The sequence below is a fragment of the Paraeggerthella sp. LCP19S3_G8 genome (assembly GCF_052119225.1).
GTDB classification, from domain to species: domain Bacteria; phylum Actinomycetota; class Coriobacteriia; order Coriobacteriales; family Eggerthellaceae; genus Paraeggerthella; species Paraeggerthella hominis.
This window is the reverse complement of record NZ_JBQKFQ010000004.1, coordinates 228960-282012: the sequence shown is the minus strand read 5'-3', so window position 1 is coordinate 282012 and position 53053 is coordinate 228960. Positions and strand designations below refer to the sequence as shown.

General features: G+C 63.1%; 68 protein-coding genes and 2 tRNA genes (2 of these 70 only partly in view). 58 read left to right on the top strand and 12 right to left on the bottom strand.

Annotated features, from left to right (window positions below):
* The 3 genes in view from ACTQZK_RS06720 to ribF are tightly spaced (each overlapping or abutting the next) and all read left to right on the top strand, a layout consistent with a single transcriptional unit that may run on beyond the window.
* Positions 1 to 506, top strand: the end of a protein-coding gene (locus ACTQZK_RS06720; protein ID WP_114566933.1) for a DHH family phosphoesterase. Its footprint begins 514 nt before the window's first position; 506 of the gene's 1020 nt are visible here — the last part of the coding sequence; its start codon lies off the left edge, out of view; the stop codon is at positions 504 to 506.
* Positions 503 to 1516: a tRNA pseudouridine(55) synthase TruB gene (truB, locus tag ACTQZK_RS06715; protein ID WP_258552631.1), complete on the top strand. Its 1014-nt coding sequence runs from the start codon at positions 503 to 505 to the stop codon at positions 1514 to 1516. Before ACTQZK_RS06720 ends, truB begins: the two co-directional genes overlap by 4 nt.
* Positions 1500 to 2423, top strand: coding sequence for a riboflavin biosynthesis protein RibF (gene ribF, locus ACTQZK_RS06710; RefSeq protein ID WP_114566931.1), 924 nt, complete (start codon positions 1500 to 1502; stop codon positions 2421 to 2423). Before truB ends, ribF begins: the two co-directional genes overlap by 17 nt.
* A 75-nt stretch (positions 2424 to 2498) precedes the next feature.
* Here ribF and ACTQZK_RS06705 read toward each other — a convergent pair whose 3' ends face one another.
* Positions 2499 to 4412 (bottom strand): LTA synthase family protein, encoded by a 1914-nt coding sequence (locus tag ACTQZK_RS06705; RefSeq protein WP_428420612.1) that lies wholly within the window; start codon positions 4410 to 4412, stop codon positions 2499 to 2501.
* A gap of 297 nt (positions 4413 to 4709) precedes the next feature.
* Between ACTQZK_RS06705 and ACTQZK_RS06700 the strand changes: the two genes are divergently transcribed.
* Entirely contained in the window at positions 4710 to 6809 is a 2100-nt protein-coding gene (locus ACTQZK_RS06700; protein ID WP_181792564.1) for a sodium-translocating pyrophosphatase, read from the top strand.
* A gap of 820 nt (positions 6810 to 7629) precedes the next feature.
* Entirely contained in the window at positions 7630 to 8685 is a 1056-nt protein-coding gene (locus ACTQZK_RS06695; RefSeq protein WP_216529716.1) for a hypothetical protein, read from the top strand.
* Between the two features lie 377 nt (positions 8686 to 9062).
* Here the strand turns inward: ACTQZK_RS06695 and gdhA are convergent, their stop codons facing one another.
* A complete protein-coding gene (gdhA, locus tag ACTQZK_RS06690; protein ID WP_428420614.1) occupies positions 9063 to 10394 on the bottom strand; it encodes an NADP-specific glutamate dehydrogenase in 1332 nt (443 codons plus the stop codon).
* 238 nt (positions 10395 to 10632) lie between these two features.
* Between gdhA and ACTQZK_RS06685 the strand changes: the two genes are divergently transcribed.
* Positions 10633 to 11988: a DUF2130 domain-containing protein gene (locus ACTQZK_RS06685; RefSeq protein WP_428420616.1), complete on the top strand. Its 1356-nt coding sequence runs from the start codon at positions 10633 to 10635 to the stop codon at positions 11986 to 11988.
* Positions 11989 to 12072: 84 nt separating this feature from the next.
* Here ACTQZK_RS06685 and ACTQZK_RS06680 read toward each other — a convergent pair whose 3' ends face one another.
* A complete protein-coding gene (locus tag ACTQZK_RS06680) occupies positions 12073 to 12573 on the bottom strand; it encodes a YaiI/YqxD family protein (RefSeq protein ID WP_216529494.1) in 501 nt (166 codons plus the stop codon).
* A gap of 300 nt (positions 12574 to 12873) precedes the next feature.
* Here ACTQZK_RS06680 and dltA point away from each other — a divergent pair, with 300 nt between their 5' ends.
* The 11 genes from dltA to whiA all read left to right on the top strand — a co-directional run bounded on the left by dltA (position 12874) and on the right by whiA (position 25378).
* Positions 12874 to 14424: a D-alanine--poly(phosphoribitol) ligase subunit DltA gene (gene dltA, locus ACTQZK_RS06675; RefSeq protein WP_428420619.1), complete on the top strand. Its 1551-nt coding sequence runs from the start codon at positions 12874 to 12876 to the stop codon at positions 14422 to 14424.
* Between the two features lie 12 nt (positions 14425 to 14436).
* A complete protein-coding gene (gene dltB / locus ACTQZK_RS06670) occupies positions 14437 to 15609 on the top strand; it encodes a D-alanyl-lipoteichoic acid biosynthesis protein DltB (protein WP_428420621.1) in 1173 nt (390 codons plus the stop codon).
* A complete protein-coding gene (dltC, locus tag ACTQZK_RS06665; RefSeq protein ID WP_114566922.1) occupies positions 15602 to 15856 on the top strand; it encodes a D-alanine--poly(phosphoribitol) ligase subunit DltC in 255 nt (84 codons plus the stop codon). Before dltB ends, dltC begins: the two co-directional genes overlap by 8 nt.
* Positions 15857 to 15868: 12 nt before the next feature.
* The gene (dltD, locus tag ACTQZK_RS06660; RefSeq protein ID WP_216529497.1) at positions 15869 to 17146 is read left to right on the top strand and encodes a D-alanyl-lipoteichoic acid biosynthesis protein DltD; all 1278 of its coding nucleotides are present in this window, start codon (positions 15869 to 15871) and stop codon (positions 17144 to 17146) included.
* Positions 17143 to 17316, top strand: coding sequence for a hypothetical protein (locus ACTQZK_RS06655; protein ID WP_216529498.1), 174 nt, complete (start codon positions 17143 to 17145; stop codon positions 17314 to 17316). Before dltD ends, ACTQZK_RS06655 begins: the two co-directional genes overlap by 4 nt.
* A gap of 19 nt (positions 17317 to 17335) precedes the next feature.
* Positions 17336 to 18970 (top strand): serine hydrolase domain-containing protein, encoded by a 1635-nt coding sequence (locus tag ACTQZK_RS06650; RefSeq protein WP_441899039.1) that lies wholly within the window; start codon positions 17336 to 17338, stop codon positions 18968 to 18970.
* Between the two features lie 114 nt (positions 18971 to 19084).
* Complete coding sequence (locus ACTQZK_RS06645; RefSeq protein WP_428421453.1) at positions 19085 to 20026, top strand: lysine exporter LysO family protein; 942 nt, start codon at positions 19085 to 19087, stop codon at positions 20024 to 20026.
* Positions 20027 to 20129: 103 nt separating this feature from the next.
* On the top strand, positions 20130 to 22394 hold the full coding sequence (gene uvrC, locus ACTQZK_RS06640) for an excinuclease ABC subunit UvrC (protein WP_428421414.1): 2265 nt from the start codon (positions 20130 to 20132) through the stop codon (positions 22392 to 22394).
* Complete coding sequence (gene rapZ / locus ACTQZK_RS06635; protein ID WP_114566918.1) at positions 22375 to 23334, top strand: RNase adapter RapZ; 960 nt, start codon at positions 22375 to 22377, stop codon at positions 23332 to 23334. Before uvrC ends, rapZ begins: the two co-directional genes overlap by 20 nt.
* 8 nt (positions 23335 to 23342) lie before the next feature.
* Positions 23343 to 24467: a gluconeogenesis factor YvcK family protein gene (locus ACTQZK_RS06630; RefSeq protein WP_418831126.1), complete on the top strand. Its 1125-nt coding sequence runs from the start codon at positions 23343 to 23345 to the stop codon at positions 24465 to 24467.
* The gene (gene whiA / locus ACTQZK_RS06625; RefSeq protein ID WP_114566916.1) at positions 24446 to 25378 is read left to right on the top strand and encodes a DNA-binding protein WhiA; all 933 of its coding nucleotides are present in this window, start codon (positions 24446 to 24448) and stop codon (positions 25376 to 25378) included. The genes ACTQZK_RS06630 and whiA overlap by 22 nt, the downstream gene beginning before the upstream one ends.
* A 13-nt stretch (positions 25379 to 25391) precedes the next feature.
* Here whiA and ACTQZK_RS06620 read toward each other — a convergent pair whose 3' ends face one another.
* Complete coding sequence (locus ACTQZK_RS06620) at positions 25392 to 26303, bottom strand: helix-turn-helix transcriptional regulator (protein ID WP_216529501.1); 912 nt, start codon at positions 26301 to 26303, stop codon at positions 25392 to 25394.
* A 132-nt stretch (positions 26304 to 26435) separates the two neighbouring features.
* Between ACTQZK_RS06620 and ACTQZK_RS06615 the strand changes: the two genes are divergently transcribed.
* The 11 genes from ACTQZK_RS06615 to ACTQZK_RS06565 all read left to right on the top strand — a co-directional run bounded on the left by ACTQZK_RS06615 (position 26436) and on the right by ACTQZK_RS06565 (position 35516).
* Positions 26436 to 27515, top strand: a complete 1080-nt coding sequence (locus tag ACTQZK_RS06615) for an AbrB family transcriptional regulator (protein WP_441899000.1) — start codon at positions 26436 to 26438, stop codon at positions 27513 to 27515.
* 294 nt (positions 27516 to 27809) lie between these two features.
* Positions 27810 to 28811 carry a type I glyceraldehyde-3-phosphate dehydrogenase gene (gap, locus tag ACTQZK_RS06610; RefSeq protein ID WP_123191556.1) on the top strand — a complete coding sequence of 334 codons (1002 nt, stop codon included), beginning with the start codon at positions 27810 to 27812 and terminating at the stop codon, positions 28809 to 28811.
* A gap of 223 nt (positions 28812 to 29034) precedes the next feature.
* A complete protein-coding gene (locus ACTQZK_RS06605; protein ID WP_441898997.1) occupies positions 29035 to 29232 on the top strand; it encodes a hypothetical protein in 198 nt (65 codons plus the stop codon).
* 28 nt (positions 29233 to 29260) lie between these two features.
* Positions 29261 to 30445, top strand: a complete 1185-nt coding sequence (locus ACTQZK_RS06600; RefSeq protein ID WP_441898995.1) for a phosphoglycerate kinase — start codon at positions 29261 to 29263, stop codon at positions 30443 to 30445.
* 45 nt (positions 30446 to 30490) lie between these two features.
* Positions 30491 to 31267 carry a triose-phosphate isomerase gene (gene tpiA / locus ACTQZK_RS06595; RefSeq protein ID WP_216529505.1) on the top strand — a complete coding sequence of 259 codons (777 nt, stop codon included), beginning with the start codon at positions 30491 to 30493 and terminating at the stop codon, positions 31265 to 31267.
* Positions 31264 to 32808, top strand: coding sequence for a 2,3-bisphosphoglycerate-independent phosphoglycerate mutase (gene gpmI / locus ACTQZK_RS06590; protein WP_441898993.1), 1545 nt, complete (start codon positions 31264 to 31266; stop codon positions 32806 to 32808). The genes tpiA and gpmI overlap by 4 nt, the downstream gene beginning before the upstream one ends.
* A gap of 157 nt (positions 32809 to 32965) precedes the next feature.
* On the top strand, positions 32966 to 33223 hold the full coding sequence (secG, locus tag ACTQZK_RS06585; protein WP_114566910.1) for a preprotein translocase subunit SecG: 258 nt from the start codon (positions 32966 to 32968) through the stop codon (positions 33221 to 33223).
* Positions 33224 to 33505: 282 nt separating this feature from the next.
* Positions 33506 to 33592, top strand: a tRNA-Leu gene (locus ACTQZK_RS06580).
* Between the two features lie 73 nt (positions 33593 to 33665).
* Positions 33666 to 34571 (top strand): cation diffusion facilitator family transporter, encoded by a 906-nt coding sequence (locus tag ACTQZK_RS06575; RefSeq protein ID WP_441898991.1) that lies wholly within the window; start codon positions 33666 to 33668, stop codon positions 34569 to 34571.
* On the top strand, positions 34568 to 35281 hold the full coding sequence (locus ACTQZK_RS06570) for an HAD family hydrolase (RefSeq protein ID WP_216529508.1): 714 nt from the start codon (positions 34568 to 34570) through the stop codon (positions 35279 to 35281). Before ACTQZK_RS06575 ends, ACTQZK_RS06570 begins: the two co-directional genes overlap by 4 nt.
* Before the next feature lie 160 nt (positions 35282 to 35441).
* Positions 35442 to 35516 (top strand) — tRNA-Val (locus ACTQZK_RS06565).
* 87 nt (positions 35517 to 35603) lie between these two features.
* On the opposite strand, the gene ACTQZK_RS06560 is transcribed toward ACTQZK_RS06565, so the two are convergent.
* From ACTQZK_RS06560 to ACTQZK_RS06545, 4 genes are all read right to left on the bottom strand, one after another.
* A complete protein-coding gene (locus ACTQZK_RS06560) occupies positions 35604 to 36791 on the bottom strand; it encodes a tyrosine-type recombinase/integrase (protein WP_441898989.1) in 1188 nt (395 codons plus the stop codon).
* A gap of 92 nt (positions 36792 to 36883) precedes the next feature.
* Positions 36884 to 37594, bottom strand: coding sequence for a hypothetical protein (locus ACTQZK_RS06555; RefSeq protein WP_441898987.1), 711 nt, complete (start codon positions 37592 to 37594; stop codon positions 36884 to 36886).
* On the bottom strand, positions 37595 to 38410 hold the full coding sequence (locus ACTQZK_RS06550) for a hypothetical protein (protein ID WP_441898985.1): 816 nt from the start codon (positions 38408 to 38410) through the stop codon (positions 37595 to 37597).
* 15 nt (positions 38411 to 38425) lie between these two features.
* On the bottom strand, positions 38426 to 38794 hold the full coding sequence (locus ACTQZK_RS06545) for a helix-turn-helix domain-containing protein (protein WP_441898983.1): 369 nt from the start codon (positions 38792 to 38794) through the stop codon (positions 38426 to 38428).
* A gap of 185 nt (positions 38795 to 38979) precedes the next feature.
* On the opposite strand from ACTQZK_RS06545, the gene ACTQZK_RS06540 reads away from it, so the two are divergent.
* The 3 genes from ACTQZK_RS06540 to ACTQZK_RS06530 all read left to right on the top strand — a co-directional run bounded on the left by ACTQZK_RS06540 (position 38980) and on the right by ACTQZK_RS06530 (position 39747).
* Complete coding sequence (locus ACTQZK_RS06540; protein ID WP_441898981.1) at positions 38980 to 39183, top strand: hypothetical protein; 204 nt, start codon at positions 38980 to 38982, stop codon at positions 39181 to 39183.
* Between the two features lie 18 nt (positions 39184 to 39201).
* The gene (locus ACTQZK_RS06535) at positions 39202 to 39423 is read left to right on the top strand and encodes a helix-turn-helix domain-containing protein (protein ID WP_441898979.1); all 222 of its coding nucleotides are present in this window, start codon (positions 39202 to 39204) and stop codon (positions 39421 to 39423) included.
* Positions 39424 to 39510: 87 nt separating this feature from the next.
* On the top strand, positions 39511 to 39747 hold the full coding sequence (locus tag ACTQZK_RS06530) for a hypothetical protein (RefSeq protein ID WP_441898978.1): 237 nt from the start codon (positions 39511 to 39513) through the stop codon (positions 39745 to 39747).
* Here ACTQZK_RS06530 and ACTQZK_RS06525 read toward each other — a convergent pair.
* Complete coding sequence (locus tag ACTQZK_RS06525; protein ID WP_441898976.1) at positions 39696 to 40157, bottom strand: hypothetical protein; 462 nt, start codon at positions 40155 to 40157, stop codon at positions 39696 to 39698. The two genes, ACTQZK_RS06530 and ACTQZK_RS06525, sit on opposite strands and share 52 nt — an antisense overlap.
* Before the next feature lie 236 nt (positions 40158 to 40393).
* Here ACTQZK_RS06525 and ACTQZK_RS06520 point away from each other — a divergent pair, with 236 nt between their 5' ends.
* The 6 genes from ACTQZK_RS06520 to ACTQZK_RS06495 are packed head-to-tail and all read left to right on the top strand — an operon-like array spanning position 40394 to position 43000.
* A complete protein-coding gene (locus ACTQZK_RS06520) occupies positions 40394 to 40669 on the top strand; it encodes a helix-turn-helix domain-containing protein (protein ID WP_441898974.1) in 276 nt (91 codons plus the stop codon).
* A 19-nt stretch (positions 40670 to 40688) separates the two neighbouring features.
* Entirely contained in the window at positions 40689 to 40838 is a 150-nt protein-coding gene (locus tag ACTQZK_RS06515; RefSeq protein WP_441898972.1) for a hypothetical protein, read from the top strand.
* The gene (locus ACTQZK_RS06510; protein ID WP_441898970.1) at positions 40835 to 41233 is read left to right on the top strand and encodes a hypothetical protein; all 399 of its coding nucleotides are present in this window, start codon (positions 40835 to 40837) and stop codon (positions 41231 to 41233) included. The genes ACTQZK_RS06515 and ACTQZK_RS06510 overlap by 4 nt, the downstream gene beginning before the upstream one ends.
* On the top strand, positions 41223 to 41429 hold the full coding sequence (locus tag ACTQZK_RS06505; protein WP_114565924.1) for a hypothetical protein: 207 nt from the start codon (positions 41223 to 41225) through the stop codon (positions 41427 to 41429). The genes ACTQZK_RS06510 and ACTQZK_RS06505 overlap by 11 nt, the downstream gene beginning before the upstream one ends.
* Positions 41410 to 42753, top strand: a complete 1344-nt coding sequence (locus tag ACTQZK_RS06500) for a tyrosine-type recombinase/integrase (protein WP_441898968.1) — start codon at positions 41410 to 41412, stop codon at positions 42751 to 42753. Before ACTQZK_RS06505 ends, ACTQZK_RS06500 begins: the two co-directional genes overlap by 20 nt.
* 19 nt (positions 42754 to 42772) lie before the next feature.
* Complete coding sequence (locus tag ACTQZK_RS06495) at positions 42773 to 43000, top strand: helix-turn-helix domain-containing protein (RefSeq protein ID WP_216528662.1); 228 nt, start codon at positions 42773 to 42775, stop codon at positions 42998 to 43000.
* Here the strand turns inward: ACTQZK_RS06495 and ACTQZK_RS06490 are convergent.
* The gene (locus ACTQZK_RS06490; RefSeq protein WP_114565959.1) at positions 42936 to 43136 is read right to left on the bottom strand and encodes a helix-turn-helix domain-containing protein; all 201 of its coding nucleotides are present in this window, start codon (positions 43134 to 43136) and stop codon (positions 42936 to 42938) included. The genes ACTQZK_RS06495 and ACTQZK_RS06490 overlap by 65 nt on opposite strands.
* 137 nt (positions 43137 to 43273) lie before the next feature.
* Between ACTQZK_RS06490 and ACTQZK_RS06485 the strand changes: the two genes are divergently transcribed.
* From ACTQZK_RS06485 to ACTQZK_RS06405, 17 genes are all read left to right on the top strand, one after another.
* The gene (locus ACTQZK_RS06485; RefSeq protein WP_441898966.1) at positions 43274 to 43621 is read left to right on the top strand and encodes a hypothetical protein; all 348 of its coding nucleotides are present in this window, start codon (positions 43274 to 43276) and stop codon (positions 43619 to 43621) included.
* A 3-nt stretch (positions 43622 to 43624) separates the two neighbouring features.
* On the top strand, positions 43625 to 43801 hold the full coding sequence (locus ACTQZK_RS06480; RefSeq protein ID WP_441898964.1) for a hypothetical protein: 177 nt from the start codon (positions 43625 to 43627) through the stop codon (positions 43799 to 43801).
* Positions 43802 to 43974: 173 nt separating this feature from the next.
* On the top strand, positions 43975 to 44382 hold the full coding sequence (locus tag ACTQZK_RS06475) for a single-stranded DNA-binding protein (RefSeq protein WP_441898962.1): 408 nt from the start codon (positions 43975 to 43977) through the stop codon (positions 44380 to 44382).
* An 8-nt stretch (positions 44383 to 44390) separates the two neighbouring features.
* Positions 44391 to 45065 (top strand): hypothetical protein, encoded by a 675-nt coding sequence (locus tag ACTQZK_RS06470; protein WP_114565919.1) that lies wholly within the window; start codon positions 44391 to 44393, stop codon positions 45063 to 45065.
* Entirely contained in the window at positions 45031 to 45687 is a 657-nt protein-coding gene (locus ACTQZK_RS06465; protein ID WP_441898960.1) for an ATP-binding protein, read from the top strand. Before ACTQZK_RS06470 ends, ACTQZK_RS06465 begins: the two co-directional genes overlap by 35 nt.
* On the top strand, positions 45677 to 46165 hold the full coding sequence (locus tag ACTQZK_RS06460; RefSeq protein ID WP_441898959.1) for a DUF3310 domain-containing protein: 489 nt from the start codon (positions 45677 to 45679) through the stop codon (positions 46163 to 46165). The genes ACTQZK_RS06465 and ACTQZK_RS06460 overlap by 11 nt, the downstream gene beginning before the upstream one ends.
* Complete coding sequence (locus ACTQZK_RS06455; RefSeq protein ID WP_441898958.1) at positions 46165 to 46557, top strand: hypothetical protein; 393 nt, start codon at positions 46165 to 46167, stop codon at positions 46555 to 46557. Before ACTQZK_RS06460 ends, ACTQZK_RS06455 begins: the two co-directional genes overlap by 1 nt.
* The gene (locus tag ACTQZK_RS06450; protein WP_441898956.1) at positions 46554 to 46688 is read left to right on the top strand and encodes a hypothetical protein; all 135 of its coding nucleotides are present in this window, start codon (positions 46554 to 46556) and stop codon (positions 46686 to 46688) included. Before ACTQZK_RS06455 ends, ACTQZK_RS06450 begins: the two co-directional genes overlap by 4 nt.
* Complete coding sequence (locus ACTQZK_RS06445; protein WP_441898954.1) at positions 46685 to 47371, top strand: phosphoadenosine phosphosulfate reductase domain-containing protein; 687 nt, start codon at positions 46685 to 46687, stop codon at positions 47369 to 47371. The genes ACTQZK_RS06450 and ACTQZK_RS06445 overlap by 4 nt, the downstream gene beginning before the upstream one ends.
* Positions 47372 to 47373: 2 nt before the next feature.
* Positions 47374 to 47574 carry a hypothetical protein gene (locus ACTQZK_RS06440; protein WP_441898952.1) on the top strand — a complete coding sequence of 67 codons (201 nt, stop codon included), beginning with the start codon at positions 47374 to 47376 and terminating at the stop codon, positions 47572 to 47574.
* On the top strand, positions 47571 to 47747 hold the full coding sequence (locus ACTQZK_RS06435) for a hypothetical protein (RefSeq protein ID WP_441898949.1): 177 nt from the start codon (positions 47571 to 47573) through the stop codon (positions 47745 to 47747). Before ACTQZK_RS06440 ends, ACTQZK_RS06435 begins: the two co-directional genes overlap by 4 nt.
* Entirely contained in the window at positions 47744 to 47938 is a 195-nt protein-coding gene (locus tag ACTQZK_RS06430) for a hypothetical protein (protein ID WP_441898947.1), read from the top strand. The genes ACTQZK_RS06435 and ACTQZK_RS06430 overlap by 4 nt, the downstream gene beginning before the upstream one ends.
* Positions 47935 to 48093 (top strand): hypothetical protein, encoded by a 159-nt coding sequence (locus ACTQZK_RS06425; RefSeq protein WP_441898945.1) that lies wholly within the window; start codon positions 47935 to 47937, stop codon positions 48091 to 48093. Before ACTQZK_RS06430 ends, ACTQZK_RS06425 begins: the two co-directional genes overlap by 4 nt.
* Complete coding sequence (locus ACTQZK_RS06420; protein ID WP_441898943.1) at positions 48090 to 48392, top strand: hypothetical protein; 303 nt, start codon at positions 48090 to 48092, stop codon at positions 48390 to 48392. Before ACTQZK_RS06425 ends, ACTQZK_RS06420 begins: the two co-directional genes overlap by 4 nt.
* Entirely contained in the window at positions 48389 to 48616 is a 228-nt protein-coding gene (locus ACTQZK_RS06415) for a hypothetical protein (protein WP_441898941.1), read from the top strand. Before ACTQZK_RS06420 ends, ACTQZK_RS06415 begins: the two co-directional genes overlap by 4 nt.
* Complete coding sequence (locus tag ACTQZK_RS06410; protein ID WP_255616279.1) at positions 48616 to 48738, top strand: hypothetical protein; 123 nt, start codon at positions 48616 to 48618, stop codon at positions 48736 to 48738. Before ACTQZK_RS06415 ends, ACTQZK_RS06410 begins: the two co-directional genes overlap by 1 nt.
* Positions 48739 to 48918: 180 nt before the next feature.
* Positions 48919 to 49905, top strand: coding sequence for a DUF389 domain-containing protein (locus tag ACTQZK_RS06405; RefSeq protein WP_216528654.1), 987 nt, complete (start codon positions 48919 to 48921; stop codon positions 49903 to 49905).
* A gap of 68 nt (positions 49906 to 49973) precedes the next feature.
* Here ACTQZK_RS06405 and ACTQZK_RS06400 read toward each other — a convergent pair whose 3' ends face one another.
* Positions 49974 to 50162 (bottom strand): hypothetical protein, encoded by a 189-nt coding sequence (locus ACTQZK_RS06400; protein ID WP_114565914.1) that lies wholly within the window; start codon positions 50160 to 50162, stop codon positions 49974 to 49976.
* Positions 50163 to 50540: 378 nt separating this feature from the next.
* Complete coding sequence (locus ACTQZK_RS06395; RefSeq protein WP_441898938.1) at positions 50541 to 51257, bottom strand: CPBP family glutamic-type intramembrane protease; 717 nt, start codon at positions 51255 to 51257, stop codon at positions 50541 to 50543.
* A 183-nt stretch (positions 51258 to 51440) separates the two neighbouring features.
* On the opposite strand from ACTQZK_RS06395, the gene ACTQZK_RS06390 reads away from it, so the two are divergent.
* From ACTQZK_RS06390 to ACTQZK_RS06375, 4 genes are all read left to right on the top strand, one after another.
* Positions 51441 to 51932, top strand: a complete 492-nt coding sequence (locus tag ACTQZK_RS06390) for a hypothetical protein (protein ID WP_441898936.1) — start codon at positions 51441 to 51443, stop codon at positions 51930 to 51932.
* 85 nt (positions 51933 to 52017) lie between these two features.
* The gene (locus ACTQZK_RS06385; RefSeq protein ID WP_441898935.1) at positions 52018 to 52212 is read left to right on the top strand and encodes a hypothetical protein; all 195 of its coding nucleotides are present in this window, start codon (positions 52018 to 52020) and stop codon (positions 52210 to 52212) included.
* Positions 52213 to 52596, top strand: coding sequence for a hypothetical protein (locus ACTQZK_RS06380; RefSeq protein WP_441898933.1), 384 nt, complete (start codon positions 52213 to 52215; stop codon positions 52594 to 52596).
* Between the two features lie 168 nt (positions 52597 to 52764).
* Positions 52765 to 53053, top strand: partial view of a hypothetical protein gene (locus ACTQZK_RS06375; RefSeq protein WP_441898931.1) — the 5' portion only. 185 nt of this gene lie beyond the right edge of the window; only the first 289 of its 474 coding nucleotides appear in the window; the start codon lies at positions 52765 to 52767; its stop codon lies off the right edge, out of view.

The window sequence follows — 53053 nt, the reverse complement described above, 5'->3', positions numbered from 1 at the left end:
GGCGCTTCCAGTATCAGAACACCGACGCGGCCGCCATGCGCGCCGCGGCTCAGATGGTCGAAGCGGGCGCCGACCCGGCGTTCGTTTCGCGGGCCATCTTCCAGAATCGCTCGCTCCCCTCGGTGCGCCTTGAAGGCGTCGCCGTGGGCCGCATGCGGTTTGGAGCCGGCGGCGCGTACGCCATGAGCTGGCTGTCCCTTGACGATTTCGAGTCGGCAGGCGCGGTGAAGGCCGACGCCGAGCCCATCATCGACGCGCTGCGCGCAGTGTCGGGCGTGCGCGTTGCCTGCATGCTGCGCGAGCAGGGAGACGTCGTGCGCGGAAGCCTGCGCGCGAAGGACGACACCGACGTTGCGACGCTCGCTCGCACGTTCGGCGGGGGAGGGCATCGGGCTGCTGCGGGATTCACGCTCGAATGCTCCTTGGACGAAGCGGTGGCCTTGGTGGACGCCGCATTGGAGAAGACGGTTGGGGCCAAGGCTGGCGAAGGGGCGTGCACGGGGTGAAGCGGGGAACATCGGGGCTTTCGCTGGTCGTCGGGGTCAACAAGCCCGGCGGCATGAGTTCGCATGACGTGGTGAATCGATGCCGGACCATATTCGGGGAGCGTCGCGTGGGGCATACGGGCACGCTCGACCCCATGGCAACCGGGGTGCTTCCCATCTGTATCGGCCCCGCCACCAGGCTCGGGTCGTATTTGACCGCGCACGACAAGCACTACCGTGTGACCATCGCGTTCGGCGTGGGGACCGATACCGACGATGCCGAGGGCCGCGTGACGCGGACGGGCGACGTTCCGGCTTGCGTGACCGACCCCGTCTTCGCCGCTTCGTTCGTGGCGGGACTGGTGGGGGCTAGCAAGCAGTTGCCGCCGGCGTATTCCGCCATCAAGGTGAACGGGAAGAAATCTTACGAAGCTGCGCGTGCGGGCAATATCATCGACCTGGCTCCGCGCGACATCGAGGTGTACGAGGCGCGCTTGCTCGAGGTGCGCGAGGGCCGCGGCGACGAGCTTCCCACCTGGGACGTGGCGTTCCACGTGTCGAAGGGCACCTATATTCGCGCATTGGCGCGCGACGTGGGGGTGGCGCTCGGCTGCCCGGCTCACGTCGCCGCGTTGGAGCGGACGCGCCTGGGGACGCTCGACTTGGAAGAGTGCGTCAGCTTGGACGTGCTCGCGGAGCTCAAGGACCGCGCCGCGCTCGATCCCATTCGGCTTTTGGGCGGGCGCTTCCTGTTCGCGCAGGATGCGGCTGTCCCGAAGGTGGCGAACGGCTCTCCATTGCCTGCTTCGGCGCATCCCCTGTACGAGCGGCGTCGCTCGACGGCCGATCTTGAGCTGTGCGCATGCACCTCGGGCGTGCGCGAAAGCTGCACGGGTCCGAAGGACGGGGAGACGGTTGCGGTGATTGCCGACAACAAATTGGTTGCGCTGTACGGTTACGATCAGGCGCGCGATGCGTATCAGGCGCGCTGCGTGTTTCAGACGGGGGTGTCTCGTGGCAAAGATCTATAGGGCGGACGAATCTTTCGACCATGCGTTCTTCTCCGGCGCGTCGTGCGCGTTCGGCGTGTTCGACGGCGTGCATCGCGGGCATCGGTTCCTGCTTGACTGCGCGCGCGAGACGGCGCGCGAAAGCGGCGGACGCAGCGTGGCGCTGACGTTCGACATCGATCCTGACGAGGTGTTTCACCCCGATCGGCTCAAGAAGCTCATGACGAACGACGAGCGCTTGGCCATGCTGGCGCAAACCGGCGTGGACGCGGTGGTAGCGCTTCCTTTCACGCGGGAATTCGCGGCGTCTTCGCCCGAGCGCTTTCTCGTGCAGACGTTCGACGGTACGCCGCCGGCGTTTCTGCACGTGGGGTTCGACTTCAAGTTCGGAGCTCGCGCGGCAGGGACCGTTGACGACCTGGATGCGTGGGGCTCTGTCGAGGGCACGCACGTGCGCGCTCATAGCCTGAAGAGCGAAGACGGCGCGCCCATAACGGCCACGCGCATCCGCCTGCTTTTGGCCGACGGCGCCATCGAGGAAGCGAACCGGCTTCTAGGACGCGCGTACTTCATGACGGGAACGGTGATGCCCGGGCGCGGAGAGGGCGCGGACCTGGGATTTCGGACGGCGAACCTGGTGGTGGACGATCAGCTGCGCCCGCTAGGCGACGGCGTGTACGCCGCGTGGGCCGTGGTCGACGGCGCTCGCTACAAGGCTGCGGTCAACGTGGGTGTGGCGGCTACGTTCGCCGATCGCGCGACGGCCACCTGCGAAGTGCATCTGCTCGATTTCTCGGGCGACTTGTACGGAAAGCCCATCAAGGTGGAGTTCCTGCACTGGTTGCGACCCATGCGCAAGTTCGACGACCTCGAAGAGCTCATAGCCACCGTGCAGGGCAACATCCAATGGGTGAGGGATAACCTGTAGGGTTGTGCGAGCAAAACGGGGAATGGCGCAAGGCGGGGGACGGTATCGTCTCCCGCCTTGTTCGTTGTCTCGACCTTAGCCGAACAGGTTGTCGTACTGTATCCAGGCGTAGGCGTCTAGCAGGTTTTCGGCGTCCGCTTCCTCGTCGAGCCAGTGCCAGGTGCCGTCGGCGCTCAGGTAGCCGTTGAGGTTGACGGCGGGTATGGATTCGCTGGTCGACAGCAAAAAGCGCTGGTAGTTCGTGGTGGGAAGACCTGCTGAATCCACCAGCTTGGCACCCAGGTAGTTCAGGCTCGACCGTTGCTCGACCGGTCCTGCGGCGAGGGCGTCGGCTTCGTGCTCGGCAGGGGTTCCTCGCTGTTGCTTGATTGCGCGCGCGGCATCGTTTTCCCAGATGAGGTAGGGTACAGCGTAGCGCGACTGCACGGCATCGAGCCCCAGATCGTCTGCGGACACGCCTTCGTGCGTGGCTTCGAACAGCCAGTCGCTGAAACCGGGTTGATGATCGCCGAAGAAGCAGAGGACCACCGGCCTCTCAAGCGCGTTCAGCTGCTCTGTCAGATACGCCAGATCCTGGTCTGCCTGGCGGATGACGCTTGCGTACTCGTTCAGCTCGGGCGACGTGGTTCCGTCGGGAAGAGGAACGCTCACGCTCATCTCTTCGGAAAGGCCGCCCACGTCGTAGCCCCCGTGGTTTTGCATGGTCACGTCGAAGATGAACTGGGGCTGCTCGTTTTCCGCCAACAGGTTCAGCACGTAGTCGTAGGTGGCGCGATCGGTGACCAGGCCGCGCAACGTGTCCGCGCCGTCGAAGGAGGCTATGTCGCTGAATCGGTCGAATCCCAGCTGCGCGTAGATTCGGTCGCGCCTCCAGTTCGTGCCCTCGGCCGGATGCAGCGCGTGCGTAGCGTAGCCCATCGATGAGAAGTACGACACCAGGCTTTCGGCTTTGTCCAGGTCGTAAAGCACGTACGGATACACGCCTCCGCCCAGGTGCGCCATGCTCGACCCGGTCAGAAACTCGAACTCGCTGTTGCAGGTGCCGCCTCCCATGGCCGAGGCGTAGGCTTCGCCGGCCTCGAGCGCTTCGGCGGCAAGCTCGTGGAACCGGGCGGGGCGGGCCTCGGTGTCGGCAAGGCCGGGGTAGCGCGACAGGTCGGAGAACGTCTCGTTCATGATGGCGATGACCGTGGGCTGTTCGACAAGTTCGCCGGCATGCGCTTCCGGGATGGCCGTGGCGTCTGCGTACGAGTCCAGCATGTCCTCGATGGCCGCGGTCGCGTATCCGTCGGGTTCGGCGGGGCTCAGGTCTTGGACGCGCTTGAGAAAGCAAAGCGCCGATCCTTGCTCGGCGTACGATTCCTTGACGCCCCATACGTCCACCGTGCAATCGAAGGCTTTTTCGATGTCGACGGCGGCTAGCGACCATCCGAAGCCTCCAACTAGAACAAGCGCGCACGTGGCGTTGGTCAAGCCGCGTCGGAACGAGAGCCGCTGCTTCGGCATCAGGAACAGCACGGCGCAGTACCCCAAGAACAGCATGATGCTCGCAAGCAGGCTCGCGTCAAGCTCGAAGGAGTAGCCCGATCCCACCGATGCGGCCGTGGACAGGGCGAACAGGTCGGCAGGCACGACGGGCTGGCCTTTGAACATGATGACGAAGTGGTTTGCCGTTCCGGCCGCCAGACAAGCCAGCAGAAACGCCGCAACAGCCGCGCGGGAGCGCTGCCCGACGAAGTAGCAGATGCCGAAAAGGATCGCCAAGAGGACGAGGTTCAACCCCGCATAATAAGGATCCATGGAAAGCAGGTTCGCGTTGTAGGGCACTTCGAGCAGCAGGAAAGCCGTTGGCACGGCAAGCGCAAGAACGAAGGGACGCGCCTTTTTCGCGGACGGCAGGGATCGGAAGCGATCGACGGCGCCCGCGATCAGGGCGAAAAGCGCACGCACCGCGTCTTGTGCGGCGCGTGCGTGGCGTATACCGGGCATAACGTGCTCCTCGCGTGGTTCAGATGCATGCATCGTCGGTGATGTGAAAAGGCGAAGTATACCGGATATCGCTTCGTTTGCAGCTTGAATCCGCCCTGATTGTCGATGCGCGGCCTGATTCCTGGTGAAACGCTTGCAATTTCATGTATCCAAAAAAACTCGATTACGGGTTCACATTATCTGCAAATCCTCTAGAATAAAGCGGTTGCGACTTTCTCGCTCGAATGCCCGGCGAAAAGGTCGCATATCGTATTGGTCGAAAAAAGGAGGAGACACGTGACTACTGCAGTCGCATGGATGGCTCCCGTGTGCGCCCTCATCGGCATTTGCATGGCAGCCTACCTCGGAACGTGGGTTCTGAAGCAGGACCCGGGTCCGGACAAGATGAATAACATCTCCCTGAAGATCCAGCAGGGCGCTAAGGCGTTTTTGATGAGCGAGTACAAGCTGCTCGTGATCTTCATGGTGATCGTGGCCGTTGTTATGGCGGTATTCCTGTCGCCGATCACGGCGCTTGCGTTCGTCACGGGCGGCGTGATGTCTGCGGCCGCCGGCTACGTTGGCATGCACGTGGCAACGCGCGCGAACACGCGTACCGCTCACGCTGCCGAGGAGTCGGTTGCCAAGGCCCTGAACATCAGCTTCAAGTCCGGCCTCACCATGGGCCTGTGCGTGGCGTCGTTCGCCCTGCTGGGCCTGTCGCTGTGGCTTATCCTGCTGGTGTTCGGCATCGACATCGTCGAGGTTGCTCAGATGCACACCAACATCGGCATGGTCGAAGGCTTCGCCACCGGCGCTTCTGCTGTTGCGCTGTTCGCCCGTGTGGGCGGCGGCATCTACACGAAGGCCGCCGACGTTGGCGCTGACCTCGTGGGCAAGGTGGAAGCGGGCATTCCCGAGGACGATCCCCGCAACCCCGCCACCATCGCCGACAACGTAGGCGACAACGTAGGCGACGTGGCCGGCATGGGCGCCGACCTGTTCGAGTCCTACACGGGCGCCATCCTGGCCCCCACCATCCTGGCCGCCACTTTCGGCGCGCTGGGCGGGTACTTCGCCACGGGCGACCTCGTGTGGGCCCTGGTGACGCCGCTCATCATCGCGGCAACCGGTATCCTCACGTCCATCATCGGCCTGTTCGCCGTGCGCACCAAGGAAGGCGCTGCCCTGCACAAGGCGCTCAACCGCGGCACGTACCTGGCTGCCGGCATCGAGATCGTCGTGATCTTCTGCCTGTTCTCCATCTGGAACTCCCAGTCCGTCGAGGCGCAGCCGCTGTGGCTGTTCGGCTCGGTGCTGTGCGGCCTGGTGGCCGGCCTTGCCATCGGCAAGATCACCGAGTACTTCTGCTCCGACAAGTACAAGCCGGTCCACAAGATCGCCGAGGCTGCCGACACCGGTGCCGCCACGGTCATCATCGAGGGCATCGGCACGGGCATGCTGTCCACCATCGCTCCGATCGTGCTGGTTGCTTTGGCTATCATCGGCGCGTACACGTTCGGCAACCTTGCGTTCCCGCTTGCCTCGGCTGAGGGCGGCATTGCCGTCGGCCTGTTCGGCGTGGGTCTTGCCGCAACTGGCATGCTTTCCAACACCGCTATCACCATTGGCGTCGACGCGTACGGCCCTGTTGCCGACAACGCGGGCGGCATCGCCGAGATGGCCGGACTTCCCGAGGAAGTGCGTGATCGCACCGACGCGCTGGACGCCGTGGGCAACACCACCGCTGCCATCGCGAAGGGCTTCGCCATTGCCTCTGCGGGCCTGTCCGCTATCTCGCTGTTCGTGTCCTACCAGGCCACGATGCACCATGCTATTCCGAACTTCGAGCTGACGCTCACCGATCCTCTGATCGTTGCCGGTATCTTCATCGGCGCCATGATGCCGTTCATGTTCGCGGCCCTCACCATGGGCGCCGTGTCCCGCGCTGCTCATGCCATGGTCGAGGAAGTGCGTCGCCAGTTCCGTGAGATCAAGGGCATCATGGAGTACGAGGCCGAGCCCGAGTACGACAAGTGCGTGGCCATCTCCACCAGCTCCGCGCTGCGCGAGATGATGCTTCCCGGTTGCCTTGCCATTATCGTGCCGGTTGCGATCGGTTGCTTCAACCCGGCTATGCTGGGCGGCTTTTTGGCCGGCGCCGTTGCTACGGGTATGCTCATGGCCATCTTCATGTCCAACGCCGGTGGCGCGTGGGACAACGCGAAGAAGTACATTGAGCAGGGCTATCATGGCGGTAAGGGATCCGATGCTCACAAGGCCGCCGTTGTCGGCGACACCGTGGGCGATCCGTTCAAGGACACCTCTGGTCCGTCCATGAACATCCTCATCAACTTGATGACCATCGTTTCGCTGACGTTCACCCCGCTGTTCGTCGCGATTCAGACGATGATGTAAGCGCTCGTTCGAAAAGCTTGCACGTTTCGGGACCCGGCTTCGCGCCGGGTCCCGTGTTGTTTTAGGAGGCGGTCGCGCGGCGAGGACGGGCGCTGCCCGCGTACCCGGTTCCGTTCCAGTTTCGGAGGCTTGCGACGTGCCCGGCTCCGTCTTGCGCTTCGGGGACTTGCAGTCCTCGCTGACCCCGTCTTCAGTTCGAAGTTTTGTCAAAACGGACGAGTTTTGCTGGTCCTCAAACCAGGATAAAGCAAGCCGGTAAGCTTCTGAACTGGGATAATGAAAATCACGCATCAGCGAACAACCTCGAGAAGGCGGAAAATCGCCGCAAAACTCGATCGTTTTGACAGCGGACCGTGTCAAATACATTCTGCTACTGCACGCGTTCCTGCAAGCTGTCCGTTCCGCCGGTCTGCGTGCTCCGCTTCGGTCCGCACGGTTGTTTCAGCCGGTGCGCTCGCCTCGGCTTGCGCGCCTGCTTCAGCCTGCGGACCTGCTTCAGCTTGCGCGCCTGCTTCAGCTTGCGTACCTGCTTCCAGCCGTGCGTCCACTTTGACCCGCGTGCCTTCCTCTAGCTGCGCGCTCGTCTCGGCCCGCCCGTTCGCCGTTTGCTTTCAGCCGCGATCCCGCTTTCGCCTTTGCCTGCGCGTGCATCGGCGCGGATGCACGCCTGCCGTCTTCTGGGCGTGGTTTTGCGAAAACCTTGCAGGAATCTAGCACGGGTCTAGCGGGAATCTAGCAGGAATCCAGCGCAAGATAACGTGAAGATAACGAAACGATTGTCCGCGAACATGAGGGGCGTTGCCCTTGCTAGTCTTAATATATGACTATATACATCAGCCATATAACAGCGTTGGAATGTTGGCGGTCGGGAAGGTTCGACGCCCGCCTTCGGGTGCCCTGCTCTGGAAAACGCGTTCGGCATCCCGTCGGATCGTCGGAGCTTATCGGCGATGCGGACAAGGCGGCGCGGGCTCGCAGCCGCGATGCCGATACCGCGGCGTTTTTCCAGGGCCGCAAGGCCGTAGATGTCGATCGCGCTCGCGGGGATTCCCTGCTTCTTGAAAGCGGATTGCCGCTCGGGCGCGTTTCTCGCGAATCGCCCGTGCATGTGGTCGTGCCCTGTACGTGCGATCGGATCGACCGCGTCGGCGTGCGCTGCCATGTTCATGCGCGCCCGTTTCCTCCTGGATCATTCGTGCGATTGGACGAAGATCTGTACGCGAGCTCGCCGGAGCTGTGCTTCGTGCAGATGGCTTCCGTCTTGCCTGCGTTGGAGCTTCTTGCCTTGGGATTCGAGTTGTGCGGAACGTACGCGCGCAACTGCGATGGGCGCACGCGGTACGGGAGGCCCATGCTTTTGACCACGGCGTCGGCCCTTGCTCGATACGTCGAATCTGCACGGGGAATTCCTGGCGCGGCTGCGGCTCGAAGAGTCCTCAAGCATTTGGTCGCCTGTTCCGCTTCGCCGCGCGAGACGGCTTTGACGTTGCTGCTTTGCCTTCCGCGAAGAATGGGCGGCTATGCGCTTTCGCATCCCGAATTGAATTATCGAATGGATGTGCCGGACGCGCGGCGAGATTGCACCGAAAAGGGATACTACTTATGCGATCTGTACTGGTCGCAAGCGAAGCTCGACGTTGAGTACGAAAGCGACGAGTACCATACCGGTCCTTCTCGGATCGCAAGGGATTCGGAACGTCGCGATGACTTGTCCCATCTGGGGGTGTCGGTGCGCACGATGACGAATCACCAGATCATGGATCTTGCTCGCTTCGACAAGGCGGCGCGTCAGCTTGCTGCTGCTTTAGGCGAGCGGGTTCGTCCGTACGATGGTTTCGCGCAAGCGTGCCGCATGCTGAGAGCCGCAGTGCTGTGAGTTGCCGTGAAGGGCTTTCGGGACGCTGCCGACTTTCGATCGGTTTTCGGACGCGTAGGGCCCATCTGTCAAAACGGACGAGTTTTGCTGGTCCTCAAACCAGGATAAAGCAAGCGGATAAGCTTCTGAACTGGGACAATGAAAATCGTGTGTTGGCGAGCAATCATAAAAAGGCGGAAAATCGCCGCAAAACTCGATCGTTTTGACAGGACTGCGCGAAATTCGACGTCGTGCGCACGGACTGCGTAAGATTCGACGTCGTGCGCACGGATTGCGCGATGGGCGCGCGGCGCGATCTTCGTGCGTTGGGTACCACGGGAACATGAAAAAGCCCGGCCAGTGATGACCGGGCTTTCGCTTTTGCTGGATGCTGCGGCTTACACCACGCCCTGCGCCATCATGGCGTCGGCGAGCTTCTTGAAGCCGGCGATGTTCGCGCCCATGACGTAGTTGCCTTCGTGGCCGAACTCGCGCGCGGCGTCGTCGGCTGCATGGTAGATGCTCTTCATGATGCCCTGCAGCTTGGCATCCACTTCCTCGAACGACCAGGACAGGCGCTCGGAGTTCTGCGACATCTCCAGGCCGGAGGTGGCCACGCCGCCGGCGTTGGCGGCCTTGCCGGGGCAGAAGGTCACGCCGTTGTCCAGGAAGTAATCGGTCGCGTCCATCGTGGTGGGCATGTTGGCGCCCTCGGCAACCACCTTGCAGCCGTTCGCGACCAGCTGCTGTGCATCCTCGATGAACAGCTCGTTTTGGGTCGCGCAGGGCAGCGCGATGTCCACGGGCACGCTCCACACGCCGCGGCCCTCGTGGTATTCCACGCCTTCGCGACGCTTCGCGTACTCGGAGATGCGGGCGCGCTCGACTTCCTTGATCTGCTTGACCAGGGCAACGTCGATGCCGTTGGGATCGTGGATCCAGCCGGTGGAGTCGCTGAGCGTGACTACCTTGGCGCCCAGCTGCTGGGCCTTCTGCGTGGCGTAGATGGCCACGTTGCCGGAGCCGGAGACCGACACCGTCTTGCCCTCGAAGGAGTCGCCGTGGCACTCCAGGTACTCCTGCACGAAGTAGATCAGGCCGTAGCCGGTCGCCTCGGTGCGGGCGAGCGATCCGCCGTAGGACAGGCCCTTGCCGGTAAGCACGCCTTCCCAGACATTCTTGATGCGCTTGTACTGGCCGAACAGGTAGCCGATCTCACGTGCGCCCGTGCCGATGTCGCCAGCCGGCACGTCGGTGTCGGCGCCGACGTGGCGCTGAAGCTCGGTCATGAAGCTCTGACAGAAGCGCATGACTTCCATGTCCGACTTGCCCTTCGGGTCGAAGTCGCAGCCGCCCTTGCCGCCGCCCATGGGAAGCGTGGTCAGGCTGTTCTTGAAGATCTGCTCGAAGCCCAGGAACTTGATGATGCCCAGGTTCACGGACGGATGCAGACGCAGGCCGCCCTTGTAGGGCCCCAGGCAACTGTTGTACTGCACGCGGAAGCCGCGGTTGACCTGCACCTTGCCCGCGTCATCGACCCAGGGGACGCGAAACATGATCACGCGCTCGGGTTCCACGATGCGCTCGAGCAGGCCGGCGGCCTCGTACTCGGGATGCGCCTCGATGACCGGCTCGAGGGAACGCAGCACCTCGGTGACCGCCTGGATGAACTCAGGCTGGCTGGCGTCCTTCGCCTTGACCTGCTCGATAACTCGATCGACGTAACTCAATTCGGACCTCCTTTGGGAAATGCAGTACGCAATAGCATCATTATAAAGAGAGCCGACCGCGCGCAATGATTATTTAAACGATTCGAAACAAACCTGTGCGCCGAAAGGTCGCGATCGAAGCGATTCGGGACGTCCGGCTCGTTGCGAATTTCAACGATGAATTGCTCGACTGTCCCCGTTGCGACCCTCTCGAAAACAATCGATGGGGTAGAATCGGGGCAAGAGATAAGGAGCGTGCATGAACGAGATCAAGTGCCCCCATTGCCAAACGGTGTTTCAGGTTGACGAGACCGGTTTCGCGGCCATCATGAAGCAGGTGCGCGACAGCGAATTCGACAAGGAAGTGCAACGGCACGAGCAGCTGCTGGCAACCGAAAAGAAGCAGGCTGTCGAGCTGGCGGTGGCGCAGGCTTTGGGAGCGGCGCAGGCGAAGGCCTCCGAGAAGGAGACCCGCATTGCCGAATTGGAGGCCAGACTGGACGCGGCGAAGCGCGAGAACGAAGCTCGGGAGCGCGTCGCGCAGGCCGAGCGCGAGCGTGCGCTTGCCGACATCGCGGCGGCGAAGGACGCTCGCATCGTCGAGCTCGAGCAGCGCTTGTCCGCGCAGCAGCACGCCAGCGAAACCGAGAAGCAGCTGGCCGTGCAGCAGGCGCGCACCGAGATCGAACGCGAGCGCGATGCCCTGGCTGCCCAGGTGGCGCTCAAGGACGCCGAGCGCATCCAGGTTGAAAGCGCGCTCAAGGAGCAGCTGTCCATTGAGCTGAAGGCGAAAGACGACATCATCGCGTACAAGGAAAACGAGATCGAGCGCTATCGCGACATGAAGGCGCGCTTGTCCACCAAAATGGTGGGCGAGTCGCTTGAGCAGCATTGCGAGACCGAGTTCAACAAGATTCGCGCAACGGCGTTCCCGCGGGCGTATTTCGAGAAGGACAACGATGCATCCGGCGGCTCGAAGGGCGACTTCATCTTCCGGGAGTGCGACGAGGCGGGCAACGAGATCGTGTCTATCATGTTCGAGATGAAGAACGAATCCGACGACCCGTCCCGCCACCATCGAAACGACGAGTTCTTCAAGAAGCTCGACGCCGATCGCACGAAGAAGGGATGCGAGTACGCGGTGCTCGTGTCGCTTTTGGAGCCGGACAGCGAGCTGTACAACCAGGGAATCGTGGACGTGTCGTATCGGTACGAGAAGATGTACGTCGTTCGCCCCCAGTTCTTCCTGCCCATGATCTCCATTCTGCGCAACGCCGCGCTCAACTCGCTTGCCTACAAGGCGGAGCTGGCCGTGGTGCGCAACCAGAACATCGACATCACGAACTTCGAAGAGCAGATGGAGACGTTCAAATCGGGTTTCGCGCGCAACTACGACCTGGCCAGCCGCCGCTTTCAGACGGCTATCGACGAGATCGACAAGACCATCACGCACCTGCAGAAAACCAAAGAGGCCCTGCTTTCCTCCGAGAACAATCTGCGCCTGGCGAACAACAAGGCGCAGGACTTGACTATCAAGCGTCTGACCAGGAACAACCCCACTATGAAAGCCGCGTTCAAAGCGCTTGAGGGTGGTAACGCCGACGTTTCCGAATAGGTGCGGCTTGCTGGTTTCCGGGCGGCGGGATGGGGTGTGCCGCCCGATTTCGCTTTCCGGAGCCTTGCCGCCGTCGACGCTGCGCTAGCGCTCGTCCCCGTCGCGAAGCGACTCGTCCACCAGGCGCCGCAGGTTCGCCGCGAAGCGTTCGCGATCCTCGTCCTCGAACGCTGCAGGGCCCTTCGTCCTGCCGCCTTGTCGACGGACGTTCTTCTCGAGGTGGCGTATCTGCATGTCGGCGTCGATGGTCGCGCGCGAGTACACGCGCCCTCGCACGCCGATGGCCCGCGCGCTGCGGCCGAGCACCATGGCCGCAAGGCCGATGTCCTGCGTCACCACGATATCGCCGGGCTTCAGTTCCTGCACAATGGCGAAATCGGCCGCATCGGCGCCGATGCCCACGGCAAGGGTGTCGACCCAGAATCCGTCGGTGGGCTGCCGGGGGTCGCTTCGTCGCACGTGCCGAAGCAGGTTCTGCGTTGAGTTGCCCGCGATAACGACGGGGATGTTGCGGTTTCGCGCGATGTTGACGGCCTCGGCGGTGACGGGGCAGGCGTCGGCGTCGATGTACACGGTGGGCTTCATGGACCTGCTTTCTCTTGGGTTGGTTCAGTATAGCGGCAGGCATCCCAGGTTGCGAACCCGCGCGCTTCCGCATAGGCCCGAAGCCCAAGGCGCGTGCTGCGCGGTTGTCGACCCGCTGCGCGCATCGTCGGTTCGCTGTCGTGCGCAGCATGTGAAGGCGCAGCTTTTTGAGCGTCGGTTCGGTTACCGATTTGTGCTCAGTCTGTGACCTCGATGCGTCGTAGATATTCGAAGTCTATCTTGAACCCCGGTCGCATGGGGCGGCTTGGCGCGCAACGGGGCGAGAGAAGAGGCGAGCGTATGGCGAACGAGAACGGGTTTTTGCTGGAGGTCGAGCGATGGGCGCAGACGACGCCGGATGCTTTGGCCTATCGTGCAGACGACGCAACCATGACCTATGCCGAGCTGTGGACTATGTCCGATGCCGTGGCGTGCACGCTGCGCGAGCGTTCGGGCGATCGCGAGCCGGTCGTCGTCCTGGGGCATAAGGGCCCCTTGATGATCGTCGGGTTTCTGGGCTGCTTGAAAAGCGGGCACGCCTTCGTGCCCGTCGATGTTGAGATGCCGGCGTCTCGGTTGGCCGACATCGCTTCCCAGCTGGGGGAACCGTTGCTGTTGACCGCCGTGGAGCTGCCTTGCGCGTTGCGGGAGCTGACATGCGAGGACCGCGTCGTGGATGCGCGCGAGGTTGCGCGTCTGCCGTTCGACCGTGCGAGCGTCCCCGACCGCTCCTGCTGGGTTTCCGGCGAGGAGACGCATTACCTCATCTTCACGTCCGGCTCGACCGGGCGACCCAAGGGCATCGAGGTGAGCGCGGACAACGTGGCGAACTTCATGCGGTGGCTCCGCACGTTTCCGGTGGTGTCGGACGGTGCGCGTGTGTTCCTGGACCAGCCGCCGTACTCGTTCGATCTGTCGCAGTACGAAGTGGTGGGCGCGCTGTCGACCGGCGGGTGCCTGCACGCGGTTTCGCGTGAGAAAACCGAGGATGCGCGCATGCTGTTCGAGGACCTGCGCGCCTCGGGCGTGCAGGTGTGGGTTTCCACGCCGTCGTTCGCCGATCTATGCCTGGCGGATCCTTCGTTCGACCAGGCGCTTCTTTCCGACGTTCGCATGTTTCTCTTTTGCGGGGAGACCTTGCACCATGCGACGGCCGAGGACTTGGTCCGTCGGTTTCCGCAGGCGCTCGTCGTGAACACCTACGGGCCCACCGAGTCCACCGTGGCGGTAACGTACGCCGAAATCGGTCCCGCCGAGCTTGCGGATGCGGCCCCCTTGCCGGTGGGGCGTCCTCGTCCGGGGACCGAGCTGCGCATCGTGAACCCCGAAACGGGGGCGCCGTGCGAGCCGGGGCGAAGCGGCGAGATCGTCATCGTGGGGGACACGGTGGCGAAAGGCTACTACCGCAATCCCGATAAAACCGCCGAGGCGTTCTCATGGTCGCTGCGTTCCGACGGCCGCAAAATGCGGGCGTATCGTACGGGCGACCTGGGTCGATTGGACAAGGAGGGCGTGCTGCACTGCGAAGGCCGATTCGACGCGCTGGTGAAGGTGAACGGGTTTCGCATCGAGCTTGAGGACGTGGAAAGGAACATCGTTTCATTGCCGCAGGTGAAGCAAGCTGTCGTAGTGCCGGTGCTGCGCCGCGGGCGCGTTTCCCACCTGAAGGCATGCGTGGTGCTGGATGCTTCGGCTGCTGCGCTCGACGCCTTCGACGCTCGCCAGGAGATTCGGCGCGGTCTGGCCGAGCTCGTTCCTGCGTACATGGTGCCGCGCACCGTGAAGCTGTTCGACGAGCTGCCGCTGACCTGCAACGGCAAGCTTGATCGAAAAGCCCTGGTCGAGGCGTAGCAGGTCGCGCGCATGTCGTTTTACGCCGACCCCAGCTTTTTCGTGGCGCTGGCCGCAGCGGTAGCGGGCGCAGCTTTCCTCGGCCTGCGCGAGAAGCCGCTCAAGCGCTACGGCCTGGCGGTGTCCGTAGTGCTGCTGGCGTGCTTGTTCTCGAAGGACGTCGCCGGCCTTGCGCTCGCGGCGGGGTTCGTGCTGGCGGCCGTAGTGTGCATGCGGTGGCTCTCGGCCGACCCGAAGTCGAACGCGCGCTTCTATGCGGCCGTTGCCGTCACGCTCGTGCCGCTCGTGTCCGCGAAGGCGGGCGCGGTGTTCGATCAGAATCTGCTGGGCTTCTTGGGCGTTTCCTACATTACGTTCAAGGCGCTGCAGGTGCTCTTCGAAATTCGCGACGGCCTCATCGAGCGGATGAACCTGTTCGATTACGTGTACTTCCTGCTGTTCTTCCCCGTGTTCACGTCCGGCCCCATCGACCGTTCCCGCCGTTTCGCGCAGGATGCCGACGCGGTGCGGACGCGCGACGAGTACGCGGGCCTGCTCGCGCGCGGCATCCTGCTGCTGCTCGTGGGAATGGCGTACACGTTCGTGATCGCGGTGTGGCTGCATCGCCTGTACGCACCGACCGCATGGGGCGGCGGCCCGTTTCTTGCGGAGCTGGGCGCGCAGGTTCAGACCGCGTACGTGTACGGCCTGTACCTGTTCTTCGACTTTGCAGGGTACAGCCTCATGGCGATGGGCGCTAGCTACTGCTTCGGCATTCGCACGCCGCGCAACTTCCGCGCGCCGTTCGCGTCGATCGACATCAAGGATTTTTGGAACCGGTGGAACATCACGCTCTCGTTTTGGCTGCGCGACTTCGTGTTCATGCGGTTTTCGCGCCTGGCGCTCAAGAAGCGCTGGTTCGAAAGCCGCCTGACCACGGCGTGCTGGGGCTTCGTGTTCGACATGGTGCTTATGGGCGCTTGGCACGGCCTGACACTGAACTACCTTTTGTACGGCTTGTACCACGGCTTGCTGCTGGCGGGTACGGAGGCGTTTCAGAAGAAATCGAAGTTTTACAAGCGGCATAAGAAAGAACCCTGGTTCAAGGCGCTATCCTGGTTCGTCACGCTGCAGTTGGTGATGATCGGGTTCGCGCTGTTCTCGGGGCAGGCAACGATGCTCGTGAAAGGAGCGATCAATGGGTAGCGTCACGCACGATCAGCTTGAGGAGCGCATGCTCTGCATTTTGGAGGATATCTGCGACGATGACGAGGTGCGCGAGCGCCGAAGCGAGGATCTGTTCGCGCTCGGCCTTTTGGACTCTATGGGGGCTATCGAGCTTTTGGTGACCATCGAGGAGGAGTTCGGCGTGTCCATTGCCCCTACCGAGGTGGAACGCGACGAGATGAACACGGTGGATTTGATCATTCGCCAAGTGGAGATCCGCCTGTAGGCGGGCGGGACCATGGCGAAAGGGGCATCGACCGGCTTTACGGGCATGGCCTTGCTGCGCGGCGTGGTTGCGGCGCTGCTCGCAGCCGTGCTGGCGTTCGCGGGGTTTTGCGCCTGGGGGCTGCCCCGGCAAACCGATCACGATCCGACACGGCTCTACGATTACGTGTATTCGGGCGTGAAGGCCGAGAGCACCGCGTTCACGCTGTCTTCGATGAGCGCGGACGGCCACCTGGCGTTCGGATCGTCGGAGTTCTACATTTCGAAGGACGAGGTCGCGCAGTGCCCGCAGGCGGTGTTTGGCGAGAACGTGACCGGAGTGGATCTGACTTTCGTCGGCGAAGCGTACGATCAAAGCCTATGGCAAGCTGTTGCGGCCGGTGCGTACGGCGACAAGGTCAAGAACAAGAAGGTCATGATCGTGGTGTCGCCGCAATGGTTCTTCAAGGGCAACGGGGCGCAGGCGAAGTTCCCCTCGAAGTTCTCGTACAGCCTGTACCGGCAGTTCGCGGACAACCCGCGTCTGTCCGAGAAAACGAAGGCCTACGTTCGATCCCGCATGGCGGCCCTTGGGGTCAACGCGGGGCAGCTTGCCGCGGCCAACAGGGACACGCCGTTCGACGCCGTGAACGATGCGGCGTATTCGCTTGCGGAAGACGCGCGCATTCGCAGCCGCTTGCCCCAGGTGATCGAGCAGGCTCCGCACAAGAGCGCTGCTCGTGCGATCGGCAACCCAACGGGCGAACCCGACTGGAGGGCCCTGCTGTCGCAGGCGGATGCATCCGGCGCCGCCGCCTGCACCACCAACCCGTACGGCATCTACGACGCCTATTGGCAGAAGAACTCCCGCTACAACGTGGAACGCGGGCAGAACTTCACGGAGGCGAATGCCGAATACGACGACCTCTCGTGCTTTTTGGACGTGTGCCGCGAAACGGGACTGGAGCCGCTTGTGGTGATCCTGCCGATGCACGGCGCCTGGTACGACCGCGAGGGAGTCGCGGCCGATGTGCGCAGCGCGTTCTACGATCGCGTGCGCGGCGCGTGCGATGCGGCGGGGGCTGCGTACGCCGACTTCTCCAGCTGCGAGTACGAGAAGTACTTTCTGTGCGATACCGTGCATCCCGGCTGGCGCGGCTGGGTGCGCATCGAGCAGGCGTTCTACGATTTCGCGAACGGGCGCGACGATGCGTTTCTGGGCGGGGCCGGCTTCGGCCGGGCCGAGGGCTTGGCTTCGGCGGGCGATGCGGGCGCCTCGCTTGCCGGTGTAACCGACGGGAGCGCATCGTGAGCCGGCTTCGTCGGTGGGCGGACGGTGTGCGCGACGCGGCGCGACGGCGTCCCGGACTGCTGGTTGCGGCGGCCGGCGCAGCCGTGGTCGCCCTGGTCGTCCTGCTCGCCTGGTTCATCGTGTTCTCCGGCTTTTCCCAACCGGTTCAATTCGTATACGACAGTTTCTAGGAAGCCGGGTGCGATCGTGATGGCGAACGGGATGGCGATTATCGGCAGGCGTGCGGCGATTGCGGCCTTTTTGGCGCTTTCGTGCATCGGTGCAGCTGTCGGCTGCGCACCTGTCGTCGACGTGCCCGACCAGGAGCCCGATCTTGCGGCGCCCTCCGACGAGCCTGCGGATCTTGGCGTCGAAGACGGCGGCGACCTGGGGGATTTGGCCGACGAAGCGCCTCCCCAGGGGATGGAGCCCGAAGGCGGCGCGCTTGCGGTTCGGCTCGATTCCTACCTGGACGACAACGCGTCCCGCACGGGCGTGCCGGGCGTTGCCGTGGCCGTGGTGGATGCTTCGGGCGTCCGGTACCTGCGCACGCTGGGGGATTGCCCGGATGCCGAGGCGCTTTTCACGATGGGGTCGCTTAGCAAGTCGTTCACGGCTCTTGCGGTGATGCAGCTGGTGGAGGCGGGGGAGGTGGACCTCGATGCGCCGGCCTCGTTGTACGTGCCGCAGTACGGCGCGCCGCCCGAGGTCACGGTACGATCCCTGCTCAACCAGACGAGCGGGTTCGGGTACTACGATGCGCTCGCCGATGCGCGCAAGGGCGCGTCGTTCGGGACGTTCTCGTACGCGAACGCCAACTACGATTTGCTCGGCCGCATCGTCGAAGCGGCTTCGGGGCAGGAGTACGCGGCGTACCTGCGCGATCACGTGCTTCTTCCCCTTGGGATGGACCGCTCGACGGCTGACGGCGAGATCGCGCGGGAAAAGGGCATGGCGCCCGGCCATCGCGGTTGGTTCGGCGTGCCCGTAGCCGATGGGTTCGCGCACGCGTCAAGCGACGAGGCGTGGGGAGCCGCTCCGTCGGGCTACGTGGCGGCGAGCGTTTCCGACATGGCGCGCTATCTGCGGATGTACCTCAACGGCGGGCGAAGCGACGCGGGGGAGCGCGTGATCTCGCCGCAGGGAATCGAGTCGATGTTCATGGACCGCGTTCCCGATCCCGAAGGCGACACGTACTACGGCATGGGCTGGACGTCGTTTTCCTGGGACGACGGGGAGACGGTGCTGTCCCATGACGGGCAGGTGGAGAACTACGTGGCAAGCATGTGCCTGCTGCCCGAGCGCGGTTTGGGCGTGGTGGTGCTGGGCGATGCGAGCGATCACGCGGGCGGCGACAACCTGTTCTTCGAGCTGGCGAACGGCGTGGTGGCTGCGGCGGTGGGCGCCGATCCAGACCCGGTCGACGCTTCGTGGGTGCGGGTGGCGCACGCGCGCAACGACGTGCTGTACGCCTGCGTCCTGCTGGCGAGCGCAGCGCCGCTGGGGTTGCTGCGGCGGTGGACGCGCCGCATGCGCGCGACGTGCGTATCGCAGGCGTCGCCGGCGCTGCGGTTGCGCGCGAGGCGGATGCTGGTCGCGCGCGCCGTCGTCCTGCACGTCGTCGCGCCGCTTGCGGTTCTGGCGCTTCCCATCCTGCGCGGGGTGCCGTGGCGCGACGTGCTCACGTTCGCTCCCGACGTGGCTGCGGTGCTGGGGGCAAGCGCGGCGCTCCTTGCTGCGGGCGGCGCCGCCAAGCTGGCGGTAGCCGTGCGCATGGGGCGCGGGCGGGTTCGCGCCGCTGCGCCTCCGGCGAAGGAGAGCCGACCGCGCTCCCGGCGAACCTGAAGCCCCGCGGCTTCGCGGCGCGAACCGAGCGCATGCCCCGCGAACCTGAAACCCCGTAGCGCCGCTTTGCGCTACAATGGATGCTTTCGCAGCAAAGGGGGATCAAGGTTGGAAGTGCTCGTCATCATGGCCGTGGGCGTGCTCGTGGGCGCAACGGTGTTCCCCGCGCGCCTCAAAGGCGCGAACGAGAAGCTGACGCTGCTGTTCACGGCGTTGCTCATCTTCTCGATGGGGGCTTTGCTGGGAGGGCGCGACACGTTTCTGGAGGAGCTGGGCACCGTCGGGTGGGCGAGCGCCCTGTTCTGCCTGGTGCCGGTGGCTCTTTCGACCTTGGTCGTGTACGGCCTGACGAACTGGCTCATGAGCGACATAACCCGCAAAGCGGCCGGTCCGAACGTGGTCGCTGCGCAGGAGGCGCCGGCGGCGGGGGAGCCTGCCGGCAACGGCGAAGCCGTCATGATCGGCATGGCGGTGGGGGCGCTTGTGCTGGGGATAGCCTACGGGCTGGCGGGCGTGCACCTTGCGCCGCTCGACGCGCTGGCCGACCATTCCGACCTGATCCTGTACGGCCTCATGCTGTTCGTGGGCATCAGCGTGGGCGGCAGCCGCGGCCTTTTGGGCAAGCTGCGGCAGTATCACGTGCGCGTGCTCATCATTCCCTTCGGCATTGTGGTCGGATCGATCGCGGGCGGTTTGCTGTGCGCTCCCTTGACGGGGCTTTCCCTGCCGACGGGAGGCGCCATCGCGTCGGGATTGGGCTGGTACAGCTTGTCGGGCGTCATGATGACCGAGATCGCCGGCGCGCAGGTGGGCAGCATCACGTTCTTGTCGAATCTGCTGCGCGAGTTGGTGTCGTTCTTCTGCATCCCCTGGATCGCCCGGCACCTCAACTACCCTACGTGCATCGCGCCCGCCGGCGCAACGAGCGAGGATACCACGCTGCCCATGCTCATTCGCTGCACGAACGGCGAGACGGTGGTGCTCTCGGTGCTCAACGGCGTTATCTGCTCGGCGATGGTCCCGGTTCTGATAGAGGCGTTCCACCCGTTCATATAGCGGTGCGCGGGCCGCGTTGACGGCCCGCTCCCAAACATGAATCGTTTGTTCGCGCGGCGGCGGCTCGGCCGGTGCGCAACGGGGCTTTGCTATACTGCCGTTCATGGACGAATACCTCGACAAACCCATCAAGACGAATGCTGCGAACGAAGAAGGGGAAGCTGCCGATTCGGCCGGCTTTTCCGAACTCGACGACGGCGACGCCCTTGGCTTCGACAACCTGGATCAGCCGGCGGGACAGCGCTCGCGCATCGAGCGCGAGCAGCATCGCTGCGACCTCGACCAGGCGACGCGCGAATTCGGCTCCGCCGCCTCGGCCGACGGGAAGCCGACCTTGCCGGAAGGCCGGGCGGCAACGGCCAAGCTCGAACGCATCAAGCAGGAGCTCAACGCCGTGCCCGCGCTGCCGGGCGTGTACCTATGGAAAGACAAGTCCGGCCAGGTCATCTACGTAGGCAAGGCGAAGCAGCTGCGCGCGCGCATGCGCCAGTACGTGAACTTCCAGGACGAGCGCGCCAAAATACCCTTGCTGGTCGACCAGATCGACAGCTTCGACTACATCGTGGTGGAGAACGAGCACGAATCTCTCGTGCTGGAAAAGAACCTCATCAACCAGCACAGCCCGTTCTTCAACGCCGACTTCAAAGACGACAAGTCGTACCCGTTCATCGCGCTCACGAAAGGCGACGTGTTTCCCGCCATCAAGTACACGCGCGAGAAGCACAAGCCCGACACGAAGTACTTCGGCCCCTATACCGACAGCCGCGCCGCGCGCGACATGGTGGACATCGCGCGGCGCGTCGTGCCGTTGTGCGCCACGTCGTGCGCCGATTGGCGTCAGCTCAAGCGCAGGCTGGAGAAGAACCCGCTCGCGCTCATGGCAAGCGACGCGCGCCCGTGCTTCGATGCGCACGTGGGCTTGGGGCCCGGCGCGTGCTGCGGCGCGGTGACGCCCGAAGAGTACCAGGTCAACGTGAAGCGCATCGGACGATTCTTGTCCGGGCAGCATCGGGAGTTCGTCGACGAGCTGACCGCCGACATGCAGGCTGCGGCCGAAGAGCTCGACTTCGAGCGCGCCGCGCGCATCAAGGCGCGCATCGACACCATCAACAGCCTGACCGACAAGCAGCATGCCGTGTCCACGCGCAACCTGGACGCCGACGTGGTGGGCATCTTCCGCGAGGAGACCATCGCCGGCGTGCACGTGTTCATGGTGCGCGAGGGCCGTATCATCAACTCGAACGAGTTCGTGCTGAACCGCGGCAAAGACGTGCCCGACGACGACCTGCTGCACATGTTCCTGCTGCGCTACTACGACGCCACCACGTCCATTCCGCATGAGATCATCGTGCGCGACGAGCCCGAGGACGAAGAGGCTATGGAAGCATGGCTCACCGAGAAGCTGGCAAGCCCCCATGGCGCGAAGGTGCGGTTCACGGCGCCGCGCAAAGGCGAGAAGCACGAGCTTGTGAGCATGGCCGAGACGAACGCGAAGCACACGCTCATGCGCTACAAAGTGCGCACCAATTACGAGGACAAGCGCATCAACGAGGCGCTTCTTCAGCTGGAAAGCGCGTTGGCCCTCGACGAGCCTCCCCTGCGCATCGAATGCTTCGACATCTCCACCATTCACGGTTCCTACACGGTGGCCTCCATGGTGGTGTTCACGAACGGCAAGCCCGACAAGAACCAGTACCGTCGCTTCAAGATCAAGACGCCGCTCGACGAGGCGAACGACTTTTTGAGCATGCAGGAGGTGATGAGCCGCCGCTACGCGCCCGAGCGCATGGCGGACGAGCGCTTCGGAAGCAAGCCGGATCTCATCATCCTCGACGGCGGCAAGCCGCAGCTGTCCGCGGCGCTCGAGATGTTCGACAAGCTGGGAATCCGCGACATTGCGTTGTGCGGCCTGGCGAAACGCGACGAAGAGCTGTTCGTTCCCTGGCAGGACACGGGCCCGGTGGTGCTGCCGAGCGGTTCCGCGTCCCTGTATTTGGTGAAACAGGTGCGCGACGAGGCCCACCGCTTCGCCATCACGTTCCACCGGGAGCTGCGCGGCAAGGGCATGACCGCCTCCATCCTCGACGACGTGACGGGCCTTGGACCCGTGCGCAAAAAGGCGCTGCTCAAGCACTTCAAATCGTTTAAGAACCTCAAAGACGCCGCCCTTGACGACATCAAAGCGGCGCGCCTTGTGCCCGAAGAGGTGGCTGAGGAGCTGTACCGCGTGCTTCAGCAGTATAATAGGGAGCGAAAGGACGTGCGCGTCGTGGGCGGCGCGCAGCAATGCGAATCCGACGCGCTTGCCAGCACGGGCGAGCGCTCCCGTACCGACGAAGGGATTGCTGATGAGCGAATCGACGGTTGACCTTGAGCACATGCCCGAGCTCGTCATCGTGAGCGGCATGAGCGGCGCCGGCCGCACCGAGGCGATGCACGTGTTCGAGGACCTGGACTACTTCTGCGTGGACAATCTGCCCTCCAGCCTGATCGGGAACCTGCTCGAGCTTACCGGCATGCCCGGCCAGCCCGACGAGCGGCGACGCCTGGCCGTGGTGTGCGACGCGCGCAACCGCGATTTCTTCGCCAGCTTGACAAGCGAGCTCAAAAAGCTCAAGGAGCGCGGGCTCGATTACCGCGTCCTGTTCCTGGACGCCGACGACGAGAAGCTGATCGCGCGGTACAAGTCCAGCCGCCGCCGTCACCCGCTTTCCGCCGACGGGGCGTCCATCGCTCAGGGCATCGTGCGCGAGCGCGACCTGCTGTTCGAGCTGCGCGAGAGCGCGCATCACGTCATCGACACCACTGACATGCTGCCGCCGCAGCTGCGCACCACCATCCGCGCTCTGTTCGCACCCGGCGAGGACCGCACGGGCCTGCAGGTCACGGTGTACTCGTTCGGGTTCAAGCACGGCGCGCCTCTTGACGCCGACCTGGTCATGGACGTGCGCTTCCTGCCGAACCCGTACTACGATCCCCAGCTGCGCCCCTTGACGGGCCTGGACGCGCCGGTGCGCGACTTCGTGCTGTACCGCCCCGAGACCGAGGAGTTCCAGAAGCGCTGGCGCGCGCTGCTCGATTGCGTGATGCCGGGCTACGTGGCCGAGGGCAAGCAGCAGCTGGCCATCGGCATCGGATGCACGGGCGGCCAGCATCGCAGCGTGGCGCTGGCGGAGGCCACGGCCGACTACCTCAAGGCGAAGGGCTACCGCGTGAGCATCGCCCATCGCGACCTCAAGCTGGCCGAAGGGGCCGACGGTTTGCTGGTGACGGATTCCGCCGCTGCGGCTCCGGTCGCCGGGCGCTAGGGCTTTGCATGGCAACGCAACCGTTCTCGCATGATCCGTCCCTGACGGCCGCTTTCGCCTCGCTGGGCACGCCGAGCGCGGCGTCCGCCGTCGACGAGCACGTGCGCGCCGTCGTGATAGGCGGCGGCACGGGCGCGCCGGTGTCCATCCGCACGCTGCTGTCGATGGGCGTCGAAACGAGCGCCGTCGTGGCGATGGCCGACGACGGCGGATCGACCGGCATCCTGCGCGAAGAGGCCGACGTCACGCCTCCCGGCGACGTGCGCAAGTGCATCGCCGCTATGGCGGCCGATCCGAGCGACCCTTTGACCAAGGCGTTCAAGTATCGGTTCTCGTTTGCGCGCAACCACACCCTGGGCAACCTCATGCTGTCGGCATTGGAGGATGCGGCAGGGTCGTTTCCCCAGGCTATCGCTATATGCGAGCGGTTGCTGCAAGCGCGGGGGCACGTGTACCCGTCAACGCTCGATCGGGTGTCGCTTGCCGCGCGCACGCGCGACGGGCGCATTTTAGAGGGTCAGGCGGTGGCGTGCCATTCGCGCACCGCGCTCGAATGCGTGCGGCTTCGCGCCGAGCGCGGCGTGGTACCCTACGAGCCTGCGCTCGAGGCCATTCGCAACGCGGACCTCATCGTGCTGGGGCCGGGTTCCCTGTTCACGTCCATCATCCCGAACCTGCTGGTTCCCGGCGTGGTGGACGCCATACGCGCATCGAAGGGCAGCACGTTGTTCGTGTGCTCGCTCGCCGACATGCAGGGGGAGACGTGGGGCCTTGCCGCCCGCGAGCACGTGGATGCCCTCATGGATCACGGCATGCGCGGGCTGCTCGATTACGTGCTGGTGCATACGCCGGTGCCGTTGCGGCCCGATAGTCCGGCGACGGGCCTGTTCAGTGCCTTGGCCGGTGCCGAGCCGGAGCACGCTTCGACATCGGACATGGGCGATTTGGAGCTGTCGCAGCGGGTGCGTCCCGTGCGCGTCAGCTATCAGGACGTGCAGGCCATCCAGGCGCGCGGCCCGGTGGTCATCGCGCGCAACCTGGTGGATGCGTTGCGGCCTACCTGGCATGATCCGGCTGCGTTGCGGGAAGCGTTTTCGGGGGTGTTGCGCCTATGTCGTTCACGGCGGAAGTAAAAGACGAGCTGGCTCGCGTTCCACCCACCTGCTCGCATTGCGAGAAGGCGACGCTGGCGGCGCTCGTGCGCATCGAGGGCACGCTGTTCTTCAGCGGGCAGGGCAAGTACCGCATCGAGATCGCGACGGACGTCCCGTCCGTCGCGCGCCTGGTCATCAAGCTGCTGCACGAGCTGTACCACCTGGAGACGAACCTCACGGTGCGCCGCAGCGTGCTGCACAAGACGCCGAACTACCTTATCGAGGTGCCTTCCCAGGCGCGCTTGGCGGAATCGCTCGTCGACATGGGCGTGCTTTCCGCCGAGGGCGGCCTGATGATGGGGCTCACCTCGGATCTGGTGGCGAAGGAATGCTGTACTGCGGCTTATTTGCGCGGTGCGTTTTTGGGAAGCGGGTTCGTCTCGGATCCGCGCGGCGACTTCCATTTCGAGATCACGGTCGAAAACGAGGACTTGGCCGACAGCCTGGTGAGCCTGCTGGAGCGCAAGGGCATCAACGCGCGCGTCATGCAGCGGCGCAGCTCGTACATGGTCTACCTTAAAAGCGGCGCGGCCATCCTGGAGTTTCTGGCCTTCGCGGGAGCTCATCAAAGCGCGCTCGCCATGGAGAACGCGCGCGTCATCAAGAGCGTGCGCAACGACGTGAACCGGCAGACCAACGCCGAGATAGCGAATCAGGCCAAAGCGGCCAACGCTTCCGTTGACCAGCTGTACGCGATCCGTATGGTGCTGGAGGCGCACGGCATGGAGAACCTGCCGCCGGCGTTGCAGGAGTTCATCAAGCTGCGGGTCAGGTATCCCGACGCCACCCTCAAAGAGTTGGGGGAGCGAGCGAACCCTCCGCTGTCCAAAAGCGCCGTTTACCACCGCGTTCGCCGGATCGAGCAGATGGCGAAAGAGGTGCGCGGGTAGGGGCCCCGCGTCGTCAGCCGATCGACATGATGCGCCCCATGTCCGAGGTGTCGTATCCGCCCAGGCTTGCGAACTCTTCGCGAAGCAGTCCCGACTCCAGGATGCCCATCATCGTCTGCACGGCGCGCGCGTCGAAGTTCTCCTGTTTGACCACAAGGTCGTATCGTTCTTTCTGCAGGGGCACGAAATCGATGCCTTCCACCTGCTTCGCCACCTTTTCGCTCCCGATCGCCACGTCCCCGCGTCCTCGAGCCACCATGCTCGCAACGGCGATGTGGGACTGGGTTTCTATCTCGTAGCCTTGAATGGAGGAAGGCTGCGCGCCCAGCAGTCTGACGTGCTCGTCTAGCAGCACCCGGGAGCCCGAGCCTTTCTCTCGATTGACGATCTTCACTCCCGGAGCGAGCAGGTCTTCCCAGGTGGTCAAGTTCTTAGGGTTTCCCTTCGCCACGTAAAAGCCCTGCATGCGGTAGGTGAGGTTCACGATGACGGTCGGGGTGCCGGGGAGAAGCTTCTTGACGTAGGAGACGTTGTACTCGTCGGCGTCTCCGTCCCAGAGATGCGCGGAGGCAACCTGCACTTTGTCTTTGTAGAGGTCGGTCAAGGCGTCGTAGCTCCCGATGTAGGAGCGCAGCGATTCGACTCCCGTCTGGGCGATGTAGTTGGAGAGAACGTCCAAGATGATGTCTTGCCCGCATATGACGAATTGCCGCTTTCGCTCGTTCGGGTCGTTTCGGTGCTCGAAGCGGTTCGGGTTCTTGGATCTTGCGATATAGCTCTGCACGTCCGCGTAAGTGAAGCGCAGCTTCCTGCCGACCTTGTACGAGCTGAGCTCTCCCCGGTCTTTGAGCGCGTAGACGGTGTTGCGACCTACTTGCAGTATGTCGGCCACTTCGTCCACGGTTAACGCCTCGTCGTTTCTCATAAAACCTCGATTCTACGAATTGGGACGAAACGGCATGAACAGTGGTTAAGAAAGCGTATTCGTTTCGATTCGTTTGATTGCCGGTATGTCGATGATTATACTCCTGCGAGAATCGATGAAAAGGACGTGCGCATGGATACTTCGACGATAGCGCCGCTGCTCGCCACGTTGTCGGTCGGCGTCGCGTGTGGATTGCTGTTCAAGAGGCTCAAAGTGCCTGCTGGGTATATGATCGGCGCTTTCGCGGGCGTTGCCGTGTTGAGCGTTGCGACGGGATTCACCTGGCTGCCTGCTGAAACGCGAACCGCGGTTCAGATCATCGCCGGTGCGTTCGTGGGCTGCTCCATGGAGCGGAGCGACCTTGTGCGTTTGAGGCGATTCGCGAAGCCGGTCGCGCTGATGCTCCTTGCGTTTCTCATTTTGAACCTTGTTCTTGGATTCGTCATCTGGGCGGTGTCTCCGCTCGATTTGGTGACCTCCCTTATGTGCGCCGTGCCGGGCGGTATCAACGACACTCCGATTGTCGCGGCGGACATGGGGGCCGACGCTCCTGCGGTTACCGTGATGCAGTTGATCAGGCAGGTGCTCGGCATCGGGGCGTTTCCGGTGATGATTGCGTTGTTCGACGGGTACCGCACGGCACATGGGCACCCTGATGCGCGCGGCGCCGAAACTGCTCCCGGCGAGAACCGCATGAAGTCGAATCAGAAGTCTCCAGCATCGACTGTAGCAGCTTTGGCTGTTGCCGCGCTGGCGGGGGTCCTTGGGAGGATGACGGGCGTTGCGGGGCTTACCTTCACCGCGGCGATCGTTGCCGTGCTTATCCTGAAGCTCGTGTTCGATTTTGCTTTCATCCCTAAATGGGTTAAGAAGGTTTGCCAGCTTGTTGCCGGGTGCTACCTTGGAACGTTGCTCACTGCTGAGGGGCTGACGGGCTTGGCCGATTTGGTGCTTCCCGCAGTCGTTCTGGTGGCGGGTTACACGTTCAACTGCTTTGTTACGGGAAAGCTTGAAAGCAAGCTGTTCGGGTACGGCAGAAAGGAAGGGATGCTCATAGCGTCTCCCGCCGGGGCATCCGACATGGCTCTTATAATCGATGACCTGAACGTCAAGAACACCGACGTGGTTGTCATGCAGGTGATGCGAGCAGTTTTCGTCATGGCGTTCTTTCCTCAGATCGTCAACCTTATCTGCTATTTCACGGGGAGTTGACCCTCGATGGGGGACTGGTTGCCGTCGGCTGGCGCAGGCGGTGGGTTTGCGCTTCGGCACGTGATGCTATCGTGACGGGAATCGCGACGATAAATGAAGGCACACGCCTGGATTTTCTGGTGCCTCGATGCGGCAAGAGCCGGTTTATCTCTTCAAAAGCGCCGCTTACCACCGTGTTTGTCGGATCGCACGGATGATGCAAGACGAGTGCGGGTAGAATGGCGAGTGCTTGTGTTGTATTATCGGTTCGTGCCGTAAACGAGAAACTGAGTATCTTTATGAAAGGGGATACGCATGGCAATCAAAGTAGGCATTAACGGATTCGGCCGCATCGGCCGCCTGGCGTTCCGCGCGATGGCGAACGATCCCGAGATCGAGGTCGTGGCGGTTAACGACCTTGGCGATATTCCGACGATGGCCCACCTGCTCAAGTACGATTCCATCCACGGTCGCGCCTTCGACGCCGTCGAGGTTACCGAGGACGGCTTCGTGGCCGACGGCCATGCGGTCAAGGTGCTCTCGGAGCGCGAGCCCGCCAACCTGCCTTGGGGCGAGCTGGGCGTCGACGTGGTCGTCGAGTCCACGGGCTTCTTCACGGACGGCACGAAGGCCAAGGCGCACCTTGACGCCGGCGCCAAGAAGGTCGTCATCTCCGCGCCCGCCAAGAACGAGGACATCACCATCGTCATGGGCGTGAACGACGATCAGTACAACAAGGACGAGCATCACATCATCTCCAACGCTTCGTGCACCACGAACTGCCTGGCCCCCTTCGCGAAGGTGCTGCTGGACACGTTCGGCATCAAGCGCGGCTACATGAACACGATCCATTCCTACACCAACGACCAGAAGATCCTCGACCTTCCCCACAAGGATCTGCGCCGCGCTCGCGCCGCAGCCGTGTCGATGATCCCCACCACCACGGGCGCTGCCCGCGCGGTTTCGCTCGTGCTGCCCGAGCTCAAGGGCAAGCTGGACGGCTTCGCTACGCGCGTTCCCACGCCGGACGGATCGATGGTCGACCTGACGGTCGAGCTTGAGCGCGACGCCACCATCGAGGAGATCAACGCGGCCATGAAGGCTGCCGCCGAAGGCCCGATGAAGGGCGTGCTGGAGTACACCGAGGACCCCATCGTGTCCATCGACATCGTGGGCAACCCGCACTCCTCCATCTTCGACAGCAAGCTGACCATGGTGATGGGCGGCGAAGGCAACTTCGTCAAGTGCATCAGCTGGTACGACAACGAGTGGGGCTACTCCAACCGCGTCAAGGACCTGGTGAAGATCCTGCTGTAGAGAAATGCTCGTTCCGTCGGCCTGACGGCCGGCGGAACCGCTCGACGCTGCGGGGCGCTGGGGCACCCGATCTTCGCACGATGCCGCGGGCTCGCGTACCCAAGTACGCTTCGCCCGCGTCCTCCCGCGAATCTCGGGCACCGCAGCGCCCCTCGCTGTTTTACTGCGCCAACCTGTCCGGTTGTTTTCGCGCTTCACGCGAATCGAGGAAAAGGAGCACGCTATGAGGGTACTGGGAATGGGCACTCCGGAGCTGCTGCTGCTGACGGTTCCGTTCCTGCTTGCGGCAGGAGTTGCCATCTTCGCGATCGTCATGGCGGTGCGGCTTGTGAGGGCTGCCGAGCGAACGGCGGCGGCGACCGAGGCAATCGCCAGCGAAATGGCGCGCCGGAACGCGACGCCGGGCAACGGAAATCAATAGGTATCATTAGTCTGTGGAAGAGGGTTGTATGGCTGACATCAAGACCATCGACGAGCTGGACGCGGCGGGGAAGCGCGCGCTCGTGCGCGTCGATTTCAACGTGCCGGTGAAAGACGGCGTCGTTACCGACGACACGCGCATCCGCGCGGCGCTGCCCACGATCGAGAAGCTTGTCGCGCAAGGCGCGCGCGTCGTTCTCATGAGCCATCTGGGCCGTCCGTCGGGCGAGGGCTTCGAAGAGTCGTTCACGCTGCGCCCGGCCGCCCAGAAGCTTTCCGAGCTCATGGGCAAGCCCGTGGTGTTCGCCACCGATACCGTAGGCGCGGACGCGCAGGCCAAGGCGGCCTCCCTGCGCGACGGCGACGTGCTGGTGGTGGAGAATCTGCGCTTCGACAAGCGCGAGAAGAAGAATGACCCCGCATTCTGCGAAGAGCTGGCAAAGCTCGGCGACGTGTACGTGAACGACGCGTTCGGCACCGCGCATCGCGCGCACGCTTCCACGGCGGGCGTCGCGGCGCTGCTCCCCGCGTACGCGGGCTACCTCATGCAGCGCGAGGTGGCCACGCTCACCGGCATGCTCGAGGAGCCGAAGCGCCCGTTCGTGGCCATCCTGGGCGGCTCGAAGGTGTCCGACAAGATCAAGGTTATCGACGCGCTCATGGACAAGTGCGACACGCTCGTCATCGGCGGCGGCATGTGCTTCACGTTCCTGTTGGCGCAGGGCAAGCAGGTGGGTTCGTCGCTCAAGGAAGAGGATTGGATCGAGCGCGCGGCGGCCATGATCGCCAAAGCGGACGAGCGCGGCGTGAAGCTGCTGCTTCCCGTTGACGTGGTGTGTGCCGACCGCTTCGCCGAAGATGCCGAAACGCTCACGGTTTCGGTGGACGATATTCCCGATGCTATGATGGGCCTCGATATCGGACCTGAAACCGCGAAGCTGTACGCCCAGGCCGTGGCCGAGGCGGGCACCGTGTTCTGGAACGGCCCCATGGGCGTGTTCGAGATGGCGGCGTTCGAGGCCGGCACGAAGGCCGTGGCGCAGGCGGTGGCCGACAATGCGGAAGCCGACACCGTCATCGGCGGCGGCGACAGCGTTTCCGCGGTCAACAAGTTCGATCTGGCGGCGCAGATGACCTTCATCTCCACCGGCGGCGGCGCGTCCATGGAGCTTGTCCAGGGCGAGAAGCTCCCCGGCGTCGAGGCATTGCGCTAGCTGGCCGCATCCATCGCGTTTCCTCTATCTGAAAGGATGGTACGTATGAAGCGAACCCCTCTTATGGCGGGCAACTGGAAGATGAACAACACGATCGGCGAGGCCGTCGTGCTCACGCAGGAGATTTCCAACCAGTACGACAAGGGCATCTGGGGCGAGGACGTCGACATCCTCATCTGCCCGCCCTTCATCGACCTCAAGCCGGCGAAGACGGTTCTCGATTTCGACAAGGCGAAGGTTGCCGTGGGCGCCCAGAACGTGTATTGGGAGCCCAAGGGCGCCTATACCGGCGAGATCTCGGTGCCGATGATCAAGGAGATCGGCTGCGCGTGCTCCATCGTGGGCCACTCCGAGCGTCGCGAGCTGTTCGGCGAATCGAACGAGGACGTCAACCGGAAGGTCAAGGCTCTCGTCGAAGCCGGGCTGTACGCCATCGTGTGCGTGGGCGAGTCGCTTGCCGTGCGCGACGAGGGGGCGACGGAGGAGTACGTTTGCGCCCAGGTGCGCGCTGCGTTCGCGGGCGTTGACGCGCGCGATGCCGCAACGTGCGTCGTGGCGTACGAGCCCATCTGGGCCATCGGCACGGGCCGCACGGCTACGCCCGAACAGGCGCAGGCCGTATGCGCGGCCATCCGTTCGACGCTCGCCGACCTGTACGGCGAGGACGTCGCGCAGCAGATGCGCGTGCTGTACGGCGGCTCCATGAACGTCGGGAACGTGGACGATCTGCTGGCCCAGCCCGACATCGACGGCGGCCTGGTGGGCGGTGCCAGCTTGGAGGCGTCGTCGTTCGTCCAGCTGATCAAGGCGTGCCTGCGATGAGGCCCGCCAACACGACCTTGCCGGCTTGCCTTATCATCATGGACGGGTTCGGCTTGGCCGAGCCCGGTCCCGGCAACGCCATTTCGCTGGCGAGCACGCCGTGTTTGGACGACGTGTTCGCGCATCGTCCTTGGACGAAGCTCGAAGCGTCGGGCGAGGCCGTGGGCTTGCCCGACGGCCAGATGGGCAACTCCGAAGTGGGGCACCTCAACATAGGCGCCGGCCGCGTGGTGTTCCAGGAGCTTACGCGCATCAACCGCGCGTGCGCGGACGGGTCGCTGGCGGCCAATCCGGTGCTCAACGACGCGTTCGCTGCGGCGTCGGCGCCGGGCGCGGCCCTGCACCTCATGGGCCTGCTGTCCGACGGCGGCGTCCATTCCTCCAACGAGCACCTGTACGCCCTTATGCGCGCGGCCAAGACGGCGGGCGTTGGAAACGTTGTCGTGCATTGCTTCATGGACGGGCGCGACGTGCCGCCCAAGAGCGGTTCGGGCTTCGTGGAGCAGCTGGAAGCAGTGGCGGCGGAGCTTTCCGACGATGCGTGCGATGTGCGGATCGGCAGCATTTCCGGGCGCTATTTCGCGATGGACCGCGACAACCGATGGGAGCGCGTCGAGCGTGCGTGGCGCGCCATCGTGGAGGCCGAACCTTGCGTCGATCGCACGCCGGCCCAGGTCATGGCCGACTCTTACGCCGCCGACGTCACCGATGAGTTCGTGGAGCCCGTGGCGCTTTCGGATCGCGGCGTGTGCGACGGCGATGCGGTGGTGTTCTTCAACTTCCGTCCCGACCGCGCGCGCGAGCTGACTCGGTCCCTGGTGGATGCTTCGTTCGACGGCTTCGAGCGCAGCCGGGTTCCGCAGGTTTCGTTCGTCTGCCTGACCGAGTACGACCCCGAGATCGCCGCTCCCGTGGCGTACGCGAAGGAGTTTCCCGAAGACGTGCTGGCGGACGTGCTGGCAGCCGCCGACCTTCGTCAGTACCATATCGCCGAAACCGAGAAGTACGCGCACGTGACGTTCTTCCTCAACGGCGGCCGCGAAGAGCCGAAGGCGGGGGAGGAGCGCGCGCTCATTCCCAGCCCCAAGGTGGCCACGTACGACCTGAAGCCCGAAATGAGCGAGCCCGGCGTGGCGTCCACGCTGGCTGCCGCCATCGATGCCGGCGAGGCCGACGTGTACATCGTGAACTTCGCCAACCCGGACATGGTGGGGCATACGGGCGTCATCCCCGCCGCCGTAGCCGCCGTGGAAGCGGTGGACGCGGGCGTGGGACAGGTGCTCGCCGCCGTCGAGCGGGCGGGCGGCATCGCCCTGATCACGGCCGATCATGGAAACGCCGACAAGATGCTCGCTGAAGACGGAAGCCCGTTCACGGCCCATACCACGGCGCTCGTGCCGCTGGCGTTCGTGGACTTCGCGGGAACCGGGCGCACGCTCGACGGTTCCCTGGGCGCGCTCTGCGACATCGCGCCCACGCTGCTGGAGCTGATCGGGCTGCCAGCCCCTGAAGCCATGACGGGAAGAAGCCTGCTGGCGTAGCTTCGCGATAGCGGGAGCCGACGTGGACGGGCGCAGGTCGGCCGGGTCGGCTCCCGCATCGGTGGCGAAACGCGCTGCTGCTTGCCCTTGGCGGCGCGTTTCGCTATACTAGGCAACTTGCATACCGTTTGATTCCGAACGAAAGAAGAGACGAACCTTGAACCCGCTTCTCATCATCGTGATCGCCCTGCTCGTTCTGTCGGGCATCGGCCTCATCATTTTCATCTTGCTGCATTCCGGCAAGGGCACGGGCATCTCCGACATGATCGCCAGCTCCGTGTACTCCACGCAGACCGGCACGAGCATCGTCGAGAAGAACCTCGACCGCATTACCATCGTCTTGGCGGCGGTGTTCCTGCTGTCGCTTATCGTGCTCATGATCATCTACCCGCACGGCACGATCGCGGGGAGGTAGCACGCTGCGCCGGCCGTGGTCGGCGTGCGTGGTTTCAGCGGGAACGAAGCAGTATGAACGGGCGCCGTAATAGGCGCCTTTTCGCGTTGCAGGCGCTCTTCGGGGATCGATTGCGCAATGCGGGCCTTCGCGCCGTGCGAGGCGGACGTCCGCGGCGCCTGTGCGTCGGGGGATCCGCCTTCTTTTTCGGCCGTTGCGGCAAGGGGTGAAAATTCGTCAAAATTTCCCCTTCACAACGCGAAGAGGTTCGGGTAGAATAACCACCGTTGCTTTTCGCAACAAGTCGGAGTGGTGGAACGGCAGACACGCTAGCTTGAGGTGCTAGTGCCCGTATAGGGTGTGCGGGTTCAAATCCCGCCTCCGACACCAGTAAAGCTAGAAGGAGAGTCCGAGTGGCTCTCCTTTTTTGCATTTGCGCGCATCCTTTGAAAGGGGACGAACCATGGCCCGATCATTGACGACGAAAAGCCCCGTGTCCGATCGCATGAGCTCCATCAGGCGCGTTCTGTGGGGCATCCTGTTCTTGAACCTTGCCGTAGCCGCGGCGAAGTATCTGTACGGAACGTACAGCGGGTCGGCCTCCATGCAGGCTGACGGCATCCATTCGGTATTCGACTCGGCGGGCAACGTGGTGGGCCTGGTGGGCATCGCCCTTGCCGCGCGCCCGGCCGACGAGGGGCATCCCTACGGTCATGCCAAGTTCGAAACGTACGCCAGCTTGGTGATCGGCGTTCTGCTCTTGCTCGCGGCGTTCGAGGTAGGAAGCTCTGCGGTGGGGAAGCTGGCCACGCAAACGTACACCGCCGAGGTGGGCCCGCTGTCTTTCGCGGTCATGATCGGCACGTTGGCCGTGAACCTGGGCGTGACCGTGTACGAGCGCAAGCAGGGAAAGCTGCTGAAAAGCGAGATCCTGGCCGCCGATGCGAGCCACACCTTGTCCGACGCGCTGGTTTCCATCGGGGTCATCATCGGGTTGGCCCTGGTTTCCCTGGGCTTTCCCATGGCCGATCCCATCATGGCGCTCATCGTGACCGTGGCCATCCTGGCAACCGCGTACGACGTGTTCAAACATGCGCTGGCAACCTTGTCGGACCATGCGCGCATTCCGGAAGAGGACGTGCGCAAGGCCGCTTTGGCGGTTTCCGGGGTGCAGGACGCCCACCGCGTGCGCACGCGCGGCACGGAGGGAGAGATCTACGTGGACCTGCACGTGCTTGTTGCGCCCGAGATGACCGTTGCGGCCGCGCACGACCTAGCCGACGAGGTGGAGCGGGCTGTGCGCCGACGGTTCGATAACGTGGTGGACGTGCTCGTGCATGTGGAGCCCGACGACGGGCATAGCGAATGAGCGGGGGATTCTCGGCCGTGAGGGCCGTGTTCTTCGACGTGGGAAGCACGCTTTTGTACCCGAGCCCTTCGGTTGCGGAGGCGTTTGCGCGGGTGGCTCAGGAGCGCGGCCACGCTTTGACCGTGCGGGACGTAGAGCCTCACATGCCGGCAATGGATGCCTACTACGAGGCCGAATACCTGCGCGACGGCGATTTCTGGTGCTCCCATGAGGGCTCGGTTGCCATCTGGATGGACCAGTATCGTTACGTGTGCCACTTGACGGGCATTTCCCATGATTCCGAGGGCATGGCGCAGTCGGTGCACGAAGCGTATCGCAAGGGGGATCATTGGGCGCTGTATCCCGACGTCATGGACTGCTTGAGGGCGCTCAAGAAGCGGGGGCTGGCGCTGGCGGTGGTATCGAACTGGGATGCGGGCTTGGAGGGGCTTCTGCGGGATCTGAGGCTGCTTCCGTACTTCGATGCCGTGGTGTCTTCGGCGGTGGTGGGGTATCGCAAGCCCGATCCGGTCATATTCGATCTTGCGTGCGAGCAGCTGGGCGTGTGCGCGGACGCGGTGGTGCACGTGGGCGATCGTCCCGATGCGGACGGCGACGGTGCGTGCGCGGCCGGTATTCGCCCGATCATCATCGACCGGCACGATACCGAGAGCGAAAGCGGTTACGAACGTGTCAGAATGCTGACCGACATTGACAAATTACTAGACTGAACAGGCTGAACGTGCGGCCCAATTCGAATGTTCGATCGAGTGCGAAGCCAGGTGCGAAAAAAGTTCGAAACTTTTTTGAAAAAGTTCTTTGACATGTCGGCGAGTTCTGGTAGACTATTTGCTCGCTGGCATGGAAGAGATTCCAACGCCGAGTTTTCATGGGCGATTAGCTCAGGGGGAGAGCACTACCTTGACACGGTAGGGGTCACAAGTTCAAATCTTGTATCGCCCACCATGAAACATCAGGTCAGAAGCTTATAAAGCTTCTGACCTTTTTCTTTTCCAGACCCAATGTACAAATCATGTACAAATAATTCCAGCGTCACCAATCGACGCCCGATACGGCGTCGCGCTTATCCTCCATCTCGACGTGCACGTAAATGTCCATCGTCGTGGAGTATTTCGCGTGCCCGGCTAGTTCTTGGAGTACTTTGGGATCGACTTTTCGGCGTGCCAGCTCGCTGATGTACGAATGTCTCATCTCGTGGAGGGTCCAGCCTTCGAGGCCGTAATCGGACCGGTTGCGCTCCCACCATCTGGTGATCGAGTGGGGCAGGATCCGCTCGCCGAGGTCGTTCGACACGACGGGCGTTTCAGGCGCGATCGACGGGAGGCCGCATGGTCCGCTTCCCAGGGAGCGCCGAGCCTCGGCGAATGCCCTCTCCTGGGCTGCACGGCGGGTTCTGAGCGTGTTCACGGCCCCGTCCGAGAGAGGGAGCTTGCGCTCGCCCTTTGCCGTCTTAGGTGCCTTGAGGTTGCGGTGCTCGTCGTAGCTGTGGCGCACGTAGAGAACGCGCCCGTCGAGATCGACGTCGCCCCACGAAAGGGCGCACGCCTCGCCTCTGCGCAAGCCGGTCTGGACGCACAGCAGCACGGCTGCGGCAGGCGCGCTCCCGGCGTCGAGAGCTGCGGAGAGACCCTTCATGCGGTCGAGGGGAAGCCGCCTCTTCTCCGGCGTGCTCGGCTTGGGGAGCCTTGCCCCGTCGCAGGGGTTTCCGGAGAGCAGGCCGTCCGAAACGGCGTCGTCGAGCATGCTGCGCAGCGTGGAGTGGACGCCCAGGACGTAGGATCCGGACAGGCTGCGCCCGGAAGGGCTTTCTCCGTCCATGAGCTTTGAATATATTCGCTCGACGACCTTCGGCGCAAGCTCATGGAGCCTCGCCTTGCCGATGTGCATGACGACGCACTTGAGGTGGGCCTCGTTCTTGTCGACGGTCCCGTCCGAGAACCCGTCGTCTGCGCGCCTGAACGCGATCCAGGAAGCGGCGTACTGCTCGACGGTTGCCCCCGACGGCCTTTTCGCTTCGTCCGACTCGATCTCGGATATGAAGTCTCGCAGAGCTTGCTGGGCCTGCGTGAAGGTTCCTGCGAACGAGCGGAGGAACGTCCTGTACTTGCCAGTCGAGAGGTCGCGCCCGGCGCTGACGCGGAGCTGCCATCTCCTGCATTTCGAGCGCGGCTTGTCCTTGTCGAGCTGGACGATCGATCCTGATCCTTTGACCTTTCGCATGGTACAATGCACCTGCCTTCCGTTTATTCGGTTGGTACTGCATAAGCCTCGCGCTAGGGTGGCAGCCCTTCGATGCGCGGGGCTTTGTTGCTCTATTCGATACCCTCGTCTTCTTCGAATATCCCTTCCCATGCTTTCGCCAGGTCTGCGAGCACGTCCTCGTTCCGGAGGAGGTACGTCCGCGCGTTCGTAGTTATCGACCAAGTATCTTTTTGCAGAGAGTTGCGGGCTTTGGTTACCCGGTAAACCATCTTCTTCCCGTTCAAGACGAGCAGAGTCTCCTGGGGCATATAGAGCACCGGAATATAATCGGGTGTCGGGAACACTTCCCGGATTTCAAAGGCATAGTGAAGCATGGCTTTCTGTTGCTCTGTGAGGTGCAGGTAGGAATCGTGCTTCGCCCTCGCCGCCTCTTCGCTCTCACGTTGCTTCGCAAGGGCTTCGTCGGCTTTTCGCTCGAATTCCTTCCACTCCTCGTGCTTCTGGCGCATTCGCTCCAGCTTCAGCTCATTATCGGCCTTAATGCGAGCGAGAGCGACCTCGCTCTTTTCCTTGTCGGACGCCCTCTCCTTCTCCAGATCATCGGCAAGGCGGATGTCGCGCTCGTTGCGGAAACCTCGCTGCTTCCACCCGTTCGCGAACGCGACGATGAAGAGGACGGTTCCCGCCATGAGCAGCACCAGGGGGTTGGAGGTGTCGACAAAATAAGGAAGGCCGATAGCAGCGACCACCGTCACGATGACCGAAAGCCCGCCGAACGCCGCCCATCCGGCACCGCCGAGGCTCTTCACGAAGTCCTTCATCTACGCTCCCGTCGCGGTTTGTATAGATTGCGCAACGAATGGCATGACGGTAGGAACTGCTTCTATCGCTTTGTCGAACAGCCAGTTTCCGACTGCCTTAGCCGCCTTCTTGACCTTCTCTTTCCCCTCTCCCTTGCTTTCCTCGAGCTCGTTCAGCAGCTTGGCAAGCTCCATTTTCTCGTCAGACGTCATTACTGAGTCTGGAAGAGCCCACATTTGTGACATCGCGACGTTGAGATCGACTGCGACGGAAACCGACTGGTGGTTGCTTTGCGCCACTGTGACTGTCGCAGGAGGGGTTCCGCCGTTGGCCGAGCGCACGATCTCGTCTCGATATTCCATGAGTTTGCCGCGAATCTTTGGCAAATCTGACTTCTTGTAAGCAACCACATACCCGTATCCGTCAACTCTTCCGATTCCGTTGTCGAAGCCGTCGATCTTTTCAAAATAGATCGAAGAGATCTCGAATCCAAGCTCATTGGCTGCTTCGTCGGTCGTATCGCTGTCTTCGATCAGATGCTCGCATTTTTTGATATAGCCGCTAACAACCGAGCATCCAAACTTCTCATCGAATTCTCGCTGCTGCTCGTCGCGTAGCGCAAGAAGCTTTCCCCTGAGTTGTTTGATGTCCTCTTTGGTGTGATCGTTCGACGATCCGTCTCCCGTAATCCTCGCGCCACGGTAGTGTCTTATGTTCGGGATCGTGTTGTGAAATGCGCTGATTATTTCTCGAGCCAAAGCGTTTCTCTCGTTTTGAGGAAAACCGTCCGATGTGGCTTCGTCGCATTTTGCTATGTATTCATCCAGCAGGCTCATTTTGTCCGCCTTCTCTTACGCTACCCCGGAAATCTTATCATCGCGAATGCCTTCATTTTTTGCATTCTTCGCAAGTTGGAAGTCGAGTTGTTCTTTTATTGCTGAGCGACCGTCGCGGTTCAGTTGCGAGAACCCGTCTGCGAGACGCTGGGTTTCGGCATCTTCGTATCGAATAGCCTTCTTCTCAGTACGCCCTGCAAGGTAGTCTAGGGAAACGTCGAGAGCGTCAGCGATTTTTACAGCGGTTGATAGCTTGGGACTCGCATCTGGGTTTTTTATATAAGGAACAAGATTAGAAGACTTAAGTCCGGTAAGCCTACATAAATCGGCACGTGTCATATCTCGATCTTCGAGAATATCCAAAAGCCTTTGTCCAAAATTCATCTGAATCACCTCACAAAGATAGTAACAATTTTTACTATATATATCAATAAACTTATTGACAAAGTCAAAACTTTGACTTACCGTGTTTCACGAAGTAATAATTTTGACCATAAATAAATTCGTTGACTTCGTTGTGGTGGTAGCTATGCCGTTTTTCCTTCAACGGATGCGAGGGGAGTGATCGAATGCCAGAACCACACCATCACAAGATAGGCCCGGATGCAATACCGGAAGGCTTTGTGCCCGTTTGGTTTTCCTTCTACGTGTTCGCCCAGCGCGTCGCGTGGGGGATGGCCACGAAGGAAGAGATCAAAGCGATGGAGATGGTATACGGGATCGCCAACGCGTTCAGCGATTGGGACGTGTGCGTCAACGACGTGATGCAGTGAGAGAGGGAGGGTGATCTTTTGTACTACGAAGCACTTGACGAAGCCGTGACTCTGTACTTGAAGCGCGCAAGCATGACGCAGGATGCGCTGGCAGAGCGGATGGGCATGGCTCCGAATACGTTCAGCTGGAAGCGACGCGGCATAAGGGAATTTTCGCTATCGGAAGCTTCCAGGCTCGCCGATATCGTAGGCATCTCGCTCGACGAGGCAACCGGGCGCGACGAGCGCAAGGCAGGATAGGGAATAGTCAGACACCAAGCATTGTTCGATCAGGCACCTTGAAAACCGAATATCCGAAAGCGCGGCCGCCGGAAGGTTAGGTGGCGTATGGAATGTAAAGCAAAGCGCGGATACGAGGTCGTTGCGTTCGTCACCGGCGTGGACATGACGTCCATCTTCGTGAAAAAGACCCGCTCCGTTATCGAGAGGCTAAGCGCAATGTCGGTCATCGTCAAATGCACGACGGACAACGGAAACGAGATCGAGTTCCCATGCTCGCGCTACGACGCTCCTCAGCTCGGGTCCAAAGTCAGGCTGTCGGTCTCTTGGGACGAGATCGACTGACTCCCCGTCCGCTCCCAGCTTGACACATGGCTCGTCAAAACGGACGAGAAAACGCCGGAAACGATCGACATCGCCGCAGCGAGAACGACGAGGAAGATGCGGAACCGCCTCTCTTGTCGCAGTTCGGCGCGAGCTTCGGCCTCCCGCTTCTCCTTGTCCGCGAAATAGCAGCGACCGAGGCTCGTGAGGTCCCCGATCTCGGTGCTGTTCCCAATCTCGGCGAATCGTACGTATCCCAGTTCCCCGAGGTCTTTGATGGTGCTCAGCTCGCAGTTCGCGTCTCTGTCGGAGATGTCGCGATCTGCAAGATCGAAAACGTAATCGGCGACGTCTCCGCCGTCCTCCCTTATCTCCACGAGGATGCGAAGAACCCTCTCCTCCTCGCTTGAGAGCGTCGTGTCTATTCGCATGATCGTCCTCTCCCTTGGTCTGTATTGGCAATTCTATCAGGCTGGCCGCGCTTTCGGATATTCGGTTTTCAAGCCTGCCGTAGCATGGCTTCGGTCCAGGAAGGGAGGTTGGCGGGGTAGCGTCGCCAAGCACCTTGAAAACCTAGGGCACCGCCCAATACCCGCTCCCAACAGGGAGAAGCGGGGAACACCGGTGCTATCGACAGCATTGGACACGATCACGGGAGGTGGCCGTCATGACGAACTGCGACTTGCCGCGCTGGATGACTCCGCGGCAATACGCCGAATGCATGCAGCTCAACGTCGTCCACGTGAGGCGCATGTGCGAAGCGGGGAGGATCCCGGCCTGCAAGGCCACGGGCCGCTGGCGCATCGACCGCGACAAGGCCCTCGGCATCGAAGGCGGGGAGGCAACGGAGAAGATGGACGTTTCCGAGTTGCTTCGCGACGTGAAGAAATGGCTCGCCGACGGCGAGCTGCTCGTAAAGAGGATGGAGGTCGAGATTGGATAGCAAAAAAGAAGCGCGCCGGATGTGGAAGTCAGGGCGCGCATCCGCCAATGAAGGCAACCGAATCATACCACACGAGGAATGGGAGCGGGGCATGAGGCTGCTGCCCGTGCCGTTCCTGGCGATGCTTGCGGCGTACGCCGTCATGCTGGCATGCGGGGCGGGGTCATGAGCGAAGGGGAGGATCGGACGGTCACGTGGGCGCTCAAGGCCGCCTCATGGGCCGAGAGGCCGTACCCGGCCGATCCGGGCATGACGACGTTCGCGGCATGGCTCGGGCACGTCGAAGCGGAGGCTCGCGTCACCGGCAAGGTGACCGTCATGCGCGACCAGCCGAAGATGCTCGGCAACCACAACCATTGGGCGTGCCTGTCGCGCTTGGCGATCATGCACAGCCCCGACCTCGCGAAGTACATACATCCGGCGCACAGGCAGCCCCTCGACGGGCGCGAGGGCGTCGAGCTTATGAACGAGCTGTACCGCCGGGTGGTGGGCCGCCCGCCGAAGGCTCGCAGCTGGATGGCCGCGCGCGACGCGGCCGAGCGAGGCGGCATCGATGGTCGATAGGTCGGCCGACGTCGGCCCCTGGCTGATCGTCGTGGACGCGATGGACTACGACCGCGCCGACGAGCTGGGCCGCACGATGGGGTCGCTCGGCGTGACGGGCAGGTTCATGCGCGGCGAGGTGGCCGACTGCATGGCGGACGCGGCGAGGTGGCGAAAGCACAGGAAGGAACAGGAGATTGTCGAGCATCAGGACTGATCCGAGGACCGGCGGCATAGTGGTGCGGGCGTACGCCGGCGTCGACGCGGCGACGGGAAAGCCGCGCCAGGTGTCGAGGACGCTGCCGCCGGGGGCGTCCGACGAGGAGATCGCGCAGGCCGTCGAGGAGGTCGAGCTGAAGGCGGGCCGCGCGAAGAGGACTGGCTCCGGCTACACGGTGGGCGCGCTCCTGGACTACTACCTGGACGGCCTCGTCGACTACGGGCATGCGGCGTCGACCGTCGCGGCCTACCGGTCTATGGCGCGCTGCTACGTGCATCCCGGCGTGGGCCGCATCGAGTACGACCGGGCCTCGGCGTCGGACTTCTCGGCGCTCTATCGGTCGCTTCTGCGCAGCGGCGGAAAGGACGGATCGCCGCTGTCGCCCGTGACCGTTCGCAAGCTCCACGCGATGCTGTCGGGCTGCTTCTCCACGCTCATGCGCGACGGCGTGGTGGACTCCAACCCCGTCCTCGGCGTGGCGGTGCCGCGCGGCGGAAGCCCTGAGGCCAAGCCGCTTTCCGAGCGCGACTTCGCGGCTCTCGCGGCGCGCCTCCACGAAGTTCTTGCGAAACCGGTCGAGGACGACGCGGGCTACATGGAGCGGACGTTCGCGGCGGCATGGTGGACGTGCCTGCACACCGGGGTCAGGCGCGGCGAGCTCGCCGGCTTCCAGGTCGGCGACTGGTCGGAGCGGATCGGCATGGACATGGCCCCAGGCGGCGAGGCGTCGTGGCATCCGGGCGTGAGGGTTTCCCGCTCGGTCGCGCAGGTCCCCGGCATGTCGGCCCCCGCCGAGTACAAGGAGCCGAAGTCCGAGCGCGGCAAGCGCGTCTTGACGGTCGACGACGAGACCGCCGGCGCGATCCGCTCGCAGATCGCGCTGCAGCAGGCCGTCATGGCCGAGCGCGGCTGCCGGCAGACGGACGAGACGCCCTTGTTCTCGCATCCGGACGGGACGTGGATACTTCCGTCGGAGTTCACGGCGGAGTTCCGCGCCCTCGCGAAGTCGCTCAAGCTCGCCAAGCACGTCCACCTGCACACGCTCCGGCACACGCATGCGACCTACCTGCTGTCGCACGGCGAGGCGATAAAGGTCGTACAGGAGCGGCTCGGGCACTCGAAGATCGACGTGACGCTGGGAATCTACGGCCACGTGCTTCCGGGGCGCGACGCGCGGGCGGCGGAGAGCTTCGGCGCCCTTTCCAAGTCGATGGTGGAGCGGGCGTGTTCCGCGCCCATCGTCTCGTACGCGCCGAAGTGCCCGCTGTCTGGGGAAACGTGCGCGAGGTTCTACAATCCATCGGGAAAAAGCAATGCATGAAAGGAAGGAGGCGCCAGCCATGGGAAACGGCCGGGAAGCGTTGAAGGAGGCGCGCAGGCGCGCCGGCATGACCCAGCAGGCCGTAGCGGATTCGCTGGGGATAAGCCTTAACTACTATCAGAAGATCGAGGCGGGGGACCGGACGGGAGACTTCGAGATATGGGATGCGCTGGAAGATATGTTCAGCGTTCACCAACGTCTCTTGAGAACGACGGATCCTCCGTTCTCCCAAGGATCCAATCGGTAGACGTGTCGAAGAAGTCCGCGAGCTTTACTAGCGTTTCCGGTGACGGCGCCCTGGTGCCCTGCTCGTATTTCTGGTAGGCGTTCAGCGAAATCATGAGATGGTCAGCCGTTTGCTGCTGAGTTAGAGCATGCGCCATTCGAATTTCGCGGAGCCTTTTTCCGAGCAATTGAACTCCTAAAACAGGTATTGGTTACATACGAATTGTATGTTAGTATGCACCTAGAAAAAACATACATAACGTATGTATACAGTACGAATGTAAGGAGGATCGCCATGCTGCACATGATCGACAAGGCCGAGGTGCCGGGCTACCGAGACGGAGACAAGAGCCCTCTTCGGGTCTTCTGCGAGGAGACCGCCAGGGAGTTCTTGGAGAAGTCGAATCCCGGAGACGTGGCCGAGGTGACGTGCGCTCCGGTGGAGCCGGGCGAGAGGGGCGTGCGGAGGCTGGCGGGCGCGTTCCGCGGCGCGCTCTTCTACATGGACAGGAGCGTCGACCTGCGCCGGGAGGTGCGCGTCATCACGCGCAACGGCGAGCGGGTGTTCCTGGAGCGCGCGAAGCTTGCTCAGTCGACGGAACTCCGCGAGCCGAACCCGTATCCGGACCACGTGAGGAGATAGGGAATGGAAGGAAAAAAAGAAGCGCGCCGGATGTGGAAGTCGGGGCGCGCATCCGCCGATGAAGGCAACCGAATGATACCACACGGCGAATGGGAGCGCGGCTGCAAGATGCTGCCGGTCCCGTTCGCCGCCGCAGCCGTCGCCTACGCGCTCATGCTGGCGTTCGGCGTCGGGGTGTAGGAGCGGGAGAAGCGGCATATGGGAGCGATCGGAGGGTCCCGGAAGAGGGACCCGCGCGGACGAGGCGCGCGGGTCCGTCGTCGAAGGGGGGCTTCGAGCGACGGCCGACAGTCTACACCATACGCCCTTTCGAGTGAAGGGGCGGCCGAGGCAACGAGAGGAAAAGCACCTTTATGAGCATAAACAGAACGATCATCAGCGGGCACCTGACCCGCGAACCGGAGCTGAGGTCGACCGCGGGCGGCATGCCGGTCCTCGGCTTCGGCGTGGCGGTCAACGACCGCCGCAAGAACCAGCAGACCGGCGAATGGGAGGATTACCCGAACTTCATCGACTGCACCATGCTCGGCAACCGAGCCGAAAGCTTGAGCAGGTACCTGTCGAAAGGTACGAAGGTCGCGATCGAAGGCAAGCTCCGTTGGAGCCAGTGGGAGCGCGACGGCCAGAAGCGCAGCAAGATCGAGGTGGTCGTTGACGATATCGAGCTTATGAAGCGGCAGGACGGCTCGCAGGCGGTTGCGAGCGCCGCGCCGGTCGTCGACGCTTGCCAGGCGGTTCACGACGAAGACATACCGTTCTAGGAGAAACGATGCCAAACAAGTTCACTTGGTTCCCGAAGATAACGAGAGTCGTCGAGCGGATCCCGTCCGAGGAGCAGCGCGGCATGTTCGCGCTCGCCGTAATGCGCTACGGCACCGAGGGCGCGGAACCCTCTCTCGAATACCCGCTCGACGCGCTGTTCGAGTCGATCCGCGAGGACGTCGACAACTCCGTGAGCGCGCGCGAGGGCAACGCCGGAGGGCGTCCGAGACGGCAGAGGAAAGAAGCTACCAGAGACGTTCGAGAAGCCGAAAACGAGCCGGAAAACGCGCCGGAAGATGAAAAGCAAGCCGAAAAAGAACGGAGGTTAAACGAAGGTGAAACCCCCGTTTCAAACATCGAAAACGGGGGTTTTGAAACCTCGGAACCCCTCCTATATAAACCAAGCCAAGATAAACCAATCCAAACCAGACCAGAAAAAGAGGGAGGTGCGCGCGCGAGGTTTCGCGCCCCGACCCCCGACGAGGTCCGAGCCTTCGCGGAGGAGGCCGGGCTGAGCCTCGATGCGGAGCGGTTCTGCGACTTCTACGCGTCGAAGGGCTGGACGGTCGGCAAGTCGAAGATGCGGGACTGGAGGGCCGCGGCGCGCAACTGGGCCCGCCGCGACGCTGCCGGGAAGGGGGTCGGCCATGATGAGCTTGGCGAGTACGCTGGGGCGTTTTGAGGCGCCGAGGAACACTCCGGAGCAGGAGGCGGCGGCAGCCGCCTGGAAGGAGGGGCAGCGACGGCTGAAGGTGGAGGAGCGGCTCGCCCGATCCGGCGTTCCCTCGCGCTACCGCTCGGCGTCGCTCGACGGGTGCGACCGGCGCATCGCCGACTGGTCGGCGTCGCCGTCAGACGTGCTGCTGCTCCGAGGAGACGTCGGGCGCGGCAAGACGCACGCCGCCTGCGCCGTCCTGATCGCCAACGCCGCCGAGCGCACGGTGCTCTTCGCGACGTCGCTCGACCTGCTGCGGGACTTCCGCAGCGTGTTCGACGGGGCGGCGCGCGAGGCCGACGTGATGGGGCGGTACCGCAACGTCGGGCTGCTCGCCGTCGACGACCTGGGCAAGGAGCGGCCGACCGACTGGGCGCTGTCGAAGCTGTTCGACGTGCTGGACGCGCGGATCAGGCAGGGCAAGCCGACGATCGTCACGACGCAGTACCGCTCCGCCGAGCTCGCGGCGCGTATGGCGTCGGACGGCAACGCGGAGACCGCCAAGGCGATAGTGAGCCGCCTCGGCGACAGGAGAAACGCGGTCGTCGCCTTCGACGGCCCGGACAGGAGGCTTCGAAATGGCCGATAACGTGAACCACCCCGACAACTACACGCAGGGAGGGATCGAGTGCATCGACGCCATGCGCTCGATGGCCGGCGAGGGCTTCGCCGCTCACCTGCGCTGCACGGTGCTCGAGTGCCTGTGGAGCTACGACCTCAAGGACGGCCTGGATGATCTCCTCAAAGCCCGACGGTACCTGGACGAGCTGATCGACGAGGCGCGAGCCGAGGAGGGGCGCGCGGCCCTCGCCGGGATGAGCGATGCGGCCCTCGCCGGGATGAGCGATGCGGCCTCGTCGGACGCCGTGCGTGCGGCGAGCGAGGCCGAGCGGGCCATGGTGGAACGGACGTGCAGCGAAGCCGCCCGCCCAGCCCGCATCGGCTACGGCATCGGCGCAGGTGAAGATCACGATGCCGATGATTCCGAGCACGACGAGTTCGGGAAAAAGGGATGCATGAAAACGCTCTACGGTCCTGTGACGGGATTCTACCGCGAGGGGGCCTGATGGCTGAGCACTACGGGCAGGTGCGGGGGTTTCGGCATCGAAGCGATCAGAAGGCGGTCGAGCAGCCCGCCGCGCCGCTCCCGAAGCGGCGCGGCGCCGAGAAGCACCTGGAGGACATGATCGCCGACCCTAACGACCGAAGGCACGGGACGGTTACAGGCTACAAGTACGGATGCCGATGCGAGAGATGCCGCGCCGCTTCTCGCGAAGCCCGCAATAAGGGAGCCGCGAGGGAGCGCGAGCGCCGAAAGGGAGTGCTCGCCGATATGGCCGCCGATCCCCGCCATCCGTCGCACGGCACGTACACCGGATACAGGGATTACGGGTGCCGGTGCGAGAAATGCCGTCGCGCAGGTCATCTGCATTACGTCAGGACGAAAGGAGGCCGATGATGGCCGAAGAAACGAGCGGGATCGAAAAGCTGCGAGCGTTCGCGGACGACGCAGCCGAGTTTATCCGCGACGTCGCGGATCAGATCGAAATCAGGCACCAGCGCGACGTGATGGTGGTCGATGCCTTATGAGCTTCGCAATCGCGTCTGTCTCGTGGGGCAAGGACAGCCTGGCCATGCTGCACGGGCTGATCGAGCGCGGCATGCCGCTCGACGAAGTGGTGTTTTACGACACGGGTATGGAGTTCGACGCGATCTACCGCGAGCGCGACCGGATCCTCCCGCTGCTCCGCGAAAACGGCATCAGGTACGTCGAGCTTAAACCGGCGATGCCGTTCTGGGAGTCCATGTTCCTGCGGCCCGTCCGCAGCCGTAAAACCGGCGATGTCCACAAGCGCGGCTACGGATGGTGCGGCGGGCCGTGCCGGTGGGGGACGACGGAGAAGTGCCGGACGCTCGACAGGTACGCCGAGGCCGTCGGGGCGAAGGTGTACGTCGGGATAGCAGCCGACGAGACCGACCGCCTGGCGAAAGAGGTAAAGCCGTACAAGCTGCATCCCTTGGCCGAATGGGGCATGACGGAGTCCGACTGCCTGGCGGCATGCTACGAGCGAGGCTGCGAGTGGGACGAGGACGGTGTTCGGCTCTACGACGTGCTGGACAGGGTCAGCTGCTGGTGCTGCCGAAACAAGAACATGAAGGAATTGAAGGCGATCCGCGACCATCTGCCGAGGTACTGGTCCAGGCTCGAAGGGCTTGAGCACCACCTCGGACAGATGAAGGGGAAGCCGTTGTCAGATATAGGAGGCGAGTAACCGTGTGTATTTATTGCAATAGCGCCGTGTCGGCGCACATCATCAGCGTGGAGCAGGGAGAGGACTGGTCGCCAGGCGTGTCGGCCTACGTCAGGGGCGGCGCGCTGCACGTGGAAGTCGACGCGGACGACAACTACTATTTCGCGGCCCCGGTCAATTACTGCCCCATGTGCGGGCGCAAGCTCGGTGGCGATGCATTATGAGCCAGCTATACGCCGGATGGGGCGTGCCATCGCTGCTCGCATGCCTTATCGAGCGCACCGAGGGCATAGCCGCGCTGTGCCACGTGCTGCTCGACCGCGACGACGCGAGCGACGACGCGCGGGAGCTTGCCGAGGGCGTGCTCGACGAGTTAGAGGGAGGAAACGAGAAATGATCGAAGTAGGCTCGAGGGTGATGCTCAACGGCAAGTACATGGATAACCGCGAATATCTGGGCAAAGTCATGACCGTCACGAAAGTCGGCCCTATAGGAGGCGTCGATTGTGTGTGGGTCGATGAACCGGGATTCGGCGGCGCTTATGCGGCTGACGGATTCGACGAAGGCGAAGGAGGCGATGCGTCGTGAAAACCCGCGAAGAGCTATGCGCCATGACCGTGAAGCAGCTCAAGGAGTACGCCAAGGAGATAGGTTGCTGCCTGGGCTACGACGGCTCACGCAAGGACACGGCCATCCGCGCCATAGAGACGCATCAGGAGCATAACGACAGGAGCTGGAAATGAGTTGGTTTTGGTTAGCGGTGACGGTTTTCTGGCTGGTCTCATTCGTCCTCGACATAGCGATCGGAGGAAACGGTCACTATCCCGGTCTCATGGCCATGGCCAGCCTCATCATGTGCGAGTTGAGCCAGATCGAAAAGAGGTTGCAAGGTCAGGCATCCGAAGCCTGGACCGCCCGTTACGAGCACACGTGCAAACCTATCTGTAAAGGCACGAGCATATCGTGCGACGTATGCGGGAGCGAGCTTCACGATCCGTATAGGTTCTGCGGCGGATGCGGCGCGAAGGTGGCGGGCGAATGAGCGGACGCGAGACGTGCCTATGGCGCATGTGCTGGCTGGCGAACGGCAAGTGGGCTGTCATGACCCAGTGCGGGCACGATTTCCTGCTGACCAGGAACATGCGCCTCTACGCTCGCATGCGGAAGCCGTCGTTCGCTTGCCCGTACTGCGGCCTGGAAGAGTGGCATACCAACGAGAGCAACTGGGATCCAACCGACGAGCAGCTGGACGAATGGGGCATGTGATGGCGGCGTGGCTGTTCGTCGCGTCCATCGCGCTCATGGCGGCGTTCTGCGCGTGGGTGCTGGCAGGGATCGCGAGGATGCTCGCCGTCGAGTTAATGAGGAGGAAGGAGGATCGCCGATGATATAGGAGCGTATGCCCCGGCTGCCCGTCGCCCTTCTCTAAAGAACACGGCGCACTCAACCAGCAGGACGTTTTGCAGCCATCCGATCGGAGGCGCGGAATGAGCGCAGAGAGCCTGCCGCCGTGGCCGGTGTGGTAGCATTCTCTTGCAGGAATCCACCGCCGAGCGAAAGGCCATTCGATGAGCGTCGTGTCCAGGATATTCGCGGGAGGGAAAACCAACGCCGAGAGGATCCCCGAGATCGAGCGCATCACGTTGGTGCGCGTCGATAATCCCGTCAAGCAGTACTCCGCGTTCCTTCTCTGCCTCGTGCTGTCGGCAGTGATCGCCACCTGCGGGATCGCCGCCGAGTCGTCTGCCATAGTGATAGGGGCGATGCTCATAGCCCCGCTCATGTCGCCCATGATCGGCACGTCGTTCGCCATCGCGACGGGCAAGCGGCGCCAGGCGGCGAGGGGCCTTCTGGTCGCCCTCTCGGGAGCGGCTGCGGTCGTCGCCGTCGCCGGTGTTACGTCGCTCGCCATACCGGCCGGCGTCCCGCTGGTCGGCAACGGCGAAGTGTCGTCGCGGGTCTCCCCGCGCCTCGTCGACCTCGTCGTGGCCGTCGCGTCCGGGGCCGTCGGAGCCTTGGCCGTCGGCCGCGACGACGTGTTCGACGCCATCCCGGGCGTCGCCATCTCGGTGTCGATCGTGCCTCCCCTCTGCGTGGCGGGCGCGGCTCTCGCCCAGGGGGCCCAAGCGGTCGCGTCAGGGGCCCTGCTCCTATTCACCGTGAACTTCTTCGCCATCCAGCTTTCGTGCAATGCCGTGTTCTTCCTGATGGGCTTTGCCGGGCGCGCGCAGGACGGAAGCAGCGCGAAGGCGAGGCTTTTGTGGTACGCCACCGCGGTCGTCGGGACCGTCCTGCTCGCCGTGCCCCTCGCCGCTGCGAGCAACGAGGTCATCGAGCAGTACTCCTTCGAGCGCGGCGCCGCGCAGTCCGTGAGGGAGTGGCTGCGGGAATCGTCCTACGAGCCGGTCTCCGTCGACGCGTCGGGCGGCGCGGTGGTCGTCGAGATCGCCGGCGAGGGGACGTTGCCCGACCTGGACGACCTGCGCATCCTGCTAAGGGAGAGCAAAGTTCCCGTCGAAGACGTGAAGATGAGGGTTACAAGGCAGTACAGCTGACGAAGGAAGAGGGCCCGCAGCCTTGGATCGGCTGCGGGCCCTCTTCCTTTAAGCGAGAGCGCGGTCGGCTACTTGCGCTTCGCCTCCGCCTCGATGTCCTTCACGGCGTTCTTCGCGTCGGCGGCGACGTCCTTGGCGGCGTTCTTCACGTCGTGGGCGGCGTCCTTCACGGCGTTCTTCGCGTCGTGGGCCGCCTCGCTCACGGCTTCCTTCGCCTTGTCGGCCGCTTCTCCCAGCTTTTCCTTGACGTCTTCCATTGGCTCTCCTCTCGAGTCGATCTGCCTTGTCCGGCATTGTAACGGCAGGGGCGATGGGCGGAGCGAGACGGGCGGGAAACCGTTGCGGATCTGATTCTTTAATGCAATTGGCACGAGCTTGCTTCGCGCGGGCGCGCTGGACTCGCCGACGTCCGTGCCGTATCATCTGCAAAACGACCGACGCAGGGGAGGAGCCGCGCCATGGTTCGCGAGAGGCAGCGTTACAGGGTGTTCGACCGCGGGGCCTTGATAGCCGAGGGGACCGCGAGCGAGTGCGCGGCGGCCGCGGGCCTCAAGCCGCGCACGGTCCAGGCGTACGCGGCCGATCCCCGGCGCTCGCCGAGGTGGCGCGTGGAGCACGTCAAGGGAGGCGGCGCTCTACCCGATGAAATGCGACAGGATTCCCAGTCCGAACACGTCTGCCGCCGAATGCGCGATGAAAAACGGCGCTAGGTTCTTGTCTTTCGACCGCCTGTAGATCAGGTAGACGGCTCCTCCGAACACGAGGCCGATTCCCAATGCAGGCATTAACCCTTGGTAGGTATGGAAGCTTGCGCGCACGAGCAACGAGAACGGCACGGCCCACTTCAGGTGCCTGGGCCTCACCGCGAGGCAGATGCCTAGGAAGTACAGCTCTTCGTACGCTCCGTTGAGCGCGGCGTGCAAGACCCTGGAAACGGGTTCGCTCCAGAAAAAAGATCCGATCGGGTTCGGGAGCTGGATCGCCTCGCGGATCGACCCCGCAACGACCATGTAGGCATCGAAGGCGAGCGAGCCGATTAGAAACACGAACGCAGCGCAGAGGACCGCTCTGAGATCGAGCTTGATGCGCCATGCCTTGAAATCGAAGTTCCTGGCTCGCAAGTACAGCAGGGCGATCGCCAGCAACCCCGATTGGACGGCGATGGCGTTGTAGTTGTCCGCGACGGAGAACGAGATGTTGCCTTCGACCGTCGCCGTCCCTTGCGAAAGGCCCAAGAGCGACATAGTGGACGAGAGGATCGCCCAGCCGAATAGGATAACGGTGAGCGAGAGGATATCGAACCACTCGAGATAGCGAACTTTCTCCTTTTTCGTTTTGCGAATGAGCGTCAAGGCCGCCTCCTTCTGACTGCTTTGCATCGATGAGCTCGTCCGTTTTCCGGGAGAGGGGGATGATGATACCCGCCTATCGAATTTCGTCAAGGGGAGGCGACGTTTTTCGCATGTTCGTCGACAGTGATAATTTATGCGATAAAATAGCAAGCACACTTGTTCGATCGGATTCCGGAGGCAGATTTGGACCACGACATATTCGTCATGCGGGCATGCGTCACGTCTTACTTGCGGTACATAAAGACGATGGACGACGAGATACGGGAGATCGAGTCGAGGATAAGGGACGTGCGGGCGCGGCTCGTGTCCATGGGCGCGTCGTTCGAAGGCTTCCGATCCGGCGGATGCGGTGACAGGCTGGGCGAGGGCGTTGCGCGCATCATGGAGCTGGAGGCGGAGTGGTCGGACCGCGTGTCGGCATGCTATGCGGAGATAGCCGCCGCCCAGGACATGTGCGATCCTCACCACATAGGCAGGTGGGCCATGTGGATGCACGTGGTCGAGGGGCGAACGTGGGCCTACGTGGGTCGCGTGATCGGCTACAGCGAGCGCCAGGCGCGCGCTATCGGCGACGCCGGCGCGCGCGATCTGTACCGCTTGATCCCGGAGACGTTCCGGCGCGACGAGTTCCCCAACGCCGCGCCGATAGAAACGCTGCCGCCCATTGCCGTCTGATCCTGGTAATCTGATATAAGCGAGAAACAACCGAACAGCCGTCCTTTAAGGGCGGCTTTTTTATTGCCGAGACAGGGAGGCAGCCATGGTATCCGCCGACTACATGATCCGCGCCGCGCTGAGACACGACACCGCCATGAGCCGCGCCATGCTGCGGGCATGCGGCGTCCCGGTTCCGCGATCCCGCCCGCGAATCGGCTCGATAGTCGCGGTCGACGCGTACGACGGGCTGGGCGAGTGCTTCGCGAACCACGGAAGCCCGATGGATCGGATGATCTAAGTGCGCGTTCCGTCCGACGTGCCGCTGCGCGAGTGGATCGTTTCTCTGATCGACGACGGCAAGCTCTATCGGTTTTACAAAACGTCCGACTGGCTGGAGCTGCGAGCTGCCGTGCTGGAGGATCACCACAACGAGTGCGAGATGCACAAGGGTAGAGGAGACCTTCCCGTCAACGAACGATACGCGAAAGCGGACACTGTCCATCACGAGTTCGAGGTGAAGAAGCATCCAGACATGGCGCTCACGCGCTACCTCACGGAGCCTGACGGCACGAGGCGAGAGGTGCTTCATCCGCTGTGCAACGATTGCCACAACATCGTGCACGGTCGAAGGCTCATGGGCAGTCCGAGCAAGAAGAAGCCCGTTACCGAGGAATGGTGGTAGCGATGCGTCGCCTGGACAGCTCGGAACGAATCAGATCAGCAAGGTAAGCCGAACATACCCCCCGGCCCCCTATGGGGTGTTCTGCCGGGGGGTAAAGCAACGCGGGGGGCTTCATCCTCCGGAAAAATTTTTCCTTAAACCCAAAAAACCAGAGGAGGTGACCGCCCCATGGCGAGACCCAGAGACCCTACTGCCCTGAAAATCGTCAAGGGCAAATCGCACATGACCAAAGACGAGAAAGCGGACGGATTGGCGCGCGAGGTTTACGCAGCGAACGGCGGCGTTTCACCTCCGGCCTGGTTGAGCGGGATAGCACTCAAGCACTTCCAAAAGAACGCCGAGTACATGGAGACGCTGAACGCGATGGCCGGTCGGAACGTGTACGGAAGCATCGACGTCGAATCCCTCGTCCTCATGTCCGTTTCTTATCAGAAGTCGTGCGAGTACCTTGCCGAGG

Excerpts from the sequence above, each read along its gene's own strand:
- ACTQZK_RS06705 (WP_428420612.1), bottom strand. The coding sequence starts at position 4,412 with ATGCCCGGTATACGCCACGCACGCGCCGCACAAGACGCGGTGCGTGCG.
- ACTQZK_RS06700 (WP_181792564.1), top strand. The coding sequence starts at position 4,710 with ATGGCTCCCGTGTGCGCCCTCATCGGCATTTGCATGGCAGCCTACCTC.
- ACTQZK_RS06695 (WP_216529716.1), top strand. The coding sequence starts at position 7,630 with ATGACTATATACATCAGCCATATAACAGCGTTGGAATGTTGGCGGTCG.
- ACTQZK_RS06685 (WP_428420616.1), top strand. The coding sequence starts at position 10,633 with ATGAACGAGATCAAGTGCCCCCATTGCCAAACGGTGTTTCAGGTTGAC.
- ACTQZK_RS06680 (WP_216529494.1), bottom strand. The coding sequence starts at position 12,573 with ATGAAGCCCACCGTGTACATCGACGCCGACGCCTGCCCCGTCACCGCC.
- dltA (WP_428420619.1), top strand. The coding sequence starts at position 12,874 with ATGGCGAACGAGAACGGGTTTTTGCTGGAGGTCGAGCGATGGGCGCAG.
- dltB (WP_428420621.1), top strand. The coding sequence starts at position 14,437 with ATGTCGTTTTACGCCGACCCCAGCTTTTTCGTGGCGCTGGCCGCAGCG.
- dltC (WP_114566922.1), top strand. The coding sequence starts at position 15,602 with ATGGGTAGCGTCACGCACGATCAGCTTGAGGAGCGCATGCTCTGCATT.
- dltD (WP_216529497.1), top strand. The coding sequence starts at position 15,869 with ATGGCGAAAGGGGCATCGACCGGCTTTACGGGCATGGCCTTGCTGCGC.
- ACTQZK_RS06650 (WP_441899039.1), top strand. The coding sequence starts at position 17,336 with ATGGCGAACGGGATGGCGATTATCGGCAGGCGTGCGGCGATTGCGGCC.
- uvrC (WP_428421414.1), top strand. The coding sequence starts at position 20,130 with ATGGACGAATACCTCGACAAACCCATCAAGACGAATGCTGCGAACGAA.
- rapZ (WP_114566918.1), top strand. The coding sequence starts at position 22,375 with ATGAGCGAATCGACGGTTGACCTTGAGCACATGCCCGAGCTCGTCATC.
- ACTQZK_RS06630 (WP_418831126.1), top strand. The coding sequence starts at position 23,343 with ATGGCAACGCAACCGTTCTCGCATGATCCGTCCCTGACGGCCGCTTTC.
- whiA (WP_114566916.1), top strand. The coding sequence starts at position 24,446 with ATGTCGTTCACGGCGGAAGTAAAAGACGAGCTGGCTCGCGTTCCACCC.
- ACTQZK_RS06620 (WP_216529501.1), bottom strand. The coding sequence starts at position 26,303 with ATGAGAAACGACGAGGCGTTAACCGTGGACGAAGTGGCCGACATACTG.
- ACTQZK_RS06615 (WP_441899000.1), top strand. The coding sequence starts at position 26,436 with ATGGATACTTCGACGATAGCGCCGCTGCTCGCCACGTTGTCGGTCGGC.
- gap (WP_123191556.1), top strand. The coding sequence starts at position 27,810 with ATGGCAATCAAAGTAGGCATTAACGGATTCGGCCGCATCGGCCGCCTG.
- ACTQZK_RS06605 (WP_441898997.1), top strand. The coding sequence starts at position 29,035 with ATGAGGGTACTGGGAATGGGCACTCCGGAGCTGCTGCTGCTGACGGTT.
- ACTQZK_RS06600 (WP_441898995.1), top strand. The coding sequence starts at position 29,261 with ATGGCTGACATCAAGACCATCGACGAGCTGGACGCGGCGGGGAAGCGC.
- tpiA (WP_216529505.1), top strand. The coding sequence starts at position 30,491 with ATGAAGCGAACCCCTCTTATGGCGGGCAACTGGAAGATGAACAACACG.
- gpmI (WP_441898993.1), top strand. The coding sequence starts at position 31,264 with ATGAGGCCCGCCAACACGACCTTGCCGGCTTGCCTTATCATCATGGAC.
- ACTQZK_RS06575 (WP_441898991.1), top strand. The coding sequence starts at position 33,666 with ATGGCCCGATCATTGACGACGAAAAGCCCCGTGTCCGATCGCATGAGC.
- ACTQZK_RS06570 (WP_216529508.1), top strand. The coding sequence starts at position 34,568 with ATGAGCGGGGGATTCTCGGCCGTGAGGGCCGTGTTCTTCGACGTGGGA.
- ACTQZK_RS06560 (WP_441898989.1), bottom strand. The coding sequence starts at position 36,791 with ATGCGAAAGGTCAAAGGATCAGGATCGATCGTCCAGCTCGACAAGGAC.
- ACTQZK_RS06555 (WP_441898987.1), bottom strand. The coding sequence starts at position 37,594 with ATGAAGGACTTCGTGAAGAGCCTCGGCGGTGCCGGATGGGCGGCGTTC.
- ACTQZK_RS06550 (WP_441898985.1), bottom strand. The coding sequence starts at position 38,410 with ATGAGCCTGCTGGATGAATACATAGCAAAATGCGACGAAGCCACATCG.
- ACTQZK_RS06545 (WP_441898983.1), bottom strand. The coding sequence starts at position 38,794 with ATGAATTTTGGACAAAGGCTTTTGGATATTCTCGAAGATCGAGATATG.
- ACTQZK_RS06540 (WP_441898981.1), top strand. The coding sequence starts at position 38,980 with ATGCCAGAACCACACCATCACAAGATAGGCCCGGATGCAATACCGGAA.
- ACTQZK_RS06530 (WP_441898978.1), top strand. The coding sequence starts at position 39,511 with ATGGAATGTAAAGCAAAGCGCGGATACGAGGTCGTTGCGTTCGTCACC.
- ACTQZK_RS06525 (WP_441898976.1), bottom strand. The coding sequence starts at position 40,157 with ATGCGAATAGACACGACGCTCTCAAGCGAGGAGGAGAGGGTTCTTCGC.
- ACTQZK_RS06520 (WP_441898974.1), top strand. The coding sequence starts at position 40,394 with ATGACGAACTGCGACTTGCCGCGCTGGATGACTCCGCGGCAATACGCC.
- ACTQZK_RS06515 (WP_441898972.1), top strand. The coding sequence starts at position 40,689 with ATGTGGAAGTCAGGGCGCGCATCCGCCAATGAAGGCAACCGAATCATA.
- ACTQZK_RS06510 (WP_441898970.1), top strand. The coding sequence starts at position 40,835 with ATGAGCGAAGGGGAGGATCGGACGGTCACGTGGGCGCTCAAGGCCGCC.
- ACTQZK_RS06505 (WP_114565924.1), top strand. The coding sequence starts at position 41,223 with ATGGTCGATAGGTCGGCCGACGTCGGCCCCTGGCTGATCGTCGTGGAC.
- ACTQZK_RS06495 (WP_216528662.1), top strand. The coding sequence starts at position 42,773 with ATGGGAAACGGCCGGGAAGCGTTGAAGGAGGCGCGCAGGCGCGCCGGC.
- ACTQZK_RS06490 (WP_114565959.1), bottom strand. The coding sequence starts at position 43,136 with ATGGCGCATGCTCTAACTCAGCAGCAAACGGCTGACCATCTCATGATT.
- ACTQZK_RS06485 (WP_441898966.1), top strand. The coding sequence starts at position 43,274 with ATGCTGCACATGATCGACAAGGCCGAGGTGCCGGGCTACCGAGACGGA.
- ACTQZK_RS06480 (WP_441898964.1), top strand. The coding sequence starts at position 43,625 with ATGGAAGGAAAAAAAGAAGCGCGCCGGATGTGGAAGTCGGGGCGCGCA.
- ACTQZK_RS06475 (WP_441898962.1), top strand. The coding sequence starts at position 43,975 with ATGAGCATAAACAGAACGATCATCAGCGGGCACCTGACCCGCGAACCG.
- ACTQZK_RS06470 (WP_114565919.1), top strand. The coding sequence starts at position 44,391 with ATGCCAAACAAGTTCACTTGGTTCCCGAAGATAACGAGAGTCGTCGAG.
- ACTQZK_RS06465 (WP_441898960.1), top strand. The coding sequence starts at position 45,031 with ATGATGAGCTTGGCGAGTACGCTGGGGCGTTTTGAGGCGCCGAGGAAC.
- ACTQZK_RS06460 (WP_441898959.1), top strand. The coding sequence starts at position 45,677 with ATGGCCGATAACGTGAACCACCCCGACAACTACACGCAGGGAGGGATC.
- ACTQZK_RS06455 (WP_441898958.1), top strand. The coding sequence starts at position 46,165 with ATGGCTGAGCACTACGGGCAGGTGCGGGGGTTTCGGCATCGAAGCGAT.
- ACTQZK_RS06450 (WP_441898956.1), top strand. The coding sequence starts at position 46,554 with ATGATGGCCGAAGAAACGAGCGGGATCGAAAAGCTGCGAGCGTTCGCG.
- ACTQZK_RS06445 (WP_441898954.1), top strand. The coding sequence starts at position 46,685 with ATGAGCTTCGCAATCGCGTCTGTCTCGTGGGGCAAGGACAGCCTGGCC.
- ACTQZK_RS06435 (WP_441898949.1), top strand. The coding sequence starts at position 47,571 with ATGAGCCAGCTATACGCCGGATGGGGCGTGCCATCGCTGCTCGCATGC.
- ACTQZK_RS06430 (WP_441898947.1), top strand. The coding sequence starts at position 47,744 with ATGATCGAAGTAGGCTCGAGGGTGATGCTCAACGGCAAGTACATGGAT.
- ACTQZK_RS06420 (WP_441898943.1), top strand. The coding sequence starts at position 48,090 with ATGAGTTGGTTTTGGTTAGCGGTGACGGTTTTCTGGCTGGTCTCATTC.
- ACTQZK_RS06415 (WP_441898941.1), top strand. The coding sequence starts at position 48,389 with ATGAGCGGACGCGAGACGTGCCTATGGCGCATGTGCTGGCTGGCGAAC.
- ACTQZK_RS06410 (WP_255616279.1), top strand. The coding sequence starts at position 48,616 with ATGGCGGCGTGGCTGTTCGTCGCGTCCATCGCGCTCATGGCGGCGTTC.
- ACTQZK_RS06405 (WP_216528654.1), top strand. The coding sequence starts at position 48,919 with ATGAGCGTCGTGTCCAGGATATTCGCGGGAGGGAAAACCAACGCCGAG.
- ACTQZK_RS06400 (WP_114565914.1), bottom strand. The coding sequence starts at position 50,162 with ATGGAAGACGTCAAGGAAAAGCTGGGAGAAGCGGCCGACAAGGCGAAG.
- ACTQZK_RS06385 (WP_441898935.1), top strand. The coding sequence starts at position 52,018 with ATGGTATCCGCCGACTACATGATCCGCGCCGCGCTGAGACACGACACC.